Origin of the sequence: Pseudomonas sp. (assembly GCF_030150285.1) — a bacterium.
In the GTDB taxonomy this organism is placed as follows: domain Bacteria; phylum Pseudomonadota; class Gammaproteobacteria; order Pseudomonadales; family Pseudomonadaceae; genus Aquipseudomonas.
Window position 1 is genome coordinate 1 of sequence record NZ_JASLGE010000027.1, and the last position, 55879, is coordinate 55879.

A 55879-nucleotide genomic window follows, 5' to 3' on the forward strand; every position below is an offset into this window, starting at 1 on the left:
TTTTTTGTGTGGGCGGGCGTTATTGCCCAACACCACCCCCCCTTGCGCCCCGCGGGTGCCGTCCGTTTGGCGCTCTATTTTGTTATAATAAAATTAGGGGCCCAATGCCCGGGTCCACCGACTGCTCCTGCAAGGATTCCAGCGTTACGAGTGCGCCAGCTCACCATGATCGTCTTCAGCCAAGATGGCTTTGTCGGTCTCTTGCATGATCTGGCTGGTCACGGTGCCCGCCACCATCGCGCCGCTGACGTTTAGCGCTGTACGGCCCATGTCGATCAACGGTTCTACCGAAATCAGCAGTGCCACCAACGCCACCGGCAAGCCCATCGCGGGCAGGACGATCAAGGCCGCGAAGGTTGCGCCGCCGCCTACACCTGCCACACCGGCCGAACTCAGGGTCACAATGGCCACCAGCGTGGCGATCCATACCGGGTCCAGCGGGTTGATGCCCACGGTCGGGGCAACCATCACCGCCAACATGGCCGGGTACAGGCCGGCGCAACCGTTCTGGCCAATCGTTGCACCAAACGAGGCAGCAAAGCTGGCGATGGACGAGGGAATGCCCAAGCGACGGGTTTGCGCTTCAATGCTCAGCGGAATGCTCGCCGCGCTGGAGCGGCTGGTGAAGGCAAAGGTCAGCACCGGCCACACCTTGCGGAAAAAACGCAGCGGGTTAATGCCTGATGCCGACACGATCACGCCGTGAATCACAAACATCAGCGCCAGGCCGATGTAGGACACCACCACAAAACTGCCCAGTTTGATGATGTCTTGCAGGTTGGACATGGCCACGACTTTCGTCATCAACGCTAACACGCCGTAAGGGGTCAGTTTCATGACCAGGCGTACCAGACGCATCACCCAGGCTTGCAGGGTGTCGATGGCGCTTAGCACTTTGCTGCCTTTCTCTGGCTGGTCCTTGAGCAGTTGCAGCGCGGCAACCCCCAGGAAAGCGGCAAAAATCACCACGCTGATAATGGACGTCGGCTTGGCCCGGGCCAGGTCGGCAAACGGGTTTTGCGGAATAAACGACAGCAGCAGTTGCGGTACATTCAGGTCAGCGACCTTGCCCGCGTAGTCGCTCTGGATGATTTGCAGACGGCTCATTTCAGCCGCGCCCGCCACCAGGCCATCGGCGGTCAGGCCGAACAGGTTGGTCAGGCCGATACCGATCAGCGCCGCGATGGCGGTGGTGAACAGCAGCGTGCCAATGGTCAGGAAGCTGATTTTGCCCAGCGACGCGGCGTTATGTAGGCGGGCTACAGCGCTGAGGATCGACGCAAAGACCAGCGGGATCACGATCATTTGCAGCAACTGCACGTAGCCGCTGCCGACCAGGTCGAACCAGCCGATGGAGGCTTTGAGGGTTGCACTGTCGCTGCCGTAGATCAGGTGCAGCACAAGGCCGAAGACCACGCCGACAACCAGGGCCAGCAGGACTTTTTTCGCCAGGCTCCACGCGGTGTGGCGGGTCAGCGACAGGCCGAACAGCAACGCGAGGAACACCAGCAGATTGAGGATCAGCGGGTAATTCATGAAAGCTCCGAGGGGGCGACGGGTAACCGTAAAGAGGGGTGACTATTTTCCGAACCGGAAATCCTAACAGGTTGATATACCCACAAATATACCGTTGTGGAATGAATACCTGCGTTTTGGTAATAAGCCGATGGCGTGTTCGGCCAGCGTGGTTTAAGGGGGCCCTTAGGTCAAAAGCCAGATCAAAAGATCACGAGCAAGCTCGTTCCTACAAACTCTGCCATCCGTAGGAGCAGCCGGTCGACGCTCGATTGCTCGTTCCTACAGGGCGGTATAAAAAATCCCGGCGCGTGGCCGGGATTTTTTGTGTGGCGCGGTGGCTTATGGCACCAGTTTGTCCAGCAGCGCTTTGTCCCGTACCGCGCCTTTGTCGGCGCTGGTGGCCAGCAAGGCGTAGGCCTTGAGGGCGGTGGTGACTTTGCGCGGGCGCACTTCAACCGGCTTCCAGCCTTTCTTGTCTTGCTCGACCCGGCGCGCGGCCAGTTCTTCGTCGCTGACCAACAGGTTGATCGAGCGGTTCGGAATGTCGATCAGCACTTTGTCGCCGTCTTGCACCAGACCAATGGCACCGCCGGAAGCCGCTTCCGGTGACGCATGGCCGATGGACAGGCCCGAGGTGCCGCCCGAGAAGCGGCCGTCGGTCAGCAAGGCGCAGGCTTTGCCCAGGCCCTTGGACTTCAGGTACGACGTCGGGTACAGCATTTCTTGCATGCCCGGGCCGCCCTTCGGGCCTTCGTAACGAATGATCACGATGTCGCCGGCCTGCACTTCGTCGGCCAGGATGCCGCGCACGGCGCTGTCCTGGCTTTCAAAGATTTTGGCGTTGCCTTCAAACACATGGATCGATTCGTCGACACCGGCGGTTTTCACCACGCAGCCGTCCAGCGCAATGTTGCCGTACAACACGGCCAGGCCGCCTTCTTGCGAGTACGCGTGTTCAACACTGCGGATGCAGCCGTTTTCGCGGTCGTCATCCAGGGTGTCCCAGCGGGTTGACTGGCTGAACGCGGTTTGCGTCGGGATACCGGCCGGGCCTGCACGGAAGAAGGTGTGCACGGCTTCGTCGTCAGTTTGGGTGATATCCCACTTGGCGATGCCTTCGGCCAAGGTTTTGCTGTGCACGGTCGGCAAGTCGGTGTGCAGCAAGCCGCCACGGGCCAGCGAGCCCAGAATAGAGAAGATACCGCCGGCGCGGTGCACGTCTTCCATGTGGTACTTCTGGATGTTCGGTGCCACTTTGCACAATTGCGGCACATGGCGCGACAGGCGGTCGATATCTTTGAGGTCGAAGTCGATCTCGGCTTCTTGGGCGGCGGCCAGCAAGTGCAGGATGGTGTTGGTCGAGCCGCCCATGGCGATGTCCAGCGTCATGGCGTTTTCGAACGCCTTGAAGTTGGCGATGTTGCGCGGCAATACCGACTCGTCGTTCTCGACGAAGTACTGGCGGCACAGGTCGACGATAGTGCGGCCCGCCTGCAGGAACAGTTGCTCGCGGTCGCTGTGGGTGGCGAGGGTTGAACCGTTGCCCGGCAAGGCCAGGCCCAGGGCTTCGGTCAGGCAGTTCATCGAGTTGGCGGTGAACATGCCGGAGCACGAACCGCAGGTCGGGCAAGCGCTGCGCTCGTACTCGGCAACCTTCTCGTCAGAAGCGCTGGAGTCGGCGGCGATGACCATGGCATCGACCAGGTCCAGACCGTGGCTGGCCAGCTTGGTCTTGCCCGCCTCCATCGGCCCGCCCGACACGAAAATCACCGGAATGTTGAGGCGCAACGCTGCCATCAGCATGCCAGGGGTGATTTTGTCGCAGTTGGAAATGCACACGATGGCGTCAGCGCAATGCGCGTTGACCATGTATTCAACCGAGTCAGCGATGATTTCGCGGCTCGGCAGCGAATACAGCATGCCGTCATGGCCCATGGCGATACCGTCGTCTACGGCAATGGTGTTGAATTCTTTGGCAACGCCGCCCGCGCGTTCGATTTCGCGAGCAACCAGTTGGCCCATGTCCTTGAGGTGGACGTGGCCCGGAACGAACTGGGTAAAAGAGTTGGCAATGGCGATGATCGGCTTCTTGAAGTCGGCATCTTTCATCCCCGTGGCGCGCCACAACGCGCGGGCACCGGCCATGTTGCGGCCATGGGTGGAGGTTTTGGAACGATAGTCAGGCATGGAACAGCTCCGGGCGGCTAATCAGGTAAGAAACAGGGAAGTGAGCTTCTAATCGCTAGGGGATCACACAGAAAATGACTACGTACCCGCTAGGTGCCGTAAACGCTACGGGATCGCCGCGCGCCTGGGCCTGAGCTCATAAACCCGCCGGGGATGATTGGCGATGAATCAGCCGATTCTACACGGCTGGCGGTGGGAGGGAATGGTCCAAACCGTGAAGAGAGTAGCTACGGCAGGTGTACCCGCGCGCGGACTAACGCATTCAACCCGAGCCCGATGGCACTCAGGATCAAAAAGCACACGGCGAGAGCGCTGCTCAGGTGATCGTCGACCCGGTTGATCACCAGGCTGATCAGGCCGCCGCACATGAAAATCAGCAGGCTGCCAGCCGAGGTCGATGTGCCCGCGAGTTGCGGGTAGAGGCTCATGGCTCGGGAGTTGGCAATGGGTCGGCAAATGGTGGTGCCCGCTGTGCAGATGACCATCGGAATCAGTACCGTGGCAGCGGACACCCCCAATTGCCAGGACAGCCCCAGCATCACCAACCCGGACAGGGCAACCAGGCACAGGCCGGTATTGATTTGTGTATCGCTGGCAAGCTTACGATGCAGCACGCTGGCCATCACGCCGCCGAGGACATACGCCGCGCCGTACAGCAACATGACCCAAGCAAATGCGTATGCCGACAGATTCAGGTGTTCCATGAAAATCAGCGGCGACATCACGATAAACGAGAAGTGGCAGGCAAAGGCCAGGGCCGAAATCAGCCAGTAGCCGACGAAGCGAATATCAGAGAATAGCTGCCAATATCCGGCGAAAAACTGGCGGGCTGACGGTCGGTGGCGGCTGCGGGATTCGGGCAGCAAGTGCAAGGACCATGACCAGACCACAACCGACAGGGCAATGAATACATAAAAGCTGCCTTGCCAACCCCAATACAGTTGCAGCCAGGTGCCTATCAGCGGTGAGCAGGAGATGAAAATCCCGCTGCCGGTGTTCATCCAGATCCGGATGCGCTCTAGCTCGCGCCCCGCGAATACGTCTTGAATCAGCGCCTGTGACAAGGCAAATGCGCCGCACCCCACGGCCTGGGTCACACGGAAAACCAGAAACTCGGTGAAATCGCGGGCAAACAGACAGCCCATCGCGCCGGCGGTTGCAAGGGCAATGCCGGTCAGCAGCAGCCTTTTGCGGCCAAACATATCGGACAAAGGCCCGATCAGCAGCAGTGACACGGCAAGGCCGAGGGCGAAAATGCTGACAGACTGGGCGATGTCTGTAGGGGTGGTGCGAAAGTGGTTGGCCAAGGCCGAGAAGGAGGGTAGCACCACGTCCAGTGGGAAGACGGCGAGCAGCGTCATGCACATGAGCAAGGCAAGGGTCGCGCGAAGTTTTACAGTTTTTCCAGAAGGCGGGCACACGGATGTATCCGGTTTTTGTCAAGACGAGCAGTGTTCTTCGTCAGTGCTGGTTTTACAACGAAGTCTCAAGTAGGCCGATACTTGAATTTCTGTAAGAAAAAACTTTTATCCTCGCTGTCGCTCTCTAGACCGGTCATGCCCGGTTTTACCTTCATTTCTGGGGCTGGCTACACTGGTTGCCACTGTGGCGAATGCTTTTCAAGTAAGGATTCTGAATGCTAACCCTCAACCGTTCCGTGTATGGGTGTTTGGCCATTGGCCTGGCGCAAGGGCTTTTACTGTGGCTGGCGAGTGCCATGGCTGAGCCGGCGGTTAAACACGCGCTGGTGACCGCCGCACTGGTCGGTGGGATCAACCTGTTGCTGCTGGGTGACAACGTACGTCAGCGAGGGGCCGTGGTGTTAGTCCTTGGCCTTACCGCGGTGATGACGGCGATCAGTGCCTGGGTGTATCAGGCGGGGAGTGAAAGCGGGCTTTTCAACAACTGGCTGATTGGCAGTTGGACCTGTTTTGCCGTCGTCATTGCCTACATTTGCACGGCGTTTATTTTGAGTTGGCCGACCCGCCAAGGGCGAGCGCCCCGCTATGAAGATTTGTTCCGGCATGCCTGGGACACGGTGTTTATCGTATTGCTGGGCTTGCTGCTGAATGCGGTGTTTTGGGCGTTGCTGCTGTTGTGGGGCGGTTTGTTCAAGATGCTCGGGATTGAGGCGCTGAATAAGCTGTTTTTCACCGATGGGTTTGTCTGTGTCAGCTCGGCGATGGTGTTTGCCCTGGGGCTGCACATGGGGCGCGATAACGACCGGGTCATCGGGATGTTGCGTGGAATATTACTCACACTGTGCCGCGTGTTACTGCCCTTCAGCGCAATGATCGTCATTGTTTTTATTTGCGCGCTGCCGTTCACCGGGTTGGAGCCGATTTGGGGCACCGGCTATTCAACGCCGATTATGGTGTGCCTGGTGGCCGTCAATCTGTTCTTTCTCAACGGCGTATTTCAGGACGGTCATCAGCGCAGCGGCTACCCGGTGTGGCTCGTGCGCGTGGTTGATCTGTGCCTGCTGTGTTTGCCGGTGCTGGTGGTGCTGGCCGGGTATTCGACCTGGTTACGGATTGAACAGTACGGCCTGACCCCAAGCCGTGTGTTGGCGATGCTGTTGGTTGGGGTGGTGTTGGCCCACAGTGTGGCGGCGGTCTGGGCAGTGCTTGCCTCGACATCAGGCTGGCTGAGCCGTTTGCGGGTGAGTAACCCGTGTATTGCACTGGCGTGCGTCGTGCTGTTGCTGGCGATTCATACGCCGTGGTTCAGCCCGTTGAAGATCAGTGCGCAGAATCAGGTGCAGCGGGTGCTCAGCGGTAAAACCCCGGCGCAGGCGTTTGATGCCTACACCTTGCGCTTTCGCTTGGGTGCCCCGGGCAAACAGGCGTTTGAGGCGTTGTTGGCACAGCTCGAGCAGGGTCAGGGGTTGTCCGAGCCTGCACGGGGTGTTTTGTTGAAGCGGCTTAAGGAAGTCGGCACCGCTGGCGACGAGAAAGCGTCGACGAGTCGGATGCTGGAGTGGATCGGCCCCGCCGTGACTGGCAGTGAGCAGTTCGAGGCGCTGGGCATGTCTGGCCACCTTTGCCGGTACCCGGGGTGCGCGATGTGGGCCGTCGACCTGGATCAGGACGGGCAGGAAGAAGTGCTGCAACTGCCCAAGCAGCCATGGCCTGGCCCGTTGTATTTCTTTAAGCGCAATGCTCAGGGCAAGTGGCTGCGTGAAGGCCAGTATGAAATCGACGGCAGCCCGTTGGCGTTGATCGACAACATTCGCGAAGGCAAGGTACAGAAGGTGAAGCCGCGTTATCAGTCGTTGCAGATAGGCGATGATGTGCTCAACCCGAGGGTGCAGCCAGAATGACGCTGTAGTCGCTGCCGCAGGCTGCGATGGGCTGCGAAGCAGTCCTCAAAGGCCCTTCGGGCCTTATCGCAGCTTTCGGCCGCGACTACAGGTTTTATTGCGCCTTAGCTATTTGGCAGCAAGCGGCAGGTGATGCTCTTGATGTAGCGGGTTTCCGGGATCGCCGGGTGCACCGGATGGTCCGGGCCCTGGCTGCCACGTTCCAGCAACTGGATGTTGCGGTCCAGGTGACGGGCGCTGGTCAGCAGGATGTTTTGCAGGTCATCTTCCGGCAGGTGCATCGAGCACGATGCGCTGACCAGAATGCCGTCTTTGGTAAGCAGGCGCATCGCTTGCTCGTTCAGGCGGCGGTAGGCACCTTCACCGTTTTTCAGGTCTTTTTTGCGCTTAATGAACGCCGGCGGGTCGGCCACGATCACGTCGAAACGCTCTTCGTTGGCTTTAAGCTCTTTCAGGGCTTCAAACACGTCACCTTCCAGGCAGGTGACGCGGTCAGCAAAACCGTTCAGTGCGGCGTTGCGCTCAACGCCGTCCAGGGCGAACGACGAGGCATCGACACACATCACTTCGCTGGCACCGAACGCAGCCGCTTGAATGCCCCAGCCGCCAATGTAGCTGTACAGGTCAAGCACACGCTTGCCCTTGGCGTAAGGTGCCAGGCGCGCGCGGTTCATGCGGTGGTCATAGAACCAGCCGGTTTTTTGCCCGGCAATGACCGGGGCTTCGAATTTCACGCCATTTTCTTCCAGCGCGACCCACTCCGGTACCAGGCCGAAAACGGTTTCGACGTAACGCTCAAGGCCTTCGGCATCACGGGCCGCTGAGTCATTTTTGAACAGAATGCCGCTCGGTTTAACCACCTGCACCAGCGCCGCAATCACGTCAGCTTTGTGCTGTTCCATGGTCGCGGATGCCAGTTGAACCACCAGAATGTCGCCGAAACGGTCGACCACCAAACCGGGCAGCAAGTCAGAATCGCCGTACACCAGGCGGTAGAAGGGTTTGTCGAACAGGCGGTCGCGCAGCGACAGCGCCACGTTGAGGCGGTGAACCAAAAACGACTTGTCCAAGGGCACTTTAATGTCGCGTGACAGCAGGCGAGCGCAGATCAGGTTGTTCGGGCTCATGGCAACGATGCCCAGCGGTTTGCCGCCAGCCGTTTCCAGCACCGCTTGGTCGCCGGCCTTGAAGCCGTGCAATGGGGTGGTGGCTACATCGATTTCGTTGCTGTAGACCCACAAGTGGCCGGCGCGCAGGCGTCGATCGGCATTGGCTTTAAGGCGCAGGCTTGGCAGGGACATGACGTCGCTCCGGGTATTGAAAAGGGCGCGATTATAGCCTCAGACCGCCTCCGCAAGCGCAGTTGATTCGCGGTATTGCGTCGGATCGCGCATCCATTGCGTCAGATTTTTCCGCTAGAATCGCCGTCTATTCCAGAGTGTGTCGATATGCCCCCAGAGCTTTCATCCGAACAAATCAGCCTGGCCCTGCAAGGCATTAGCGTGCCGCCGCAGCCGCAAATCATGGTGGATTTGCAGATGGAGCAGTACATGCCGGATCCGGACCTGGAGGTGATCGCCGGCTTGATCGCCCAAGACCCCGGCTTGTCGGGCGCGCTGCTGAAGATCGTCAATTCGCCGTATTACGGCCTGAGTAACAAGATTGCCTCTATTCGACGGGCGGTGACGTTGCTGGGCAGCCGCACGGTGGTCAACCTGATCAATGCCCAATCGATCAAGGGCGAGATGAGTGACGACACCATCGTGACGCTCAACCGGTTCTGGGACACCGCTCAGGACGTGGCCATGACCAGTATGACGCTGGCCAAGCGCACCGGCGCTTTGCCCCCGGATGAAGCCTACGCCCTGGGGCTGTTTCACGATTGCGGCATTCCGTTGATGCTCAAGCGCTTTCCCAACTATATGCAGGTGCTGGAGCAGGGCTACGCCAATGCGGGGCCGGACCAACGTGTGGTTGACACGGAGAACCGCCGCTTCAACACCAACCATGCGGTGGTCGGTTATTACACGGCCAAGTCCTGGCGCTTGCCGGGGCACCTGACCGAGGCAATCGCCAACCACCACAATGCGCTGGCGATTTTCAATGACGACTCTTCACGCAACAGCCAGCTTAAAAACCTGCTGGCGGTGCTCAAGATGGCCGAGCATATTTGTGCGTCGTACAAGGTCTTGGGCAATGAGCGTGAAGACCACGAATGGAACAGCATTGGCCACCTGGTGCTGGATTACATTGACCTGTCCGAATACGACTTTGACAACCTCAAAGAAAGCGTTCGCGAGTTGGGGACTCACTAGATGCCGGAATTACCTGAAGTCGAAACCACCCGCCGGGGCATCGCGCCGCACCTTGAAGGGCAGCGCGTCAGCCGGGTGATTGTGCGTGAGCGTCGTTTGCGCTGGCCCATCCCGGAAGACCTGGATGTGCGCCTGTCAGGGCAGAAAATTGTGTTGGTGGAGCGGCGGGCCAAGTATTTATTGATCAATGCCGAAGTCGGCACGCTGATCAGCCATTTGGGCATGTCGGGCAATTTGCGGTTGGTGGAGGCCGGATTGCCCGCCGCCAAGCACGAACATGTGGACATTGAGCTGGAGTCGGGGCTGGCCTTGCGCTACACCGATCCGCGACGGTTTGGGGCCATGCTCTGGAGCCAGGACCCGCTCAACCATGAGTTGTTGGTGCGGCTGGGGCCGGAGCCATTGACCGATCTGTTTGATGGCGAACGGCTGTTTCAACTGTCGCGCAAACGCGTGATGGCGGTCAAACCGTTCATCATGGACAACGCGGTGGTGGTGGGCGTGGGCAATATCTATGCGACCGAAGCCCTGTTTGCCGCCGGTATCGACCCGCGCCGCGAAGCCGGCAGCATTTCCCGTGCGCGCTATTTAAAGCTGGCGATTGAGATCAAACGGATTTTGGCGGCGGCGATTGAGCGGGGCGGCACCACGTTGCGCGATTTTATCGGCGGTGATGGTCAACCGGGTTACTTCCAGCAGGAGCTGTTTGTGTACGGGCGCGGGTACGCGCCGTGCAAAGTCTGCGGCACTGAGCTGCGCGAGGTGAAACTCGGCCAGCGCGCCAGCGTGTTCTGCCCGCGCTGCCAGACGTAGCCGTTACTTGTGTAGGAGGGCCCGCCCGGTCTTCGGCGCCGTATTGATCCTAAAAATTCATGTTCAGGATCAATGGCTTCGCGTTTTTTTATAAGAGCCCCGCGTGGTTTAAGGGAGGCCCATAGATCTAAAGCCAGGTCTTTACGCGTAGGAGCGAGCTTGCTCGCGATCTTTTGATCTTGAAAAAACGAAAGGTCGCGAGCATCGCACTTTTACAACGGCCGCGGGTTTCAGGCTTTACCGGTAATCGCCCGGTATTTGGCCATCAACTGTTCTTCGGTTTCCGGGTGGGCTTCGTCCAGAGGAATGCAGTCGACCGGGCACACCTGCTGGCATTGCGGCTCATCGTAATGGCCAATGCACTGGGTACACAGGTTGGGATCGATCACATAGATCTCTTCGCCCTGGGAAATGGCGGCGTTCGGACACTCGGGTTCGCAGACGTCGCAGTTGATGCAATCGTCGGTGATGATCAGGGACATGGGTACTCCTGCCGGGGCGGTCGGCCCGGGCAACTGAAATCGAATGCGGGCAATTGTGCCGCATTGGCGTCCGCAGTGCACGCGGACGCCGCTTCAGCGGTTATTTCTTGCGAAAGCGCTCGTTCAGGGCGTCGGCCACAACCGGGTGAACAAATTTGCTGATATCGCCGCCCAAAGCTGCGATTTCACGCACCAATGTCGACGAAATAAACGAATATCGCTCGGAGGGGGTCAGAAAAAGACTTTCGACATCCGGTGCCAATTGACGATTCATGTTCGCCAGCTGGAACTCGTATTCAAAGTCTGACACGGCCCGCAGGCCACGCAGAAATACATTGGCATTCTGTTCCTTGGCGAAGTGTGCAAGCAGCGTCGAGAAACCGACCACCTCAACATTGGGCAGGTGTTTGGTCACTTCGCGTGCCAGCTCGACCCGTTGCTCCAGTGGGAACAGCGGGTTTTTCTTGGGGCTGGCGGCAACTGCAATAATCACATGGTCGAACAGGCGCGAAGCGCGTTCAACCAGATCGCCATGGCCCTTGGTAATAGGGTCGAATGTACCTGGGTACAACACTCGGTTCATCGCGTCGTCCTGGCGGGAATCCGTTGGGGAGTCGGATGGTATCGCAGCCTTCTCGGTCGGCCAAGTCGCCAGATCAAGAAGAAAGCACTATAGACGCCGCTCAATAACACCGTGTTCATGGATTTTTCAGCCGTTCGGCCAAGTGTGTCGCCAGTTTTGCGGTGAGCCCGTACACCGACAATTGCGGGTTGGCTCCAATGCTGGTGGGGAATAAAGAGCCATCATGGATCGACACATTGCGCAATTGATGGTGACGCCCGAGGCTGTCGGTGACCGCCGTTCGCGGATTTTCACCCATGGCGCAGCCTCCCATAACATGAGCGCTGGCCAAGCGGGTGCGGTACGTTTGCAGGCTCAAACGCTCAATCTGCTCACGGGTTTGCTTCAGGTTGCTCAAATAGCGCGCGTCACTGTGCAAGGGCATGACGGCGCTGGCGCCGGCGGCAAACTGGATCTCGGCCATGCTGTGGAAGGCACGCTTGAGCGCCTCCCAGGCATACGGCGTGAGGCGATAGTCGAGTACCGGGCTGCCATCGCTGCGTAATTCCACGTTTCCGCCGGGGCTGTCGGGGTGAAAACCGTCGCGCATCAAGGCCAGCATCATATGAGTGTGGGACAATTGCGCCATGTGCCTGACACCGTTTTCGCCGGCACTGGCAAACAACGTTGCGGCCAGAGCCGGGTGCAGCGGTGGGACTTCGAGTTTGTAACCCATCGGCCCGGTGACGCCGTTCTGCCACTGAAAGTGGTCGGAGTAGATCGACTGCGGCGCACCGTAGAACGGGTTGATTGCTTCTGGAAATCGCGCAGCCGAGAAGTTCACCACGTGCAGAAACGTGCGCCGCCCTGCTCGCTGATGGGGGTCTGGAGCGTCGGAACGCATCAGCAAACCGGGGGTATTGATGCCGCCGCCGGCCAGCACGTAATGCCGTGCCTTCACCGTGATGGTGCGGCCCGTGGGTGCCACGCAGCGTCTGTCCATGGCCATGCATTCCAAGCCAGTGACGTGATCCCCTTGAATCAACAGCTTCTGGGCGCGAGCCAGGTACAGCAACTCGCCGCCATTTTCGAGGGTCGCGGGGATGGTGGTGACGAGCATCGACTGTTTGGCATTGGTTGGGCAGCCCATGCCGCAATAGCCCAGGTTCCAGCACCCGCGCACGTTACGTGGGATCACCTGCCAGCTGTAGCCGAGTTTTTCACAGCCGCTGCGGATCACTTCGTTGTTGGCGTTGGGCGGGACAATCCAGGGGCTCACGCCCAAGCGCTGCTCCATGCGTTCAAACCACGGGGCCATGTCTGCGGGGCTGTGGCCGGTCACCTCATGTTCGCGGGCCCAATGCTCAAGGGTCGGGTCGGGTGTGCGAAAACTGGAGGTCCAGTTGACCAGCGTGGTTCCGCCCACGGCGCGGCCCTGCAGGATGCTGATCGCGCCGTCCTTGCTCATGCGGCCCACACCTTCTTGATAAAGCTGGGTGTAGGCCTCGCCTTCAAGCATTTTAAAATCGATGCTGGTCTTGAGCGGGCCTTCTTCAATCAACAGCACCTTGTACCCCGCCGCGCTGAGGATTTCAGCGGTGGTCCCCCCGCCAGCGCCGCTGCCGATAATGGCCACATCGGCCGCGAGCGTCAGATCGCCGGTGAGTGCCGAGCCATCATAGGTTTTCCAGCCTCGGGCCAGGCCTTCGCGAAAGGGATCGGATACGGGCATAAGGGGTGTCCATAGGGTGCAGTGCTTATTGGAATGGGGTCAAACCGTCGGTGGGCCGGGATACCCGCACGAGGCCCATGAGTCGGGCTCTGCATGCCAACTCATCATGACCAGTTGCACCAGCGAGCCGTGGCCCATGCGCAGCAGGCTCAGGCTGCTGTTTTGCCAACGGTGCAGAAAACGCTGGATCTGTTTCGGGCTGGCGCTTTGCCAACTCCCCCACACACCGGTCAGCGGCCCGCGCGTTACGGGTATGGCCAGTACATCGAACAGCTGTTGGGTCAATTTCAGCAGGGCCGGTGAGAGGTGACTGAGGTAAGTGTCCAGTTGGCACAACGTGGCGTCGGCGGCACCGGGCATGGCTTTTGGGGGCACGCTGGCGTTGAGCATCACCGGAATCAGTGCGCTCAGAAAAACCAGGTCGCTGCTGCGCAGTGTGGCAAACCCGCGCGCGCTGCGGCTGCTGGAACAGCCACTGAGGCTGGCTCCCAGCCCTGCCATGGTTAACAGTGCGCTGGCCGTCAGACCAATTTTCAAGGCCCTGCGCCGTGACAGCAGGACGTTCTCGACGCGCAGATCAGTCATGGCAGCACTCGGTCAGCGGATAAACAGTTGTTGGAGCAAGCGCACCAACCGCCGGCCATAAGGCGGGTAGATGGCCCGCGAACTGTTGAACCGCTGCTTGACCAGCACACCCTTGGCTTTACTGAAGGTCATGAACCCTTCGTGGCCGTGGTATTGGCCCATGCCTGAATGCCCGATGCCACCGAAGGGTAAATCGTCTATGGCGACATGCAGCAGGGCCTCGTTGAGGCTGATCCCGCCCGAGTGAGTGTTGTAAATGATGTTCTGTTGTTCCGCCCGGTTATAGCCGAAGTAATAAAGCGCCAAGGGGCGGGGGCGGGCGTTGATATAGGCCAATGCTTGATCCAGATGGCGGTAGGGCACGATGGGTAGCAGCGGGCCGAAAATTTCGTCCTGCATGATGTGCATGTCGTCGCTGACATCCAGCACCAATGTGTGTGGCAGGCGTTGGCCCTGGCTCTGTTCATAGAGCGGGATCAGGCGTGCGCCTTTGAGGGCCGCGTCTGCTTGTAGCCGCTCTAACCTGGCGACCTGGCGATTATTGATGATTGCGGTGTAGTCCGGGTTGTCCGTCAGCGTCGGGTAAAAACTGTGGACGGCGTTGCGATAAGCCTCCACAAAACCTTCCACACGGTCCTGCGGCACCAGCACGTAATCGGGGGCAATGCAGGTTTGCCCGGCGTTTAGCGTCTTGCCCCAGGCGATGCGCTGAGCGGCGTCCTTGAGCGGTACATCGGCCGACACAATGGCCGGGGATTTACCGCCCAGTTCCAGTGTCACTGGCGTCAGGTTCTCAGCGGCGGCCCGCATCACCTGTTTGCCCACATGGGTGGAACCGGTGAACAGCAAATGATCGAACGCCAGGCTGGAGAACGCCACGGCCACATCGGCATCGCCCAGCACCACGCACACCCTGTCTTCGGGGAAAATACGCCCCAGCAAATCCTTGAGCCAGCGCCCGGTGACGGGGGTGTATTCGCTGAGTTTAAGCATCACCCGATTGCCTGCCGCCAGAGCCCCGATCAGTGGGCCCATGGCCAGGTACAGCGGGTAGTTCCACGGCACAATCACGCCGACGACGCCCAACGGCTGATACACCACCTTGGCACTGGCGGGCTGGAACATCAGGCCCACGTGGCGAGAAGAGGGCTTCATCCAGCGCTTAAGGTGCTTGAGGGTGTAGTCGATGCTGTGCAGGCTGGGCATCAGTTCGGCAAACAGGGTTTCGTCGGGGCTTCGGTGGCTGAAATCCTGGCTGATGGCGTCGATCAGTACGTCACGTTCATCACTCAACAGGCGGCGCAGTGTTTTGAGCCATTGCAGGCGTTGCGCGTGGGGTGGGAAAGGGTGGGCCGCATAGGCCTGGCGCTGTTTGTCGAGCAGTGCTTGAAGGTCTCTCAGCACAATGAGGGGAGCGTGAGGATGATTGCTTTCAGCAGACATGGTTCGCTCCAGAGTGTTTTTGATGAAGCCCGATGAGCGTTATGATTTTCTAGAGCCTAGGCTCTAAGTTGTCAATGACAAGCACTCGCCCGCTGGAGGTTTATCGATTCACGCTTCGGTCGTAAGATACTTTTCGTTATTTATTCAGGCGCTCGCTTATGGCCCAGCGAATCAAAACCAGCCAACGCATCATCAACAGCAGCCTGGAACTGTTTAATCAGTGGGGTGAACGCACCATCAGCACCAACCATATTGCGGCTCATATGGAGATTTCCCCGGGTAATTTGTACTACCACTTCCCCAATAAGCAGGCCATTATCGCGGCGCTGTTCAGTGAGCACAAAACGCTGGTGTTGAGCTTCTTGCACGTGCCTGTCGGGCGTGCGCTGACCATTGCAGACAAGCGCGATATGTTGCTTAACCTGCTGGATGCCATATGGCGGTACCGTTTTCTCTATCGCGACATTGAGCATTTATTGCACAGCGACGCGGAACTGGCTGCCAGCTACCGGCACTTTTCGCAGCAATGCCGGGCCCAGGCACGGGCGATTTACGGTGGCTCTGTCGACGCGGGTCTATTGAGCATGACGCCGCTGCAAATTGAGGCGCTGAGCCTTAACGCGTGGGTGATCATCACGTCCTGGATCGGTTTTTTGTGCGCCACCCGAGAGACCAATGAGCAGTTTAGTGAGCGGGCCCTCAAGCGCGGGGTGTATCAATTGCTGATGCTGGAGTCGGGGTACGTTACTGAGCCGGCACGCGAGGCGATCAACGCGTTAATTGCTGAATTTTATGTGCCGCTGGAACAGGCGCTGGTCGATGACTAACTGCATTTCACTCATTTACAGGAGTTCACTATGGCTGTTGCGCAACTAATTAGCCCTGAGGTGTTGAGCCAACGTCTCGAACAGCCAGGTCTGGTTATTCTGGATTGTCGGTTTGCCCTTGAAGATGGCGACTACGGTCGTGCCAGCTATGCCGAGGGGCATATTGCCGGCGCGCAGTATGCAGACCTGGAGCGTGATTTGAGTGGCCCTGTGATCAAGGGCAAGACTGGCCGCCACCCGTTGCCGGATCCCCATGTGCTGGTGAAGCGCTTGCAGGCCTGGGGCATCAGCCCGGACAGCGATGTGGTGCTTTATGACGACGGCCCAGGTGCTTTTGCGGCGCGGGCCTGGTGGTTGCTGGTGTGGCTGGGCAAGCGCGACGGCGTGTTTATCCTGGATGGCGGGCTCAAGGCCTGGCACAAAGCGGGCCTGCCGCTCAGCCTGGATGCGGTCACGGTCGAGCCGGGCACCTTTGAGGGCGTACCTGACCGCCACTTGGTGGTGGACGCCGAGCATCTGCAAAAACGCCTTGGGCAGCCGGCCATGACCTTGATCGATGCTCGTGCCTTGCCGCGTTTTCGGGGTGAGGTCGAACCCATCGACCCCGTTGCCGGGCATATTCCGGGTGCACAATGCGCCGCGTTCAATGAGAACCTTGGCACTGACGGGCGCTTTTTGCCGGTTGAGCAGCTCAAGCAGCGGTTTGCCCAGCTACTGGCCGGTCGTTCACCTGAAGACCTGGTGGCATACTGTGGCTCCGGCGTGACGGCGTGCCACAACCTGTTTGCGCTGAGCCTGGCAGGCTACCCGTTGGGCACGTTGTACCCGGGCTCATGGAGCGAATGGATCAACCACCCCGAGCATGGCATCGCTACGGGCGACTAATGCCGCGGGCCGCGCACGGTGTTGGCGCTGGCGATCCGGTAGGCACCCGGGCCAACACCGTAGACTTTCTTGAACTGTCGGCTCAGATGGCTTTGGTCGGCAAAGCCCAGTTGCGTCGCAACGTGTAGCGGCAAACACCCCTGTTGCAGCAGTGTCCTGGCATGCGCAATGCGTTGCTGCATCAGCCAGGTATGCGGTGCCATGCCTGTGGCGCGCTGAAACACGCGGGCAAAATGAAACGGTGACAGGTTGACCGCTGCGGCCAGTTCTTCGAGTGACGGCGGGTCAGCCAGGCGCGCGTGCAGCAGTTCCTTGGCTTGATGCACGGCCCGGTGCTCGCTGCCAGGCGTGGTCGGCTGCGGCAAGCGTGCATGACGATGAAGCAGCACCCGCATCATGTGGCGCCAGACCGTTTGTTGCTGCAGCGCCGACTCCGGGCCTTCCAGCAATTGATGCAGTTGGTATAGGCCGCGGAACAATTCAGGGTCTTGCAGCAGCGTGTCTTTGAACGTAGGCATGTGCGTGACGGTCAGGCCCAGCTCTTCCATCAAACCGAGTATCTGTTGGTTATCGGGGTAAAACGCCCGGTAGCGCCATCCAGCGTCATGGCCTTTTTGGCCGTTGTGCACTTCGTCCGGGTTGATCAGTACGAGTGTTCCCATCGGGGCCAGGTGCTCGGCCCCCCGGTAGCGATATCGCTGGGCACCTTCCATGATCATGCCGATCACAAAACCATCATGCACATGGGGCACAAAGCGGTGTTCGATATAGCGCGCCGTGAGCAGTTCGACGCCGCTGAGCGGCGGTGTTTGCCAGAAGTGAATCGACTCGCCGGGCGTGTTGTCCATTACGCCCGCTCACGCCTTTGTGCGGCCAGCCACTGGGGGATGCGTCGCTCAAGGTAATAGCCCGGGTTTTTCAGAGAGCCTTCGACAAAGCCGACATGGCCGCCTCGGGGGTGCAGCTCAAGTTGGGTACAGGGCGACAGCTCGCTGGGCTCCGGGATGCTGTGTTTGAACACAAAGGGGTCGTCTACGGACTGAATGATCAGCGTCGGTGTGTCGATGGTGCCCAGGAAAAAACGGCTAGAGGCGCGCTGGTAGTAATCATCGACACTCACGTAACCATTGAGCGGCGCGGTGACCCGGTTATCGAATTCCCAGAAGGTGCGTAATTTGCTCAGGGACTTCAGCGAGCCCAGTTTATTCAGCGTGGCCAACGCGTCATGGCGGGCATCGTGCTGAAATTGGCGCTGTTTGTTTTTGAGATAGGCCAGCATTTCACGCATGAAGTGCGCCTGATACACCCTGGAAAAGCCCAGGCCAATGCGGTCGGCGCACTGGTCAAGCCGGAACGGTACCGACACCGCCACCGCCCCGTGCAAGCCGCTGTCGCCTCCCGATTCGCCAAGGTACTTGAGCAGCACATTGCCACCGAGCGAATAACCCACGGCATAGAGCGGCGCTAATGGGTGGCGGGCGCGCAAGTGTGCCACGGCGGCGGCCAAGTCTTCACTGGCCCCTGAATGGTAACTGCGTGCCAGCCAGTTGGGCTCCCCGGAGCAGCCGCGCCAGTTCAACGCCACACTGGTCCAGCCCTGGGCGGCAAGGGCACGTTGCTGACCGGCCACATAGTGCGAGGCTGACGAGCCGGTCAGGCCGTGCAATACCAGCACTAACGGTGCATGGGCGGCTGGCGTGCCGTGCCAGTCCAGGTCCAAAAAGTCGCCATCTTCCAGCCACAGACGTTCGCGCTGGTGCTCGACGACCGGTTTGGTGCGCCACAGCGGGCCCCACATCGTTTGCAAATGCGGGTTGGCGAGGCCTGTGGCGGGGGTAAACGGTTCAGAGGGGGGTACAGGGGCAGCTAAGGTGGACACTTAAATTCTCATCAGGTGACTGATACAGCGGTGTGCCTAAATTGCCACAACACGGGTGCCTGCCCCAACTGTTAAGTGGCGCAGGCATGAACGCAGCATTGCTGGAGATGCAGCTCTGGGCCGTATTCTCATCACGGGCTAGGGCCAGTGGCAACGGTTTTTGCGCCACGGTGGGGCCCAAGGTCAACTGGACCCACGTATCGGCGCTGAAGTGGCGGACCATCGCAGTTTTGATCTGTTCCCGCGTCAAGGTTTGTACGCGCTGTATTTTGTGGCTGAAGTCCAACGGCTGATTAAAACGGTTGAGCAGCACCAGTTCGGCGAGGGTGTACGTGTTGTTGGCGGTGAATTGCGGCATCGAACGCAGCAACGTTTTTTTGATCGCAGTGAGCTGGTCTTCGGTGGGGCCGTCCTCAAGGAATCTGGCATACAGGCGGGTCACTTGTTCGGCCGCGCTGGCGCTGTAATGCGGCGGTGTATACAAGCTGATAACCCAGGGGGCCGCGTGGTTGGAGCGGAACGTATGGGAGATAACACCATACGTAGCGCTGTGTTTTTCTCGCAGTTGCGCATTCAACATGTCGTCGAAAATACCGTGGCCAATGCGTGTTGCCAGTGAATCAGGATGATCAATGGGTAAGGCGTTTTGCCCCAGTATCAGCAGGCTTTGAGGGATATCGTGTTCGAGATGGACGCTATGGCTCGTGGCCATGCGGTCTTGAATGGGCGGTAACATCGCCAGCGCGGGCCCTGTTGGCAGTGCCTCGGCGATTTGCTGACTGAGGGCTTTGGCTTGCTCTGTGGTTAAGTCCCCGACAATGGCTATCTGAGCGTTGGCGGCGGTAAAGGCGCGGCGGTGAAAGTCCTGCAATTGCTGTGTATCAATGCGCCTCAGCGTTTTGGGTGACCCATAGATCGACTGGGCTATGGGTTGGCGCGGATACAAGGCGTTGTACAGGTGGTGCAAGGCGCGTGATTCCGGGTTTTTAAGCTCGGCAATCGATAGGGCCGTCACCTCGGCCTGCGCGCGCGCGATGCCCGTTTCGCTGAAGTCCGGGGTGGCGAGCATGTTGGCCAACCGTTGCAGTGCAGGGGCGAGAACGGCTGGATCGCTCAGGCTGCGCAACCCGAAAGTGACGCGCTCCTTGCCCAGACCCAGGTTCAACTCGGCCCCAAGTTGATCCATCGAGTGTATGCCCTTTGGGGCCGGAGCTTCTTTGATGAGGTGCATCATCATGGCGGCAAGGCCAGGTGAAGGGCCGTCATGAAGGCTGCCTGCAGCGAAGCTGACGGCCACGTCGACCATGGGTAACGCGCGATTTTCGACAAACAGCACCTGCGTGTCGTGCGCGACAGTCCATTGGTTGATCGAAGGCAATGTGGGGGTGGCTGGTTCGCCCAGCGCTTTCAGGGACTCGAGGTGAAGCGCCGGCGATGAAGGCTGCGCGCGGACCAATGCCTGCGGTGTGGCAAACGTGAAGGTCAACAACAGGGCGCACAGCAAGGCTGCACCCCGCACAGGGTTCAACTTACTCATTGGGCAACTCCGGATTAGGGGTATAGCGGGTGGTCAAGCGATCACGGGTCAGGAACTGTTGGGCGGTGCGTTGGATGTCTTCGGGCGTGAGCGCTTTGAGTCGGTGCAGACGTTCTGGGTCTTGCTTCCACGACAGGCCGGCGACCTCCAGCTCGGCAAGGTAAAGGGCCTGGAACGGCATGGAGTCACGCCTGAAAACCTGCTGAGCGATCAGCCGATTGCGCGCTCGGTCAAGGTCGTGGGCACTGGGTGGTGTGGTTTTCACGGTTTCGAGCAACGCCCAGATACGCGCTTTCACCTCTTCCAAAGGGGTATTTTTTTGCGTGTTAAGGGTGACGTTCAGGATGAGCAACGTATCGCCCCGGCTAACAGGGTTGTAGGCGCTACTGGCCTGGCTCAGCAGCGGCTCGTCACGTTTGAGCCGAGTTTGCAGCAGCGCACTTTCGCTTCCGGCGAGCCATTCGCTCAGTAGTTGCAAGGCTAGCGCTGTGCCGGGTTCGGTCTGTGTATTCAGTGCCGGTACATTGAAGGCCATGCTGAGCCCGGGTGGCAGCGCAGAGGGCGGGAGGGTGATGCTGCGTTCACCGGGTGTTTCCAGCTCCAGGGGCGTGTTTGCCACGGGCAGTTCCCGCTGTGAAATTGCCCCGAAGAAGTGTTCGACGCGAGCTTTTACCTGGGCCACGGTGACGTCACCGACGATCACCAGCACGGCATTGTTGGGCGCATACCAGGCGCGGTACCACGCCTGAAGCTGGCGACTGTGCAGGCGGTCCAGGTCGTGTTGCCAGCCGATGACCGGGTTGGCGTAGCTGCTGGAGGGGAAGGCTTGGGCGAGTAAACGCTCTTTTTGCCGCGACTCGGGATCATTATCGATCACCTCGCTGCGTTCATTTTTGATGATGCCGTGTTCAGTTGCCCATTGCGCCTCTGACCAGTGCGCTGTCGCCATTTGGTCGGCCATGATCTCAAGGGCGACGTCCAGGTAATGTGTGGCTATGTCTTGAAAATAGAGGGTCGCATCGGCGGTTGTGGAGGCGTTTTCAATCGCCCCCAGGCTGGCCAGCAAGGTGCTCGATTCCCCGGCGCACAATTTGCTGCTGCCTTTGAACAGCATGTGTTCGAGTGCATGCGACACGCCGGTCTGGCCGGGGTATTCATAACTGGCCCCGACTTTGTACCAGAGTTGAGAGCTGACGATGGGGGCCCGGTGATTTTCCTGAACGATGACTTTGAGGCCATTGTCTAGGGTGAATTCATGCGGGCTGGCCCACACCATGGCGGGCAGCCACAGGGCGATAAACCAGAGCGTTAACGTTGAAGGTTTCATGTGTGGGTGCGTCCCGAGAGTCCATACGAAGAGGTGTATGGAGAGCTTGGAGCAACCCTTTATAGGCGGGGGGGTACATACATATGGCGGTGCGCCGAAGGCGCGGGGAAGGGCGTGGGACCGGAGAAACCACGGGGTTTGCGAAAACCCCGTGGGCCGGGTGTTACTCCGCGGCGGGTACCGCGGCAGGTGTGCGCTGCCAGAGCGCGTAGTTCACGCTGCCGGCTTTTAACTCACGGTGCAGACGCCAGTTGGCTGGCAAGCCCAGCTCCGAAGGGCGGCGCTCGCTTTCGGTGTAGACCCAGGCGTCTTCCGTCAACCAGCCATTGCTTTCGAGCAACTCGCAGGCTGGCTTGAGCAGGTCAAGGTTGAAGGGCGGGTCGAGGAACACCACATCAAACAGGTCGGTGGCCGGGGTCGCGAGGAAGTTCAGCGCATTGGTCTGTTGAACCTCGCCCGTCGTGCAGCGCAGGATGCCCATGTTCTCGCGGATGTTGGAAATCGCCAGGCGGTTGCTGTCCAGCGCGAGCCCCTTGGCCGCACCGCGTGACAGGGCTTCAAGAAACAGTGCACCGCTGCCGGCAAATACGTCCAGCACCCGGGCCCCGGCAATGTAAGGGGCGAGCCAGTTGAACAGAGTTTCACGTACGCGGTCCGGCGTTGGGCGCAGGCCCTCGACATGGGGGAAGTCCAGCTTGCGGCTGCGCCATTCCCCACCAATGATGCGCAACTGGCCTGCGCCCGAATGCGATGTGTTTTTTTGCTTTGCCATTAATGCTCCGGAACCCCAAGAGGTTGCTCTGAAGGTTTTTCGGTAGGTGGTGGCAGTGGTTTCTGCGGCACGGTAGGGCCGGCGGTCACTACGACCATTTTGTCGGCGCTCAGGTGCTTGTTCATGGCTGTCTTGACCTGCTCGGTGGTCAGGTTCTGGGACTGCTGCATGAAGGTTTCGAGATAGTCCAAGGGCAAATCGTAGAAGCCCATTGCGCCCAGTTGGCCGACGATAGCGGCGTTACTGGCGGTGGACAGCGGAAAGCTGCCTGCCAATTCACGTTTGGCATCGTCGAGTTCTTTTTGTGTCGGGCCATTTTTCAGGTAATCGGCCAGAATGTCTTGCACCAGTTTGAGCGTGCCTTCGCTCAGCTCGGCGCGGGTTTGCAGGTTGATCAGGAAAGGGCCGCGTGCTTGCATGGGGCTGAAGCCAGAGTACACGCCATACGTCAGCCCGCGTTTTTCACGCACTTCAGTCATCAGGCGCGTACCAAAACCACCACCACCGAGAATGCTGTTGCCCAGGGCCAAGGCTGCATAGTCGGGGTCATGACGGTCAATACCCAGTTGAGCCAGCAATAAATGCGTTTGCTTGGACGGGAACTCGATGTGGGTCAGGCCTGCTTTCGGTTCCTCAGGCTGAGCCGTTTTTGGCAACGCCGGGCCTTTGGGCAGGGCCGCTGAGACTTGAGCTGCCATGGCTTGGGCTTCTTCGCGGGACAGATCACCGACAATCGCAATTACGGCATTGCCAGCCGTGTAAGCCTTGTTATGGAAGGCTTTGAGCTGGTCAATGGTGATCGAGGTGATGCTTTGCGCCGTACCGTCGCTGGCATGGGCGTAGGGGTGGTTGCCGTACAGGTGGGTGAACAGTTCGTTGCTGGCCAGTTTGCCAGGGTTCTGTTTTTGGAATTCAAAGCTGGCCAGTAGCTGGTTTTTGATTCGTGACAGCGCGTCGGCCGGGAATGTCGGTTTGCCGATCACTTCAGCGAACAGGTTGAGCGCCGGAGTGCGTTTGGACGGGTCGCTCAAACTGCGCAATGAGGCCACGGCCATGTCGCGATAGGCACCGTTGCCAAAATCGGCACCCAAGCTTTCAAAGCCCTGGGCGATGGCACCGACGTCCTTGCCCGCGACGCCTTCGTTGAGCATGGCATTGGTCAACAACGCCAGGCCTGGCGTGTCGCCATCCTGGCCGCTGCCGGCGGCAAACGTCAGGCGCAAGTCGAACATCGGCAGTTGCCGAGCTTCAACGAACAGCACTTTGGAGCCTTCGGCAGTCTTCCAGGTTTGTACGTTCAAGGCACGGTTGCTGGGCGCTTTGCCATCGAGTTCGGCCAGCGATTCGAGCTTGCGCTCGGACTTGGCACTTTCCAGCGCTGGGCTGGCGACAGGCTTGGCGCGGTCAACGAGGTAGTAGCCCATTGCACCGACCAGCACTGCGACGGCCAGGCCGAGCAGGGCGTATCGGGAACCTTTACGCTTACTCATGGGGTTTCTCCTCGGGCAGTACGTGCGCAACGCTGAGACGGTCGCGGGTGAAATACGTGCGGGCCGCTTGCTGGATATCGGCCGGGGTGACTTTTTGCAGGTCTGCCAGCTCGCTGTCCATCAGCTTCCAGGACAGACCGACGGTTTCCAGTTGGCCAATTGAAGTGGCTTGGGAGGTGATCGAGTCGCGCTCGTACACCAGGCCGGCGATGACCTGGGCACGTACGCGTTCCAGTTCTTCAGCGGTTGGTGGGGTTTTCTTCAGGTCATCCAGCAACCGCCACACACCCGCCTCGGCTTGCGCCAGGGAGACTTTTTTCTGGCTGTTGGGCATTGCGCTCAGCAGGAACAGGCTGTCGCCACGGGTAAAGGCGTTGTAACTGGAAGACGCGCCCGACACGAGCTCTTCGCCGCGCTCCAGTTGTGTTGGCATACGCGCGCTGTAGCCGCCGTCCAGCAGTGCCGAAATCAGGCGCAGGGCATTGGCGGTGACCGGGTCTTGGGCGGTGGCAACGCTTGGCACGTTGAAGCCCAGCATCAGGCTTGGCAACTGGGTTTGTACGTGAATCTTGAGCAGGCGCTCGCCAGGCGTGGCCAGTTCAAGCGGTGCTTTGGCAAGGGGGGTATCGCGTTTGGCGATCGGGCCGAAATAGCGTTGGGCCAGGGTTTTGACTTCATCCGGAGTGACATCGCCGACCACGACCAGCGTGGCGTTGTTCGGTGTGTACCATTCTTCGTACCAGGTACGCAGCTCGCCAACGGTCATGCGCTCCAGGTCGACCATCCAACCGATCGTCGGCGTGTGGTAACCGCTGGACGGATAGGCCATGGCACTGAACAATTCGTAGGCTTTGCTCATGGGTTGGTCATCGGTGCGCAGGCGGCGTTCTTCTTTGATGACCTCGATTTCCCGCTTGAACTCCTCCGGTGGCAAGCGAAGGCTGGCCATGCGGTCGGCTTCAAGCTCGAAGGCCACTGCCAGGCGGTCGCGGGCCAGTACCTGGTAATAGGCGGTGTAATCGTCGCTGGTGAAGGCGTTCTCCTGGGCACCCAGGTCGCGCAGGATCAATGAGGCTTCGCCCGGACCAACCTTATTACTGCCCTTGAACATCATGTGTTCGAGGGCATGAGACAGGCCGGTTTTGCCGGGAGTCTCGTAGCTGGAGCCGACCTTGTACCAGACCTGAGACACCACCACCGGGGCGCGGTGGTCTTCGCGAACAATGACTTTCAGGCCATTGTCCAGGCGAAACTCATGGGTGGGCTGCGGATCGGCCGCAAAGGCGGCAAGCGGGAGTAAAACTGTGCTGAGCAACAGGCCAGCGGCGGCTAGTGCATTCATTCGTTTTTAAACCTGTCGGGCTGCCCGCTTGGCCTTAGCGTCAGCGGGTGAGGAGGTGCTAGGATACTGATCCGTTTTACTGACGGCCACGCCTATCAGGCCTTTGACGATCAGATGACGTTTGATCGGGCAGTATAGGAGCCCGTTTTGGAATCGCGGACGTATCCCGGTAAATTTCGCTTTTTTGCCGATTTTCCCGTTTCAGATTCGAGTTAAGACGACGTTTCGAAGGTGTTTTTACCCTTCTACTTAAGTTGTGTGCGAACAAGCTGGCAATACAACAGTCTTTTTCGTACCGAATATTATTTGCCGGGGCGCCACGGTGGCGCGTCGCTACGATGAGATAGCCGTCCTCCATGTTTGGTTCCAACGACGACAAGAAGACCCCAGCTGCGGCTGGCGAGAAAAAAGGCCTGTTCGGATGGCTGCGCAGAAAACCGCAGGAAACCGTCGTTGAACAGCCTGTGCCTGAAACCACCCCCGAGCCGTTGATCGAGGCCGCGGCCGTGGTTGCTGAGCCGGTGCCGGAAGAGGTGACGGCTCCTGTGGTTGAGGCGGCTCAATCTACGCCATGGCCGCCGCTGCCTGTTCCCGAAGAGTCGGTTGCCCTGGTCGAAGACGTGGAAGCGCCGCACATCATGCCGCCGATCCCAGCGGCCGCGCCGGTGCTTGAAGTGGTTGAACCGGTGCTAGCGGTGGTTGAAACCATCGCCGAGCCTGTTGCTCCAGCTCCAGCTCCAGCTCCAGCTCCAGCTCCAGCTTCGGTTGCTGTAGTGGCTGCCCCTGCGCCGGTGATCGAGCCGCCTGCGCCGGCACCTGCCCCTGTGGCTGAAACCAAAGTCGGCTTTTTTGCCCGCCTCAAGCAAGGCCTGTCCAAGACCAGCGCGAGCATTGGCGAAGGCATGGCCAGCCTGTTTCTGGGCAAGAAGGTTATCGACGATGACCTGCTGGACGAAATCGAAACCCGCTTGCTGACCGCAGACGTGGGCGTTGAAGCCACATCGGTGATCATCAAGAACCTGACACAAAAGGTCGCGCGCAAACAGCTGACTGACGCAGACGCACTGTACAAGTCCCTGCAGGACGAATTGGCGGCCATGCTCAAACCGGTGGAGCAACCGCTGGTGATTGAGTCGAAGAACAAGCCGTTTGTGATTCTGGTGGTGGGCGTCAATGGCGCGGGTAAAACCACCACCATCGGCAAACTGGCGAAAAAACTGCAGCTGGAAGGCAAGAAAGTCATGCTGGCAGCCGGCGATACGTTCCGTGCGGCGGCTGTGGAGCAATTGCAGGTGTGGGGCGAACGTAACCACATCCCGGTCATCGCCCAGCACACGGGCGCGGATTCGGCCTCGGTGATCTTTGACGCCGTGCAAGCCGCCAAGGCGCGTGGCATCGATGTCTTGATCGCCGACACCGCCGGTCGTCTGCACACCAAAGACAACCTGATGGAAGAACTGAAAAAGGTTCGCCGCGTGATCGGCAAACTGGACGAAGACGCGCCGCATGAAGTGTTGCTGGTGCTGGACGCGGGTACGGGTCAGAACGCCATCAGCCAGACCAAGCAATTCAATCAGACCGTGGCCCTGACCGGGCTGGCGCTGACCAAACTGGACGGCACGGCCAAGGGGGGCGTGATCTTCGCTCTGGCCAAACAGTTTGGCATTCCGATTCGTTTGATCGGGGTGGGTGAAGGCATCGATGATTTACGCACTTTTGAGTCCGAGCCTTTTGTTCAGGCTCTGTTTGCGGAGCGGGAGCGTCCATGATTCGTTTCGAGCAGGTCGGTAAGCGCTATCCAAATGGACACGTGGGCCTGCATGAGCTGAGCTTTCGGGTTCGTCGCGGCGAGTTTCTCTTTGTAACCGGTCACTCCGGGGCGGGCAAAAGCACCTTGCTGCGCCTGCTGCTGGCGATGGAGCGCCCCACCAGCGGCAAACTGCTGCTGGCCGGGCAGGACCTGAGCCAGATCAGTAATGCCCAGATTCCCTTTTTGCGTCGTCAGATCGGCGTGGTGTTCCAGAATCACCAGTTGCTGTTTGATCGCACAGTGTTCAATAACGTCGCCCTGCCGCTGCAAATCCTGGGCTTATCCAAGGTTGAAGTGGCCAAGCGCGTTGATTCGGCGTTGGAGCGTGTGTCGCTGTCAGACAAGTCCGACTTGTACCCTGGCGACCTGTCCACCGGCCAGCAACAGCGCGTGGGCATTGCCCGAGCCATCGTGCATCGGCCCGCCTTGCTTCTGGCTGATGAACCCACGGGTAACCTTGATCCACGTTTGGCGGCGGAAATTATGGGTGTATTTGAAGACATCAACCGGTTGGGCACCAGCGTGCTGATTGCCAGTCACGACCTGGCGCTGATCGCACGCATGCGCCACCGCATGCTGACCTTGCAGCGCGGCCGCTTGATCGGTGATGGGGAGGCCGCGCAATGAGTGCAACCCGCAGCCCCAAAGTATCTGAACGCGTGGCACCCAAGGCTGCCGACCCGCAGCCACCGAAGAAAAAACGTGACGAAGACGATGGCCCGACGTTTGGCATGTTGTTCCATGCTTGGGTGGAAGCGCACCGCGCCAGCCTGCTCGACAGCCTGAAGCGCTTGGGCAAGCAGCCGATCGGTAGCTTCTTTACATGCCTGGTGATGGCCGTGGCCTTGAGCTTGCCCATGGGTTTGTCATTGTTGCTGAACAATGTCGAGCGGTTGGGTGGGTCTTGGCAGCGCGCGGCGCAGATTTCGCTGTATTTGCAAATGGATGCCAGCAATGCTCAGGGTGAGCAGTTGAGTCATCAGATAAAAGGTATGCCGGGCGTCGCGGATGCTGAATTTATCAGCCGCGAAAAAGCCCTCGAAGAGTTCCAGCAGCAGTCTGGGCTGGGCGAAGCGCTCAAGGAGCTACCGGATAACCCGTTGCCGGGCGTGGTGCTGGTGACCCCTGAAGAGGTCGATAAAACCGCCCTTGAGAGCCTTCGCGAGCGCCTTGCCGAGTTGCCAAAGGTGCAACAGGCGCAACTTGATCTAGTCTGGGTCGAGCGTCTGGCTGCGATTCTGAAATTGGGCGACCGTTTTGTGTTTGGTTTGACGGTGTTGCTGGTGTCGGCTTTGCTGTTGGTGATTGGCAACACCATTCGCCTGCATATTGAGAATCGGCGCATTGAGATCGAGGTCATCAAGCTGGTCGGGGGTACCGACAGCTATGTGCGTAGGCCGTTTCTGTACATGGGCGCGCTCTATGGATTGGGTGCCGGTATGCTTTCCTGGGGGGTTTTGGCCTTCGGTTTGAACTGGCTCAACGACGCGGTCGTCGGCTTGGCGGGGCTGTATGGCAGTAATTTTGCCTTGGCTGGCGTGCCGGTCGCCGATGGTCTGTCTCTATTGCTTGGCGCGGTGCTGTTAGGGTATATCGGTGCATGGATTGCAGTAGCGCGTCACTTACGTGAGCTTTCGCCCAAGTAGTTCCTTTTTGCCTGTTGACCTTTTCAGCTTTTACGGGAACTTTCCTTATCATTCCCGGTCAACTTTCGCAGTGCTGAATAGCACGAGTATGTAAGACGGAGGTTTTTTCGTATGACCACTTCTTTGCAACCTGCGTATGCGTTGGTTCCTGGTGCGAACCTTGAGGCCTACGTCAATACGGTGAACAGCATTCCACTGCTGACGCCAGAGCAGGAGCGTGAACTGGCCGAGAGTCTCTACTATGAGCAGGATCTTGGAGCGGCTCGGCAGATGGTGCTCGCTCACCTGCGTTTTGTTGTGCACATTGCCCGCAGTTATTCGGGCTATGGCCTGGCTCAGGCTGATCTGATCCAGGAAGGCAATGTTGGCCTGATGAAGGCGGTCAAACGTTTCAACCCTGAAATGGGTGTGCGTCTGGTGTCGTTCGCCGTGCATTGGATCAAGGCAGAAATTCACGAATTCATCCTGCGTAACTGGCGCATCGTGAAAGTCGCCACCACCAAGGCCCAGCGCAAACTATTTTTTAACCTGCGCAGCCAGAAAAAACGTTTGGCCTGGCTGAACAACGATGAAGTGCATCGCGTGGCTGAGAGCCTTGGCGTAGAGCCGCGTGAAGTGCGCGAGATGGAAAGCCGCCTGACGGGCCATGACATGGCCTTCGACCCGGCGGCAGAAGCGGACGATGACAGTGCATTCCAGTCGCCGGCCAATTATCTGGAAGACCACCGTTACGACCCGGCGCGTCAACTGGAAGATGCTGACTGGACCGATAACTCCACCAGCAACCTGCATGAAGCGCTCGAAGTGCTGGACGACCGCAGTCGCGACATTCTGTATCAGCGCTGGCTGGCTGAAGAGAAAGCCACGCTGCACGACCTGGCACAGAAGTACAACGTGTCTGCAGAGCGGATTCGCCAGCTTGAAAAAAGCGCGATGAACAAGCTCAAACTGTCGATTGCCGCTTAACCCGGTCCGATAAAAAAACGCCCCGTTCGGGGCGTTTTTGTTTGTGGCCTACGGGGTTGCAGGGTTACTGCGCCCACGGCTTGTCGCTGCGTGAGGTGTTCAGGGTGGTGAGGTAGCTGTCGCCGCCCAACTGGCGCATTTGCTGGCGAATCCAGCTGGCGCGGCGGCTGATGTAGGGGCTGGGGTGGCTGGCACTCCAACTGCGCGGGTTAGGCAACACCGCAGCCAATTGGCTGGCTTGCTGGGCTGAAAGCCTGGCGGCACTGACGCCAAAGTGATGTTGCGCAGCGGCTTCGGCCCCAAATACCCCTTTGTCCCATTCGGCACTGTTGAGGTAAACCTCAAGAATCCGCTGCTTGGGCCAAAGCAGTTCAATCAGCCCGGTGAACCAGGCTTCCAAGCCTTTGCGCAGCCAACTGCGGCCAGACCATAAAAACAGGTTCTTCGACACTTGCTGGCTAAGGGTGCTGGCTCCGCGAACCGTACCACCCTGCTCGTTATGGGCAAAGGCGGCGCGGATGGCACCAAAATCGAAGCCCCAATGTTCGGCGAACTTCTGGTCCTCGCCGGCAATGACGGCAATTTTCAGGTCATTGGATATTTCATCCCACGGCCGCCAACTGCGTTGCAGGTCAATCGGCTCGCCGTCGAGCCACGACTCGACCTTACGCTCGACCATCAGCGCGGTGCCCGGTGGTGGCACCCAGCGAAAGATCAGCACTAACACAATGCTGGCCGCCACGAACCACAGCAGGGCTTTAAGGACGCGATGTAGGAGATTACGCAGCATAGATGGCTTGGCCGAACCCGTTGAGCGGGCCATTATACAGACCCTGCGCTATTCGATGACCCTGAAGGGAGTGAACCATGTTGCGCGTTTTTCTGATGCTGACCGCCTTTTTCGGTTTTACCGGTGTTGCTCTCGGTGCCTTTGCGGCACACGGCTTGAAAGGCCGTTTGAGCGAACAGTATCTGGCTATTTTTCATACAGGTGTGACCTACCAGTTGGTGCACACCCTGGCCCTGCTGGGCGTAGCGCTGCTCGCCACCCACCTCCCAGGGCGGTTGATGACATGGGCCGGTGTGTGTTTCGCGCTGGGGATCGTGCTGTTTTCCGGCAGCCTGTACCTGCTGACGCTGACGGGCATCAGTAAGTTGGGGATCATCACGCCCTTTGGCGGCCTGGCCTTTTTGGCCGGTTGGTTCTGCCTGGGACTGGCCGCTTGGCGCGTGAGCTGAGCGCACAGGATGAATGGCTTGGGTCGGCTTGAGGGATCGGGCTAGAATGCTGGCCCCTAAAAACGAAGGCAGCGTCGCGCATGCGCATTCAGTTGAACGGTGAACCCTTTGAACTGCCCGACGGCGAAACCGTCGCGGCATTGTTGGCACGCCTGGATTTGACCGGCCGTCGCGTTGCTGTGGAGTGCAATCAGGACATCGTCCCGCGCAGCCAGCACGCCGAAACCGTCCTTGTTGAAGGCGATCAGGTCGAAGTGGTGCATGCCATCGGTGGTGGCTAGGGCCTGACTTCGCCGTTCACACCCGCCCCATTGTGCACACCATTTTTAAGAGGATTCCCGATGAGCAACGTTCGCAGCGACAAGCCTTTTGTGTTGGCCGGCCGTACTTACCAGTCGCGTCTGCTGGTTGGCACCGGCAAGTACCGTGATATGGAAGAAACCCGCCTGGCCATTGAAGCCTCGGGCGCTGAAATCGTGACCGTTGCTGTGCGTCGTACCAACATCGGCCAGAACCCTGGCGAGCCGAACCTGCTCGACATCCTGCCGCCGGATCGTTACACCATCCTGCCCAACACCGCAGGTTGCTACGACGCGGTTGAGGCGGTACGCACCTGCCGCCTGGCCCGTGAGCTGCTCGACGGGCACAACCTGGTCAAACTCGAAGTGCTGGCAGACCAGAAAACCTTGTTCCCCAACGTCATCGAAACCCTCAAGGCCGCCGAAGTGCTGGTCAAGGAAGGTTTTGACGTGATGGTATACACCAGCGATGACCCGATCATCGCCCGCGAGCTTGAAGCCATGGGCTGTATCGCGGTGATGCCGCTGGCGGGCCTGATCGGCACGGGCCTGGGTATCTGCAACCCGTACAACCTGCGGATCATTCTGGAAGAAGCGAAAATCCCAGTGCTGGTGGATGCGGGTGTGGGCACAGCCTCCGACGCGACCATCGCCATGGAGATGGGCTGCGAAGCCGTGCTGATGAACTCAGCCATTGCCAACGCCCAGCACCCGATCATCATGGCCGAAGCCATGAAGCACGCCATTGTGGCGGGCCGTCTGGCGTACCTGGCCGGGCGTATGCCAAAAAAACTCTATGCCAGCGCCTCCTCGCCGCTGGATGGTCTGATCAAGTAAGAGCCCCTGATGACTGAACCACTCGACACCTCAACCCCGGAAGACGGCGACGACCGCCAGCACCGCCGCATCAAGAGCTTTGTGATGCGCGCCGGGCGCATGACCGAAGGCCAGCAACGCGGCCTCGATCAAGGCACGCAGCTGTACGTCCTGCCGCTGGCTGATGCGCCGGTCGATTACGACCAGGTATTCGGCCGCTCGGCACCGCGCACCCTGGAAATCGGCTTCGGCATGGGTCACTCCCTGCTGGAAATGGCGGCGGCTTCGCCTGAGCAAGACTTTATCGGGGTCGAGGTTCACCGTCCGGGTGTGGGCGCGCTGCTCAACGGCGTGCTGACCCAGGGCCTGACCAACCTGCGGGTATACGACTGCGATGCGATCGAAGTCCTGACTCGCTGCGTGGCTGACAACAGCCTCGATCGCCTGCTGTTGTTCTTCCCGGACCCGTGGCACAAGAGCCGTCACCACAAGCGCCGCATCGTCCAGGCATCGTTTGCCGAACTGGTGCGTTCCAAGCTGAAAGTGGGTGGCGTGCTGCACATGGCGACCGACTGGGAACCGTATGCCGAATCCATGCTGGAAGTCATGAACGTCGCGCCGGGTTACCGCAACCTGGCCGAAGACGGCCAGTGCGTCCCACGCCCGGCCGAGCGCCCGGTGACCAAATTCGAACGCCGTGGCGAACGTCTTGGGCATGGCGTGTGGGATTTGAAGTTCGAGAAGTTGGCGTAAGTACTTATTAAAGTGCCGGTCTCCCCCTGCTTGGAGGCCGGTTTCTAAGCCAGACGTAACGTGATTGCCCCGATTGCAATCACGCATACGGACACGCAACGTACGACCGTGATGTGTTCTTTCAGAATCAGCCATGAGATGACGGCTGAGAACAAAATTGATGTTTCACGCAGCGCGGCCACGACGGCTACGGGGGCCTGAGTCATTGCATATAAGGCCAGCCCATAAGAAACCAGAGTGCCAAGACCTCCGACAGCACCCAAGTGCCAATTGAGCCGCAGATAGTGACGCGTCTGCGACCATTGAGTAAGTGTTGCCCAGCAGGTAATGGCTACGCCAGTGATCAGAAATATCCAGAGCGTGTAAGACGCTGGTGCTGCGGATAACCGTACGCCAATGCCATCGACTAATGTGTAGCCGCTAATAACCAAGGCGTTTAATAGCGCGAGTATTAAACCTTCCCGACTCTTTTGCCCCCCGCTCCAGAGCATTATTAAAATACCCGAACAGATAATACAGACACCCAGCCAAGCAGGGCTGGACAAGGTTTCGTCGAGGAAAAGGGTACCGGCGAGAGCAACAATAAGCGGTGCCGCACCGCGCATTATTGGATAAGTTTGGCTCATGTCTGCAATACGATAGATCCTTGCGACCAGTGCAAAATAGACGATTTGCAGTGCTGCAGACAGCGCAATATAGGGCCAGCTTTCTGGACTTGGGGAAGGAAGAGCGGGCAGTAAAACAACAGCCCATAGCGCCGCTGAAGCGGTCACCAGCACCATGGTTAATACCGTGTTCTTGCCAGCTTTAACAATAGCGTTCCATGACGCGTGTAGAACGGCGGCGAAAAGGACTATTTCAAATACTGTTAGCGACATAACTAAAGCCCGTGACTTCGTAAATTACGGAAGTTTGTCTATTTCAGTAGAGTTCTTTAAGTTTGGCCATGGTATATGGGATTTGAAGTTCGAGAAGTTGGCGTAAAAATCGCTATTCCTTGTAGGAGCGAGCTTGCTCGCGATCTTTTGATCTTCCAAAACAAAGATTGCGAGTAAGTACGTTCCTGCAGGGGGCGGGTTTATCCGCGGCGATCCGCGACTACGCCAATCAAGACCAGTACCACCAACAACACCGGTGCCAGGCTGTAGTTGTTGAATTGGCTCAGGCCGCGTTCAACCCACGGGGTGGCGTAGATCAAGGCTGCACCGCTGCCGATCAGGCACAGCAGGGCCATCAAAGGCACGCGCAGGGCACCGGCAATGCTGCCCAGGCGTTGTTCGACCCAGCCCTTGAAGTCGGCACCGAACAGCACCAGTACGCAACCGATCAAGGCCAGCGAGATTTCCGAGAGGTGGCCTCGGCTCCAGCGCGAGACGGTGGCAAGCAGGTCCAGTACCAAGTCCATTCGAGTTCCTTAGGTCAAAAATTGCTGCAGCAGGTCATTGAGAAACAGTTGGCCTCGGGCTGTTGCTGCCAGGCGTGTCGGTTCGACCTGCAATAAGCCGCTTTGTTCGGCGGCCTTGCGGCCTTCGCTCAAGCTGTCGAGGGAAAGCCCCGTGCGTTGTGGGTACAACGCCGAATCCACGCCGTCGGTAAGACGCAAGGCGTTCATTAGAAACTCAAATGGCAGTTCTTCGGCAGTCAGAATTTTCTCGCCGGCTTGAAAGCTTTTGGCTGAATTTAAGTAGTCCTTTGGCAGCCGGGTTTTCCAAGTGCGGACGATTCGGCCATCAGGATGGCTCAATTTCCCATGAGCGCCAGCGCCAATGCCGATAAAGTCGCCAAAGCTCCAGTAGTTCAGGTTGTGCCGCGCCGGGCGACCCGGCTGGGCGTAGGCCGACACTTCGTACTGGGCGTAGCCATACTCGGCAAGCAACGCTTGGCCTGCTTCCTGGATGTCCCACAAGGTGTCGTCCTCGGGCAAATCAGGCGGCTTGTTCCAGAACACCGTGTTGGGTTCCAGCGTCAGTTGATACCACGACAGGTGTGTCGGTTTGAGGGCAATGGCCTGGCGCAGGTCGCTCAGGGCGTCTTCCAGGCTCTGATCGGGTAAACCGTGCATCAAGTCGAGGTTGAAGTTATCAAAGCCCGCCTGGCGCGCCATGCCAGCGGCGCGCACGGCTTCGTCACCGTTGTGGATGCGCCCCAGCGCCTTGAGTTTTTCTTGCTGAAAACTCTGGATGCCAATCGACAGGCGATTGATCCCCAGTTTTCGGTAGGCCACGAATTTCTCTTGCTCGAAGGTGCCGGGGTTGGCTTCGAGGGTGATTTCGATATCACTGGCAAACGGGATGCGTGCTTCAACGCCTTTGAGCAACCGGCCCAGCGCCTGGGCGCTGAACAGGCTCGGCGTGCCACCGCCAAAAAAGATCGAGCTCAGCTCACGGCCATAGACAGCGTGCAGGTCTTGATCGAGGTCGGCCAGCAACGCGTCGACGTATTCTTCTTCGGGCAGCACCGGGCTTGCAGTGTGCGAGTTGAAGTCGCAGTACGGGCATTTGCGCACGCACCACGGAATATGGATGTACAGCGACAGGGGGGGCAGTTGCGTCAGCGGCGCGCGCGGTGCCTGCTGGGTAAAGCCAGCCGCACCCAGATAGAGCGGCTGTGAAGGGGTGTCGTGGGTCATTTCAGGCCCAGACGCTGGCGCAGCAAGACCATCGCGCGTGCGCGGTGACTCAGTTGGTTTTTCTCGGCTGGGCTGAGTTCAGCGCTGGAGCAGTTGCGCTCCGGCACCCAAAACAACGGGTCGTAGCCAAAACCGTGATCGCCGCTGGCCGCGTGCAGGATGCGGCCGTGCCACAAGCCTTCGCAGATGATTGGCAGCGGGTCGTCGGCGTGGCGCACCAGCGCCAGCACGCACACAAATTGCGCGCCGCGTTCAGCCTCAGGCACGTCTTTCAAGGCCTCGAGCAGTTTGGCGTTGTTTGCCGCATCGCCTTGGCCGTCGGCGTAACGGGCCGAATAAATGCCCGGTGCGCCGCCGAGAAAGTCCACCGCCAGCCCAGAATCGTCTGCCAGGGCGGGCAGGCCGGAGATGCGTGCTGCGTTGCGTGCTTTAAGAATCGCGTTTTCAACAAACGACAAGCCGGTTTCATCCGGTTCGACGCTGCTGAACTCTCCAATCGAGCGCAACTGCACCGACTCGCCGAGCATGGCCTGAAGTTCTTTGAGTTTGCCGGCGTTGTGGCTAGCCAGGACCAGTTGCGTAAGGTTAATCATTGGAGCGGAGCGACCTCTTGGGAGAATTCGATGTCTTTGGTTTCGCCGTTGACCTTGAGCTCAATGGCGAACACATAGACTTTAGCGGGCTGGACCGGGAACTGGGCGAAGTAATCAATCGCCCCCTGGTCATTGATCACCTGCTTGAAGGTGAGCGGTTTAGCTTTTTTATCGCCGGTTTCGCGGTAAGTGCCCTTGATCGTGCTGGCTATTTTTTGATCATCTTTGGACAGGTTGAAGTTCAGCGCACCCAGTTGGTCACTGCGTTGCAGGCCGTACCTGGCGGTGATCTCAGGGCTCAGGAAGTTGGTCATGAAGGCGTTGTAGTTGACCACGGTGCCGCCAACGTGTGTGGCCCCCGCAGCCATCGCCTGAACGGCGAAGCACATCGAAAGCAGCAGTAGTCCAATACGTCCCATGGTGTTTCTCCTTGAATAAAGCGGTTAAACCGCGATGTGGTGATCCTGCAGGCCAGGGCTGCTGACACGGTAAATGCCAATCTCGCCTAACAGGTTAGGCCATAACTTACTCGCCCACCCGTGTCGGTGTTGTTGATCCACAGCAAGGCGGTTGATCACCTGCGCTTCGCGCTCACGGCATAGTGCTTCGAAGTCTTCGAAGGTGCAGAAGTGGATGTTCGGCGTGTTGTACCAGGTATACGGCAGGAACTCGGAAACCGGCATGCGGCCTTTACTGGCCAAATACCAGCGGCAGCGCCAGTGCCCGAAATTCGGGAAGGTGATAATGCACTGACGGCCCACGCGCAGCATTTCGTCGAGGATCCGGTCGGGGTAGTGCACCGCCTGCAGCGCTTGGGTCATGACCACGATGTCAAAGCTGTTGCTGGCAAAGTTGCCCAGCCCTTTGTCGAGGTCTTGCTCGATGACGTTAATGCCCTTGGCCACGCACTCGGCAATGTTGTCCGGGTCGTTTTCCAGGCCGTAGCCGGTGACTTGCTTGTTGTCACGCAGCCAGCTCAGCAGTTCGCCATCACCACAACCGAGGTCGAGCACGCGGCTGCCGGCGGGGATCCAGTCTTGGATGATTTCCAGGTCGGCTCTCATGGCGTTCTCACAGTTCAATACGGTTCATGTAGTTGCCGAACGCTTGCAGGTAGCGCGGGATCGGAATCAGGAAGGCGTCATGGCCTTGCGGAGCATCAATCTCGAGGTAGCAAACGTCTTTTTTCGCCGCCATCAAGGCATCCACCAGTTCCCGTGAGCGAGCCGGCGAGAAGCGCCAGTCGGTGGTGAATGACATCACGCAGAAGCGCGCTTTGGCCCCGGCAAAGGTTTTGGCCAGGTCATCGTCGAAGTTGGCGGCCGGGTCAAAGTAGTCCAGCGCTTTGGTCATCAGCAGGTAGGTGTTGGCATCGAACCGGCCAGAGAACTCTTCGCCCTGATAGCGCAGGTAGCTTTCCACCTGGAACTCGACGCTGTGGAAGTCGTAGTTGAGGTTTTCGTTCTTCAGGCCACGGCCGAACTTTTCCCCCATCGAGTCATCCGACAGGTAGGTGATATGCCCCACCATGCGCGCCAGCATCAGGCCGCGTTTGGGGATCACGCCTTTTTCCTGGAACGAGCCGCCGTGAAATTCGGGGTCGGTGAGGATGGCCTGGCGGGCAACTTCGTTGAAGGCGATGTTTTGCGCCGACAATTTGGGTGCCGACGCGATTGCCAGGCAATGGCGCAGGCGATCCGGGTAGCTGATGCTCCATTGCAGTGCCTGCATGCCGCCCAGGCTGCCGCCGATAATGGCGGCCCACTGTTCGATACCCAATCGGTCGGCAAGGCGGGCCTGGCTGTGCACCCAGTCTTCAACGGTCAGTACCGGAAATTGCGCGCCAAACGGGTGGCCGGTTTCAGGGTTCAGGCTGCTTGGGCCCGTCGAACCGTTGCAGCCGCCCAGGTTGTTGAGGCTGACGACAAAGAACCGGTTGGTATCAATGGGCTTGCCGGGGCCAATGCAACTGTCCCACCAACCCGGCTTGCGATCATCGACACTGTGATAACCCGCAGCGTGATGGTGCCCGGAGAGTGCATGGCAGATCAGCACAGCATTGCTGGCCGTGGCATTGAGCTGGCCGTAGGTTTCGTAAATCAGGTCATAGGCCGGCAGTGAGCGCCCGCAGGCCAAGGCCAACGGCTCGCTGAAATGTGCTATTTGCGGCACAACCAGACCAACGGAATCGGGGGGAAAGGCAGCTGGCATCGACCCTGCTCTCATTTAAATGAGGCGTAAGTCTAATGAGCGGGGGGCAGAGCGGCAAGCAAAGGTCTGTGAAATGCAATCGCTGTAGGAGCAGCCGGTCGACGCTCGATTGCTCCTACAGTTTTTTCCGTTAGATCAGGCCGAACAGCACGACCGGCATGCCGACAGACATGGCCAACGGTGGGATCACGAAGCTCTGGATCAGTTGGATCACCATAAAGGCCAGGATCGGTGAGATGTCCAGGCCGCCCATGCTTGGCAGGAAGCGGCGGAACGGGGCCAGGGCAGGTTCGGTGATCTGGTTGACCAGCTCGGCACCCGGGCTGGCGCTGCCTGGGGCAACCCATGACAGGATGACGCTGATGATCATGGCGAAGAAGAAGATCTTCAAGAACAGCGCGGTGACGCCAATGATCGCCCAGGCCAGCAGGCCCAGAATGTTGAACGACATGTAGCTCAGCGTGAGCACGACGGCGAAGATCACCATTTGCACGACAATGGCCAGCACCAGCGAGGACATGTCCAGGCCAAACAGGCTGGGAATGACCCGGCGCAGCGGCTTGAGCAAGGGCTGGGTGGCCTTGACCGTGAACTGGCACAGCGGGTTGTAGAAGTTGGCGCGTACCAGTTGCAGGATGAAGCGCAGCAGAACGATCAGCAGGTAAAGGCTGCCCAGGGTTTGAATCACGAAAATGGCAGCGCCATTAAGTCCAGACATCATGTGCTCCTTATTGACCCAGTTGTTCGGCCATTTCGGCCGAGCGGTGCGCGGCGGCACGCAATGCGGTTTCGACCGAGGCTTCAAAGCCGTTGGCCTGGAATGATTTGATCGCCGCTTCGGTCGTACCGGCCGGCGAGGTGACGCGGCGGCGCAGTTCGGCGGCATCAACGTCGCTGCTCACCGCCATGTGCGCCGCGCCCAGGGCGGTGTGTTGGGCCATTTGAGCGGCCACGTCGCGGGGCAGGCCGAGTTTGACGCCTGCGTCGGTCATCGCTTCGATCAGCAGGAAGAAATACGCCGGGCCGCTGCCTGAGACGGCGGTCACCGCATCGATTTGCTTTTCAATGTCCACCCAGAACACCAGGCCTACGGCCGACAGCAGGTCTTGCGCCTGTTGGCGTTGCTCGGGCGTGACGTCGGCGGTGGCGTACAAACCGCTCACGCCTTTGCCCAGCAAAGCGGGCGTGTTGGGCATGCAACGCACCAGCGGCTGCTCGCCCAGCCACTTCAGCAGGCTCTCGCAGGTAATGCCGGCCGCAATCGACACCAGCAGTTGGTGCGGCTTGAGGTGTGGGCGCAGGCTCTCGCACACGGCTTTCATGACCTGCGGCTTGACCGCGATCACAATCACGTCGGCGTCTTCGATGGCTTGCGCGTTGTCAGCGAAGGTCTTAATACCGTGCTCGGCCGTGACCTTGGCACGGGTATCTGCGCCGGGGTCGCTGGCACGAATATGGTCAGCGTTCAGGCCTTTGGCCAGCAGGCCGCCAATCAGACTGGAAGCCATGTTGCCGGCCCCGATAAAAGCAATACGCGTCGAGCTCATAACCGATCCTTATAAACAGTTAGACGGGGCTTTTCAGGCCTGGCCGTAATCGCGGGCACCGAACAGAGCGGTGCCAATTCTCACCCATGTGGCACCTTGAGCTATGGCCGACTCCAGGTCGTGGCTCATGCCCATTGAAAGTGTGTCGAGCCCCAGGTTCAGGCTTTCCTGCAACTGGCGCACGGCGGCAAATGCTGCGTCCTGCTCTGTACGGTCTTGCGTGGGCTCTGGAATAGCCATCAGGCCGCGCAGCTTCAAACGCGGCAACGCCATGATGGCTTGAGCCAGTGCGGGCAGGTCTGCAGGTGTGCAGCCGGACTTGCTGGCCTCGCCACTGACATTGACCTGAATGCAGATATTGAGTGGTGCCATGTCTGCTGGGCGTTGGTCTGACAAGCGCTGGGCAATTTTCAGGCGATCCACGGAGTGCACCCAGTCGAAGTGCTCGGCGATATCACGGGTCTTGTTCGACTGAATGGGGCCGATGAAGTGCCAACACAAGGGCAAGTCGGTTAATTCGTTCTGCTTGGCGCGCGCTTCTTGCAAGTAGTTCTCGCCAAAGTCGCGAATGCCGGCTGCGTAGGCTTCACGCAGTGCAGCAGCGGGTTTGGTCTTGCTGACCGCGAGTAAATGAATGCTCGTTACATCACGTTGCACAGCTAGGGCCGCGTCCCGGATACGCGCCTCAACCTGCGCAATGTTGCCTGCTATCGTGGACATTCGGTTAAGCCCGCCGTGGTGAAAGACTGCGGCATTCTACTGGAATTGGGAGCGTCTGGAATTGGAAGGGGACATGGATATCGCCGACCTGCTGGCATTGTGCCTGAAACAGGGGGCTTCAGATTTGCACGTATCGGCGGGCAGGCAGCCCATGTTACGGATCGACGGTGAGTTGCAGCCCTGTGCGCAGGCGATGCTGACGCCGGAGCAGGCGCGCCGCTTGATTCACAGCGTGATGACGCCTGCTCAGCGCCAGGCGTTTGAATCTGCGCATGAGGCTGACTTTGCCTACGTGGCCGCACAGTCGGGGCGGTTTCGGGTCAATGCGTTTGAGCAGCAGCGCGGCGTGGGGGCGGTGTTTCGGCGTATTGGCGCAACCTTGCCCAGCCTGGTGTCACTGGGGCTGGACGAGGTGTTCCGCCGGCTTTGGCAAATGCCGCGCGGGCTGGTGCTGGTCACGGGGGCAACGGGCTCCGGCAAAACCACCACCCTGGCGGCGATGATTGATCATTTGAACCGTACAGACCCGCAGCACGTCCTCACAATCGAAGACCCGGTTGAATATATCCACACGCCGGGCTTATGCCTGATCAACCAGCGTGAGGTGCAGCGTGACACCCACAGTTTTGCCGCGGCGCTGCGCTCGGCACTGCGTGAAGACCCGGACGTCATTATGTTGGGCGAAATGCGCGACCTGGAGAGTATTCGGCTGGCGCTGACCGCTGCCGAAACAGGGCATTGGGTGTTTGCGACCCTGCATACCTCGTCAGCAGCCAAGGCCATTGACCGCATGGTGGATGTGTTCGAGGCGCAGGAAAAAGCCATGGTGCGCACGATGTTGTCCGAATCACTGCAGGCGGTCATTGCTCAGGTGCTGGTCAAAAAGAAGGGGGGCGGGCGTGTGGCAGCTCACGAAATCATGCTCAGTACCCCCGCCATTCGCAACTTGATCCGTGAAAACAAAGGCGTGCAACTGACGTCAGCTATCCAGACAGGCGGGGCCTTGGGCATGCAAACGCTGGAGATGAGCCTCAACAGGCTGAAACAGGCGGGGGTGATCTGACGGCTTTAGCGGCGAGCCTGCTGGCCATCTTTTAAACGTTCAAAAGATCGCCAGCACGCTTGCGCCCGCAGGAGGCGGAATTAGCGCTGGACTACTTGCAGAGTGGATTTTTCTTTGGGTAGTACGCGTTTGGCAACCACGTAGTGGTTCTGCCAGTACGGCTTTTTCAGCGTGTCGATGCTGACCGCTTTGCCGCGACGGGGCGCATGGATAAAACGGTCGTTACCCAAGTAGATAGCCACATGGTTAACGTTGCGGCTCTTGATGTTGAAGAACAGCAAGTCACCGGGTTTCAAGTCTTTACGCTCAACCTTTTGTCCATGGCCGCTGGCCATTGCGCTGGATGAGCGGGGCAGGTCAACAGTGGCGACATCATTAAAGGCGTACTTCACCAGCCCGCTGCAGTCGAACCCTTTGCTTGGGCTGCTGCCGCCCCAACGATACGGGGTACCCAGCACATTCACTGCACGGCTGAGTACGGCACTGCTCTGTTTGTTGCTGGACGCCAGCGAAGCCACCGCAATTTTGCCGGGGGCTTTATGATGGCTTCTGGTAGTGGCGGTAGGCCGAACAACGGTTTTGCGGGTGTGCTTGGCAGCGGTGGCGACAACAGGCGTTGTACTCGCAGATGACTTTGCGGTGTAGCCAGTGAAGCCAGCAGGAAGATGTTGCTCACGGTTGGTGGCGTGGGCGGCCAGGGGTATTAATAGGCAAATGGTTAGCCATGTCTTGAATAAAGGACGCATTCGGCAAGGCTCGTTGGTGGTTAGCGCGAAACTTTATAACAGCTTTTTTTGTCTTTCTCAGGCCGTTTGTCGAGAGGACTTGAGGGGTAAAAGAACAATTACTGTAATAAATTGTCATAAGAAAACGGCGCAAGCCATGTAATACAAGGCTTTGCACCATTTTATGCAAGACTCCTTTACCGGTTATGCGACAGTAAAAAAGTCACAAAATAAATCAGAATATTTTTCTATCAGCAGCAGAGAGGGCATTTATGAGCGGCTATCGAGAGGGTGTACAGCAGGATACCCACAGCAAGGTGCTGGGCTATTTGCTCTGGATCTTTGGTTTTCTGGGGGCGCATCGCTTTTATTACGGCAAGCCTGTGACCGGGACGATCTGGTTTTTTACCTTGGGCCTGTTGGGTATTGGCTGGTTGATCGACCTGTTCCTGATCCCCAGCATGGACCGTGAAGCCGACCTGCGTTTTAGTTCAGGTGACACGGACTACAGCGTGGCCTGGATTCTACTGACGTTTTTGGGGGTTTTTGGTGTGCACCGCATGTACATGGGCAAATGGATCACCGGTATCATTTACCTGTGCACCGGCGGTTTTTTCCTGATTGGCGTGCTGTATGACTTCTGGACCCTGAACGAGCAGATCTCGATCAAGAACGCGTCACGTCGCTAAACCAACGTCTGGCAGACTGTGTAGGAACGAGCTTGCTCGTGATCGTTTGATCTGGCTTTTGATCTGAGGGCCCTCTTAAACCACGCTGGCCTCACACCGGGTTAGCCGCGACACGGCCAAGGAGGGCCGATCGCGGCGGCCCTCCTACCGGGAGTCACATTAAGCCTGTGACTCGTAGCTGATCCGGCCATCCACCAAGGTGTAACGCACGGCGCTTGGCAGGCAATGGCCGAGGAACGCGCAGTTATCACCCTTGGACAGCCACTTCTCGCCCGCTACGGTTGACGCTGCCGGGTCGAACACCACCAAGTCTGCCGCCGAACCCACGCTCAGCCGGCCAGCCGGTAAGCGCAAGGCGTCTGCCGGGCCTGCACTTAGGCGGGTCAGCAACGTCGGCAGGTCCAGCAAACCGTCTTCTACCAGTGTCATGGCCAGCGGGAGTAACAGCTCAACGCTGCTCATGCCCGGCTCGGTAGCCCCGAACGGAGCCAGTTTGGCGTCACGCTCGTGGGGCTGGTGATGGCTGGAGATGGCCTGCACCACGCCAGATTTCACCGCTTCACGCAGCCCGTCGCGGTCAGCGCGGGTGCGTAGCGGCGGTTGGACGTGGTACACGCTGGAGAAGTCGACCAGCGCTTCATCGGTCAAAATAAGCTGGTATAACGCCACGTCCGCCGTGACTTTCAGGCCGCGCGCCTGGGCCTGGGCGATCAGGGCGGCACCTCGGGCGCTGGTCAACTGGCTGAAGTGAGCGCGAACACCGCTTTGCTCAACCAACAACAGGTCGCGGGCCAAGGCCACGGTTTCGGCGGTTTCCGGAATGCCCGGCAAACCACGGAAAGCCGCCATCGGGCCGTCATGGGCGATGCCACCTTCTGCAAGGTCATGGTCTTGCGAGTGAAAGATCACGGTCAGGTCGAAGGTCGCGGCGTATTCCAGCGCCCGGCACAAGGTGCGGGTGTTGGTGAAGCTGCTCAGGCCGTTGCCAAACGCTACGCAACCGGCATCGCGCAATGCAATCAGTTCGGCCAGTTGTTCACCTTCCAGTCCCTTGCTCAGGGCTCCGATAGGGAAGACCTTGCAGTTGCCGGCTTCACGGGCGCGGTCAAGGATCAGCTCGGCGACGGCAGAGGTGTCCAGCACCGGCTTGGTCTGCGGTGGGCAGCACAGGCTAGTCACGCCACCGGCAGCGGCGGCGCGGGTTTCGCTGGCGATAGTGCCTTTGCGGCTGTAGCCCGGCTCGCGCAGGGCGACGCTCAGGTCAACCAGCCCGGGTGCGGCGACAAGGCCGTGGGCATCCAGGGTGCGGGTCGGGCTGAAGCCGGCCGGCGCGTGACCGATGGCGATGATTTTGCCGGCTTCCAGATGCAGGTCGGTGACTTGATCGAGCTGGCTGGAGGGGTCAATGACGCGGGCGCCGAGAATGCTGAGCTTCACTGGGCGTTCTCCTGTTCAAATTGGCGCTGGGCCGTTTGGCCGCTCATGGTCATGGACAGTACTGCCATGCGCACGGCAATGCCGTAAGTGACCTGGTTGAGAATGACCGAATGCGGGCCATCGGCCACAGCCGACTCAATCTCCACGCCGCGGTTGATCGGCCCCGGGTGCATCACGATGCAGTCGGGTTTGGCACCTGCCAGGCGGGCGGTGGTCAGGCCGAACAGGCGGTAGAACTCGCCTTCGCTCGGCAGCAGGCCGCCGGCCATGCGCTCGCGTTGCAGGCGCAACATGATCACCACATCAACGTCTTTCAGGCCTTCGGTCATATCGGTGTACACCTTCACACCGTATTGCTCGATGCCGATCGGCAGCAAGGTTTTCGGCGCGATCACACGGATGTCCTTACAGCCGAGAGTCTTGAGGGCGATCATGTTCGAGCGGGCCACGCGCGAATGCAGAATGTCGCCGACGATGGCCACCGACAGGTTCTCTACGCCGCCCTTGTGCCGACGGATGGTCAGCATGTCGAGCATGCCCTGAGTCGGGTGAGCGTGGCGCCCGTCGCCGCCGTTGATGATCGCTACCTGCGGGCACACGTGCTCGGCAATAAAGTGCGCGGCCCCCGAGTCGCCGTGACGCACGACAAACATGTCGGCGGCCATGGCCTCAAGGTTGCGCAGCGTGTCGAGCAGGGTTTCGCCCTTGCTCGCAGACGACGTGGACACGTTCAGCGTGATGACGTCGGCCGACAGGCGCTGGGCGGCCATTTCAAAGGTGGTGCGGGTGCGGGTGGAGTTCTCGAAGAACACGTTGCACACGGTTTTGCCGCGCAGTAACGGGACCTTTTTCACCGCACGGGCACCGACTTCAAGAAATGAGTCAGCGGTGTCGAGGATTTCAGTCAGCAACTCGCGGGACAAGCCGTCGAGCGACAGAAAGTGGCGTAGCTGGCCCTGATCATTGAGCTGCAGCGGGCGCTTGGCGTCTGTGGGCGTCATCGCAAGGGTCTCTTAAAGGGCAGGGTTAACGGAAGAATCTTGCAGTTCGAGGGTCAAGGGCGTGGGGCCGGACAATTTTATCCGCTCGCTCGGCTTGAGTGACAGTGTCGCGCCGACAACATTAGGCCGGATCGGCAGTTCGGCGGCATCCAGGTCCAGCAGGCTCACCAGCGTGACGCTGGCCGGGCGGCCATAGTCGAACAGTTCGTTGAGCGCGGCGCGGATGGTGCGGCCGCTCATCAGCACATCATCAATCAGCACCAGGTGCTGGCCTTCGATTTCGAACGGCAATTCGGAAGGGCGCACTTGCGGGTGCAGGCCGTTCTGGCTGAAGTCGTCACGGTAAAAAGACACATCCAGCGTGCCCAGCGGCGAATCGCTGTTCAGCGCTCGCAGCAATGCCTGGGCAACCCAAATGCCGCCGGTACGAATGCCGATGAAGCGTGGTTCAGTGATGTGACGGCGGGCCAAATGGGCCTTGAGATCAAGCGCCATCTGAGAGATCAGTTCAGCGGGAACAGGCAGGATCATGGTGGCTCCTTAAAAGACCCGTGCAGCGACGTGCGCGGCGGCGGGCGCAAACAATGGGGCGCGTCATTACTTCAAACGCAGGGTCAGGCTTTGGGTTGAGCGTTGGCCAAGTACTCGTCGATCCAGCTCTGCAGCACCAGTTTGGCTGCAATGGCATCGACGGGGTTGTCACGAAAGCTGCCGCGCTGGCCGCCTTGGGCTTTGCGCTCGCCTTTGGCTTCGAAGGTGGTCAGGCGTTCGTCGTGCTCATAGGCCGGCAAATTGAACCGGCCATTGAGGCGGTTGGCAAACTTTTTAGTGCGGGCACACAGAGGGCTTTCGCTGCCATCCATGTTCAGCGGTTTGCCGACGATCAATACGTCAGGCTGCCATTCCTTGATCAGTTTTTCGATGTCTTCCCACTTCGGAATGCCGTTTTCGGCTTTCAAATTGCACAGCTCACGGGCTTGGCCGGTGATCATCTGGCCCACGGCGACGCCGATGGAGCGAGTGCCGAAGTCGAAACCGAGCACGAGACGGATGTCGGGTTCGGCCATCAGCAATGGCCTGCTTGGGTGCTTAACAAGTTGAGGTTCACTCCAAGGTGTTTGGCGGCCGCGTCAAGGCGCAACTCGCTGGGGGTCTGAAACAGAATATGAGCCGAATAAGGGCAGGTCAGCCAGGCGTTTTCGGCCATCTCGGCTTCCAGTTGCCCGGCCTCCCAGCCGGCATACCCCAGGCAGATCAAGCTGCGCGTTGGGCCACGGCCCTGCGCAATGCTGAAAAGCACATCGGCGGAGGTACTCAGTGCCAGGCCGTCTTCAAGGGCAACCGTTGCATCGAAGTTCATGCCGTCGGGGTGTAACACAAACCCGCGATCCGTCATCACCGGGCCACCGCCATAAACCGGTACGTGTTGACACAGCTCAGCGATGGGGATATCTGCGCGCAATTGTTCAAGAATGTCGGCCAGGTTGAGGTCCGGCAGCGGCCTGTTGAGCGTCAGCCCCATGGCACCATTCGCCGTGTGCTCGACGATATACGTCAAGGTGCGGGCAAAGTTCGGATCTTCCATGTGGGGCATGGCAATCAGAAATTGATGCTTGAGGTAAGTCGGTGCGTGGTTTTTCATGAGTCTTAGTGTGGCGCTGGCAAGTGGAACTGACAAGGTTGATCTCTGTAGGGGCCAGGCAGCCGGATCGGATGACTTTTAAAAGATCAAAAGATCGCGAGCGAGCTCGCGCCTACGCAGAGGGGGTTAATTGCTCGACAGGCGATCGCCCTGGGCGAATCTCCAGGTGCGGATGATTTCAAGCCGGTCGATGTCGGCCAGGTCACCGGTGAACGGTGCAAAGGGCGCGGCCAGACGCACGATACGCTGTGCGGCCTGATCCAGCAGCGGCTGGCCAGAAGACTCAAGCACCAGCACTTCATGCAAGGAGCCGTCACGATTGATCGAGACCAGTAAGCGCAACTTGCCGTAGATTTTTTCGCGACGGGCCTGTTCCGGGTAATTCAAGTTGCCGACGCGTTCGATTTTCTTGCGCCAGTCTTCTTTATACCAAGCGCCTTTGTCACGCATGGTCGAGGCCGCGCTCATGCGGTAAATCTTTGGCCGCTTCGCATACAACTGTTGCTCGTTGGCCAGTTCGGCTTCAAGGCTGGAGATCTCACTGGACAACTGGGAGCTGTCAAACGCCGGAATGCTGGCCTTGGGGGCGGCTTCGGTTTTGACGGTTTGCGGTTCGCGAGGGGCTTGTTTGGGCTTTGGCGCAACGGTGGTCACCGCAGCCTTGGGCGCGGTCTTGGGTTGCTCGGGTTTTGCGGCGGGCGGCGGAGTGACTTTTTTAACCGTGGTGTCCTGGAACGGCGCGACTTCGGTGGTCTTGGGCACCGCTTTTTTGTCCAGCGTGCCACTGCCTTCTTGATTGTCCTGCGCTAGGAAGTCGGCCTTTTTGGGAGCCATCTCGCTTTTAAAGGTAGAGAGCGTGATTTCCAGGGTGCGGCTGATGGGCTTGGGCTCGTTCAGGCTGAACCCCACGCCCACAATCACGGCGATATGAATTAATGCGGCGATAAACAAGGTAAAACCCAGGCGATCAACTGCGCGCACGCCGTGAGGGCGCAATTCGGGGGGCAGGTCGCTGGGGAGGGGCATAAAAAACCAACATCGCGGGTTTCACGGTTCGGCATGATAACGCAATGTTGGTTTTTAGCGGCAAGCGGCACGTTAAAGCAGTCGGCTTCAAACTTGCCGCTTGTGGCTTAACGCTTGGCGCTGCGGTCCTTCAACTTACGATCTATCGCATCCATCAACAGGGCACCGATGTCGGTGCCATAGGCGTTGTCGATTTCTCGGATGCAGGTGGGGCTGGTGACGTTGATTTCGGTCAGGTGCTCACCGATTACGTCCAGACCGACAAATAGAAGGCCTTTTTCACGCAGTGTTGGGCCTACTTGGGCTGCGATCCAACGGTCTTTTTCGCTCAATGGGCGGGCTTCGCCACGGCCACCCGCCGCCAGGTTGCCACGGGTTTCACCTTGCGCCGGGATACGTGCCAAGCAATACGGAACCGGCTCGCCGTCGATCATCAGGATGCGCTTGTCGCCGTCCTTGATGGCCGGCAAGTAGCCTTGCGCCATGATTTGCTGGGTGCCATTGAGGGTCAGGGTTTCGAGAATCACCGACAGATTGGGGTCGCCCACCCGGTGGCGGAAGATCGAGGTGCCGCCCATGCCGTCCAGTGGCTTGAGGATCACATCGCCGTGCAGCGCTGCAAATTCGCGTAGCACGTCGGCGCGACGGCTAACCACCGTCGGCGGTGTGCATTGGGTGAACTGGGTGGCGAACAGTTTTTCGTTGCAGTCACGCAGGCTCTGTGGCTTGTTAACAATCAATACGCCATCGCGCTCGGCCTGCTCCAGCAGGTACGTGGTGTACACGAACTCCATGTCGAAGGGCGGGTCCTTACGCATCAGGATCACGTCCAGGTCGCTCAGGGCGGTGTCGGCCTCTGCGCCCAGTTCGAACCATTTTTCAGGGTTGGCGAATACGCTCAGCGGTTTCATCCGTGCGCGTGCCTTGCCTTCATTCAGGTACAGGTCCTGCTGCTCCATATAGAACAGTGTCCAGCCGCGCGCCTGTGCAGCCAACAACATGGCCAGCGAGCTGTCCTTCTTATAGGAGATGCCCGCAATGGGGTCCATGACAATCCCGACTCGAACGCTCATGGCAAATTCCTCACATCAAGTTAGCGGAGAGTGCGCCTGCAGGCGCTCAGTGTTGCCCTGGAAGGCGCTGAAAAGTGGCGCCAGAGTGGCGCTGAGTGTGGCCTCGGTCAAGGAAAAACAACCCGTGCGTGTATGGCTCGGGTCGTTCGATAGATTGACGGTGCCGACTGTGCTAAAAAGGCTCGCACAGCACTTGCAGCCCTTGTCCTTCAAGGATTTGGGCCAACAGACCGCACAGTTGTTACAAAACGGGTCGCCGTGGCGATGGTAGAACACACATGGAAAAGCATTCCAGCGCCTTGAAGGTGATGGTGATTGACGATTCGAAAACCATTCGCCGCACCGCCGAAACACTGTTGAAAAACGTGGGCTGTGAGGTCATGACCGCCGTTGACGGTTTTGATGCGCTGGCCATGATCGTTGACCATCACCCGCATATCATCTTTGTAGACATCATGATGCCGCGTCTGGATGGCTATCAAACCTGCGCCTTGATCAAAAGTAACCGGGCGTTCAAGTCAACGCCAGTGGTGATGCTGTCTTCCAAGGATGGCCTGTTTGACAAGGCCAAGGGGCGGATCGTGGGCTCTGATCAATTTTTGACCAAGCCGTTCAGCCGGGACGAGTTGTTGAGTGCGATCAAGGCCCATGTGCCGGGTTTCACCGTGGTTGCAAACGCTCAATGATGCCCGGCCCACTGGCCGACTACCTTAATAATGAGGAACACCATGGCTCGCATTCTGATCGTCGACGACTCGCCGACCGAAATGCACAAATTGACCGATATGCTGGAAAAGCACGGTCATGAAGTGCTCAAGGCAGTAAACGGTGCAGACGGTGTTGCGCTGGCGCGTCTGGAAAAGCCCGATGCGGTGTTGATGGATATTGTGATGCCGGGCCTGAATGGTTTTCAGGCCACGCGCCAACTCACCAAAGACCCGGAAACCCGCCATATTCCCGTGATTATCGTCACCACCAAAGACCAGGAAACCGACAAGGTCTGGGGTACCCGCCAGGGTGCGCGCGACTACCTGACCAAGCCGGTCGATGAGTCGGTCCTGATCAAAACCCTGATGGCCGTGTTAGACACCAAGCCCTCTCAATGATGCTGGCCTTATGCCTGACTCACTGACAGCCTTCGAACTCTTGCTGGAGATCGACCAGCGGTGCCGCTCCCTGGCAGCGTTGGTCACCCAGCCTGCGCCCGTCGACATCTGGAGCGGTATCGGCTTTCGGATCGGCGAGCACTGCTTTGTGGCCCCCATGGGCGAAATCGCGGAAATCCTCCATGAACCCCGGTTTACCCTGCTGCCGGGCGTCAAGCCTTGGGTCAAGGGGGTGGCGAACCTGCGCGGTCAGCTATTGCCGATCATGGACCTGTGCGGTTTTTTTGGTGTTGAACTCACCCCCTTACGCAAGCAGCGGCGGGTGCTGGTGCTGGAATACAAAGATGTGTTTGTCGGGCTGCAGGTCGATGAAGTGTTGGGCATGCAACACTTTGCCCTGGATGATCTTGACCCCAGTGTGCAAGCGTTGCCCCTCGCGCAGTGTGCGCCCTTTGTGCAGGGCCATTTTGCCGCTGGGCACCCGTGGTGGATCTTCAGCCCGATCGCCCTGGCCCAGGCCCCCCGGTTTTGGGCGGTGGCCGTGTGAGAGGGCTGTTCGCGTTGCTTCACGTGTTACTACAGGAACTCAGGGCCTGAACAATGACCACAGTCACAACTGCTAAATCACTGGAAGGATCGCGCAGTCGTTCGCAGATCATCGTGCTTTTTGTCGCCCTGATTGTGTTCATTATGTTGCTTTTTGCCAACTTTGCTTACCTCAATACCCAGTCCAACTACGACAAGCAATACATCAGCCATGCCGGCGAATTGCGCGTGCTGTCCCAGCGTATTGCTAAAAATGCCACCGAAGCCGCCGCCGGAAAGGCTGCCGCGTTTGAGCTGTTAAGCGATGCGCGCAACGATTTCAGTCAGCGCTGGGGCTACCTGAAAAAAGGCGACCCGGCAACCGGCCTGCCAGCGGCACCGGCGGCGGTCAGCAAGGAAATGCAGGCCGTTCAGCGAGATTGGGACCTGTTGCTGAGCAACACCAACGCGATTCTGGCCAGTGAACAAACGGTCCTGTCGCTGCATCAGGTGGCGGCTACATTGGCCGAGACGGTGCCGCAGTTGCAGGTCGAATACGAAAAAGTCGTCGGCATTCTGTTGCAGCGCGGTGCGCCCGCCAACCAGGTGGTCATGGCCCAGCGTCAGTCGTTGTTGGCCGAGCGTATTTTAGGCGCGGTGAACACGGTGCTGGCCGGTGATGAGACGGCTGCCCAGGCTGCCGGTGCCTTTGGTCGCGATGCCAACCGGTTTGGCCAGGTGCTTAACGGCATGCTGGAAGGCAACGCCGGGTTGCGAATCAGTCAGGTTGAAGACAGCGATGCGCGCGCCCGCCTGCTGGAAATTTCGGAGCTGTTCCAGTTTGTGTCAGGTTCGGTGGACGAAATTCTTGAGACCTCACCGCAACTGTTTCAGGTGCGCGAAGCGGCCAATAACATCTTCAGCTTGTCACAAACCTTGCTGGACGAAGCCTCGACACTGGCCAACGGTTTGGAAAACCTCGCCAGCGGCCGTTCGCTCGACATCATTGGCGGCTACGTGCTGGGTTTGTTGGCGCTCATGTCGATCATCCTGATTGGCTTGGTGATGGTGCGCGAAACCAACCGACAGTTGCGTGAAACAGCCGAAAAAAACGAGCGTAATCAGAACGCGATCATGCGCTTGCTGGACGAAATCGAAGACCTGGCCGACGGTGACCTGACGGTGACGGCCTCGGTGACGGAAGATTTTACCGGTGCCATTGCCGATTCTATCAACTACTCCATTGATCAACTGCGCGGCCTGGTGGCCACCATCAACCTGACGGCAGGCGAGGTGGCGGGCGCGGTGCAGGATACTCAGGACACCGCCATGCAATTGGCCGAGGCGTCAGAGCATCAGGCGCAGCAGATCACCGAAGCGTCGCTAGCTGTTCAGCAAATGGCTCATTCCATTGATCAAGTGTCGGCCAACGCGTCGGAGTCTTCGGCGGTGGCAGAGCGTTCGGTGGCCATTGCCAACAAAGGCAACGAAGTGGTGCACAACACCATTCACGGCATGGACAATATTCGCGACCAGATTCAGGACACCGCTAAACGTATTAAACGTTTGGGTGAGTCATCCCAGGAAATTGGCGATATTGTCAGCTTGATTGACGACATTGCCGACCAGACCAATATTCTGGCACTCAACGCGGCGATCCAGGCGTCGATGGCGGGTGATGCCGGGCGCGGGTTCGCGGTGGTGGCCGATGAAGTACAGCGCTTGGCAGAGCGCTCGTCAACGGCCACGCAACAAATAGAAACCCTGGTGCGGGCGATTCAGGCTGACACCAACGAAGCGGTGATCTCCATGGAGCAAACCACCAGTGAGGTGGTGCGCGGTGCCCGCCTGGCCCATGATGCCGGCGTGGCGCTGGAAGAAATCGAAGGCGTGTCACAAAACCTCGCCAACCTGATTCAGCGCATCTCCAATGCCGCACAACAGCAAACGTCGTCGGCGGCGCAGATCTCCCTGACCATGAACGTGATTCAGCAAATCACGCATCAAACTTCGTCCGGCTCCACCGCGACGGCCGACAGCATTGGCAACCTGGCCAAAATGGCCAGCCAATTGCGGCGTTCGGTGTCCGGTTTCACCTTGCCGGCCACGCAAACACCCCGTGAGCCACAGTAGGAATCGTTATGGTTGACCGTCACGACTACGTGGCCCTGAAGTGGGTCAAAGGCGAGATTGCTGACACCTTGAAGCAGGCGCGCGAGGTGCTGGAGACCTACGCACAGCAACCGACAGCACAGGGCCTGGCGCAATGCCTGGAACGCATTCACAAGGTGCATGGCAGCTTGCTGATGGTCGAATTTTACGGTGCGGCGCTGTTGGCTGAAGAAATGGAGAAGCTGCTGATCGCCCTTCAGCAGGGCCGTGTCAGCCTGCGCGACGAAGCCCTGCGGCTCTTGCAGCAGGCCTTCAATCAATTGCCGCTGTACCTTGACCGTGTGCACAGCGCTCGGCGCGACTGGCCGCTGGTGGTGCTGCCCTTGCTCAACGATTTACGCACGGCCCGTGGCCAGGCGTTGCTGTCGGAAACCAGCTTGTTCAGCCCGCCGTTGCAAATGTTGCCCGCACTGGATCGGGCCGCCCTGGCCGCGTTGATCCCGGCCGCCGAATGGCCCGAGTTGTTGCATGCCTCACGGCACACGCTGCACAGCGCGCTGCTGGGCTTGCTTCGGGAAGAAGACATTCAGGACAACCTGCAACGGTTGGCGGACATGCTCGCGCGCTTGCAGGTTGTGTGTCAGGACGCACCGCTCAATGCGCTCTGGGTCATTGCTGCAGCGCTGGTCGACGGCATGCTGCGGGGGCGCGTTGCCAACAGCCCGGCCTTACGCAGCCTGCTCAACACGGCAGACAAGGAACTCAAACGTCTCCTGGAGCAAGGGGTCGAGGGTGTCAATCAGCCGGCCCCGGACGAGTTGCTCACCAGCCTGTTGTTCTACATCGCCAAGGCCGAGAAGCCGACGGCCAAGATGCTCGCGGTAAAGAACGACTACGAGCTTGACGAAGCCATGCCGGATGCGGCCATGGTGGATGAAGAGCGGGCGCGGCTGGCGGGGCCCGACCGCGATGCGATGCGTTCGGTTGTGGCCGCTTTGTGCGAAGAGTTGGTGCGGGTCAAGGAACGGCTCGATTTGTTTGTGCGCAGCGACCGTCAGCATGTGTCAGAACTGAGCAGCTTGATGGCCCCCTTGCGTCAGATCGCTGACACCCTTGCGGTGCTGGGCTTTGGCCAGCCGCGCAAGGTCATCATCGATCAGTTGGCGGTTGTGCAGAGCCTGGCCCAAGGCCAGCGTGACCCTACCGATGCGGTGTTGATGGATGTGGCGGCTGCGCTGTTGTATGTCGAGGCCACGCTCGCCGGTATGGTTGGCAGCGTGGAGCCTTCGGCGCGCGAAGAAAGCCGTCTACCCACCACTGACCTGCTACAGATTCATCAACTGGTGATCAAAGAGGCGCTTATCAGCCTTGAAGACATCAAAGACCTGATCTCGGATTACCTCGCGGCGGGTCACGACCGCACACACCTGCAGCCCGTGCCTGCGCTGCTGACGCGCATTCGCGGGGCGTTGGCGATGATCCCGTTGGGCCGGGCTGCCAGCTTGCTGCAGGCCTGCCACGACTGCCTGTGTGAACGCCTGATGCAAACCTCGCAGGTACCGACCTCGACCCAACTGGATCACCTGGCGGATGTGTTGATCAGCGTGGAGTACTACCTGGTGCGCCTGGCCCAGGACCCGGGGGCTTCGAGTGAGGATGTGCTGGACCGGGCCGAAAACAGCCTGATTGAGTTGGGGTACGCGCCCGCTGAGCGTCAGGTGCCGGTGCTGAACGACGTGCTGGGCCCGGTCGAGGCCTTGATCATGCAAGACCTGCAAAACCCTGATGACCCTCAGGTGGCACAGAGCCTGGCTGAGCTGTTAGCCGCCCCGCTGTCAACGCTCAATCCGGCGGCACAGCACGTTCCCGGCAGTTTGTTGGCCCCGCCGATCGATGAAGCCCCGGTGGATGAAGAACTGCTGGATGTGTTCCTGGAAGAGACCGATGAAGTGTTGGTCGCGTTGCATGATTACTGGCCGCAATGGGTCGCCAACCCTTGCGACAACACGGCGCTGGGGGAACTGCGCCGCGGTTTTCATACCCTCAAGGGCAGTGGGCGCATGGTGCGGGCGCTGGTGGTTGGCGAGTTAGCCTGGGCCGTTGAAAACCTGCTCAATCGGGTGCTTGAAGGCGACGTGGTACCGAAGCCGGCGATGCATCAACTGCTGGACGACGTGCTGCGGGTGTTGCCCGAACTGATTCAGGAGTTTGCCGATCTGAATCAACACCAGCGTGAAGACGTCGACCGGCTGGCTGCGCAGGCTCATCACCTGTCACAAGGCGAGCCGTTGCCCCGCCTGAGTGAGCCGCACAACGCAGGCTTTGACCCGCAGTTGCTGGATATTTTTCGTCAAGAAGCGCAAACCCATCTGGCCAGCCTCGACCGCTTTCTCGATCAGGCCCGCGAGCAGTTGCCGCTGTACGCCAGTGACGAGCTGCAACTGGCCATGCACACCCTCAAAGGCAGCGCGCACATGGCCAGTGTGTTGCGCATGGCCGAATTGGTCACGCCGCTGGACCGCATGGTGCGCGAGTACAAGGCGCATCATTTGGCATTGGGGCTGGATGAGGTCGAACTGCTGCTTGAGGCTGACAACCTGTTGCAACAGGGCCTCAAGCAGGTCGACTTTGACCCGCTGGCCGAGATCCACGGTGCCCGCGGTTTGATCGCGCGTGCCGAGCACTGCACGACGGCGCGCCTGGACGCAGTGTTCAATGCCCCCGCAGGTACTGCGCTGCCCAAGCGCGACCCGCAGCGTATCGCCGAATTTCTGGGCGAAAGCATGGACATCCTGTTTGATACGGAAGACCTGCTGCAGCACTGGCGTGAGCACCCGCATGAGCGCCAGGGCCTCGACACCTTATTGAATTTGTTGACCGATATGGCTGAGTCCGCGCACCTGCTGGGTTTGCAACCTGTGGATGCGCTGTGCGAAGCCTTGCTTGACCTGTATGGCGCTGTGGAAGAAAGCAGTGTAGTGGTCAGTGAGCGATTCTTTCATGAGGTCGAAGGCGCTCATGAGGCCTTGATCAACATGCTCGACCAACTGGCAGCGGGGCAGGACATCACTGCGCAACCGGCGCGGATCCAGGCCCTGCATGCGTTGCTGCACGAAGGGTTGGCACCCGATGCAACGGGGCTGATTCGACGCGAGGGTGGCCATCTGCTGGACATCACCGAGTTGGGCGCTGCCACAACGCAGCTCAAATCGCCCGGCCGCGAAGCCGATCAA

Annotated in this window: 55 protein-coding genes (1 of these 55 cut by a window edge); 20 read left to right on the forward strand and 35 right to left on the reverse strand. The window is 59.2% G+C overall.

Going from position 1 to position 55879, the window contains the following annotated elements; genetic code table 11:
- Positions 1–144: 144 nt before the first annotated feature.
- The 3 genes from Q1W15_RS04915 to Q1W15_RS04925 form a co-directional block, all read right to left on the reverse strand.
- Positions 145–1536: an L-cystine transporter gene (locus tag Q1W15_RS04915; RefSeq protein ID WP_300724618.1), complete on the reverse strand. Its 1392-nt coding sequence runs from the start codon at positions 1534–1536 to the stop codon at positions 145–147.
- 321 nt (positions 1537–1857) lie between these two features.
- Positions 1858–3705 carry a dihydroxy-acid dehydratase gene (gene ilvD, locus Q1W15_RS04920; protein ID WP_300724620.1) on the reverse strand — a complete coding sequence of 616 codons (1848 nt, stop codon included), beginning with the start codon at positions 3703–3705 and terminating at the stop codon, positions 1858–1860.
- 227 nt (positions 3706–3932) lie between these two features.
- Positions 3933–5066, reverse strand: a complete 1134-nt coding sequence (locus Q1W15_RS04925) for an MFS transporter (protein ID WP_300724622.1) — start codon at positions 5064–5066, stop codon at positions 3933–3935.
- Positions 5067–5341: 275 nt separating this feature from the next.
- Between Q1W15_RS04925 and Q1W15_RS04930 the strand changes: the two genes are divergently transcribed.
- Entirely contained in the window at positions 5342–7027 is a 1686-nt protein-coding gene (locus tag Q1W15_RS04930) for a DUF4153 domain-containing protein (protein ID WP_300724624.1), read from the forward strand.
- 104 nt (positions 7028–7131) lie between these two features.
- Here Q1W15_RS04930 and Q1W15_RS04935 read toward each other — a convergent pair whose 3' ends face one another.
- The gene (locus Q1W15_RS04935; RefSeq protein ID WP_300724626.1) at positions 7132–8328 is read right to left on the reverse strand and encodes a class I SAM-dependent rRNA methyltransferase; all 1197 of its coding nucleotides are present in this window, start codon (positions 8326–8328) and stop codon (positions 7132–7134) included.
- 201 nt (positions 8329–8529) lie between these two features.
- Between Q1W15_RS04935 and Q1W15_RS04940 the strand changes: the two genes are divergently transcribed.
- Together Q1W15_RS04940 and mutM are read left to right on the forward strand one after the other, a co-directional pair.
- The gene (locus tag Q1W15_RS04940; RefSeq protein ID WP_300725004.1) at positions 8530–9342 is read left to right on the forward strand and encodes an HDOD domain-containing protein; all 813 of its coding nucleotides are present in this window, start codon (positions 8530–8532) and stop codon (positions 9340–9342) included.
- The gene (gene mutM, locus Q1W15_RS04945; protein ID WP_300724628.1) at positions 9343–10155 is read left to right on the forward strand and encodes a bifunctional DNA-formamidopyrimidine glycosylase/DNA-(apurinic or apyrimidinic site) lyase; all 813 of its coding nucleotides are present in this window, start codon (positions 9343–9345) and stop codon (positions 10153–10155) included.
- Positions 10156–10385: 230 nt separating this feature from the next.
- Here mutM and Q1W15_RS04950 read toward each other — a convergent pair whose 3' ends face one another.
- The 5 genes from Q1W15_RS04950 to Q1W15_RS04970 form a co-directional block, all read right to left on the reverse strand.
- On the reverse strand, positions 10386–10637 hold the full coding sequence (locus Q1W15_RS04950) for a YfhL family 4Fe-4S dicluster ferredoxin (protein WP_300724630.1): 252 nt from the start codon (positions 10635–10637) through the stop codon (positions 10386–10388).
- 100 nt (positions 10638–10737) lie between these two features.
- Positions 10738–11220, reverse strand: a complete 483-nt coding sequence (gene coaD / locus Q1W15_RS04955) for a pantetheine-phosphate adenylyltransferase (RefSeq protein WP_300724632.1) — start codon at positions 11218–11220, stop codon at positions 10738–10740.
- 115 nt (positions 11221–11335) lie between these two features.
- On the reverse strand, positions 11336–12931 hold the full coding sequence (locus Q1W15_RS04960) for a GMC family oxidoreductase (protein WP_300724634.1): 1596 nt from the start codon (positions 12929–12931) through the stop codon (positions 11336–11338).
- A 39-nt stretch (positions 12932–12970) separates the two neighbouring features.
- The gene (locus tag Q1W15_RS04965; protein ID WP_300724636.1) at positions 12971–13516 is read right to left on the reverse strand and encodes a twin-arginine translocation pathway signal protein; all 546 of its coding nucleotides are present in this window, start codon (positions 13514–13516) and stop codon (positions 12971–12973) included.
- 12 nt (positions 13517–13528) lie between these two features.
- Positions 13529–14959, reverse strand: a complete 1431-nt coding sequence (locus Q1W15_RS04970; protein WP_300724638.1) for a coniferyl aldehyde dehydrogenase — start codon at positions 14957–14959, stop codon at positions 13529–13531.
- A gap of 158 nt (positions 14960–15117) precedes the next feature.
- Here Q1W15_RS04970 and Q1W15_RS04975 point away from each other — a divergent pair, with 158 nt between their 5' ends.
- Positions 15118–15786: a TetR/AcrR family transcriptional regulator gene (locus Q1W15_RS04975; protein WP_300724640.1), complete on the forward strand. Its 669-nt coding sequence runs from the start codon at positions 15118–15120 to the stop codon at positions 15784–15786.
- A gap of 30 nt (positions 15787–15816) precedes the next feature.
- Complete coding sequence (locus Q1W15_RS04980) at positions 15817–16671, forward strand: sulfurtransferase (RefSeq protein WP_300724641.1); 855 nt, start codon at positions 15817–15819, stop codon at positions 16669–16671.
- On the opposite strand, the gene Q1W15_RS04985 is transcribed toward Q1W15_RS04980, so the two are convergent.
- The 7 genes from Q1W15_RS04985 to Q1W15_RS05015 form a co-directional block, all read right to left on the reverse strand.
- Entirely contained in the window at positions 16668–17519 is an 852-nt protein-coding gene (locus tag Q1W15_RS04985) for an AraC family transcriptional regulator (RefSeq protein ID WP_300724643.1), read from the reverse strand. The two genes, Q1W15_RS04980 and Q1W15_RS04985, sit on opposite strands and share 4 nt — an antisense overlap.
- Positions 17519–18550 (reverse strand): hydrolase, encoded by a 1032-nt coding sequence (locus Q1W15_RS04990; RefSeq protein ID WP_300724646.1) that lies wholly within the window; start codon positions 18548–18550, stop codon positions 17519–17521. Before Q1W15_RS04990 ends, Q1W15_RS04985 begins: the two co-directional genes overlap by 1 nt.
- Positions 18516–20087, reverse strand: a complete 1572-nt coding sequence (locus Q1W15_RS04995) for a pitrilysin family protein (protein ID WP_300724648.1) — start codon at positions 20085–20087, stop codon at positions 18516–18518. Before Q1W15_RS04995 ends, Q1W15_RS04990 begins: the two co-directional genes overlap by 35 nt.
- Positions 20080–21414, reverse strand: a complete 1335-nt coding sequence (locus Q1W15_RS05000; RefSeq protein ID WP_300724650.1) for a pitrilysin family protein — start codon at positions 21412–21414, stop codon at positions 20080–20082. Before Q1W15_RS05000 ends, Q1W15_RS04995 begins: the two co-directional genes overlap by 8 nt.
- 163 nt (positions 21415–21577) lie before the next feature.
- Positions 21578–22186 carry a 16S rRNA (guanine(966)-N(2))-methyltransferase RsmD gene (rsmD, locus tag Q1W15_RS05005; RefSeq protein ID WP_300724652.1) on the reverse strand — a complete coding sequence of 203 codons (609 nt, stop codon included), beginning with the start codon at positions 22184–22186 and terminating at the stop codon, positions 21578–21580.
- Complete coding sequence (locus Q1W15_RS05010) at positions 22186–23676, reverse strand: pitrilysin family protein (protein ID WP_300724654.1); 1491 nt, start codon at positions 23674–23676, stop codon at positions 22186–22188. The genes rsmD and Q1W15_RS05010 overlap by 1 nt, the downstream gene beginning before the upstream one ends.
- Positions 23669–25018 (reverse strand): pitrilysin family protein, encoded by a 1350-nt coding sequence (locus Q1W15_RS05015; protein WP_300724656.1) that lies wholly within the window; start codon positions 25016–25018, stop codon positions 23669–23671. The genes Q1W15_RS05010 and Q1W15_RS05015 overlap by 8 nt, the downstream gene beginning before the upstream one ends.
- Before the next feature lie 356 nt (positions 25019–25374).
- Here Q1W15_RS05015 and ftsY point away from each other — a divergent pair, with 356 nt between their 5' ends.
- From ftsY to rpoH, 4 genes are all read left to right on the forward strand, one after another.
- The gene (ftsY, locus tag Q1W15_RS05020; RefSeq protein WP_300724658.1) at positions 25375–26787 is read left to right on the forward strand and encodes a signal recognition particle-docking protein FtsY; all 1413 of its coding nucleotides are present in this window, start codon (positions 25375–25377) and stop codon (positions 26785–26787) included.
- On the forward strand, positions 26784–27455 hold the full coding sequence (ftsE, locus tag Q1W15_RS05025) for a cell division ATP-binding protein FtsE (protein WP_300724660.1): 672 nt from the start codon (positions 26784–26786) through the stop codon (positions 27453–27455). The genes ftsY and ftsE overlap by 4 nt, the downstream gene beginning before the upstream one ends.
- Positions 27452–28474 (forward strand): permease-like cell division protein FtsX, encoded by a 1023-nt coding sequence (gene ftsX, locus Q1W15_RS05030; protein ID WP_300724662.1) that lies wholly within the window; start codon positions 27452–27454, stop codon positions 28472–28474. The genes ftsE and ftsX overlap by 4 nt, the downstream gene beginning before the upstream one ends.
- Before the next feature lie 111 nt (positions 28475–28585).
- Positions 28586–29440, forward strand: coding sequence for an RNA polymerase sigma factor RpoH (gene rpoH / locus Q1W15_RS05035; RefSeq protein ID WP_004419731.1), 855 nt, complete (start codon positions 28586–28588; stop codon positions 29438–29440).
- A gap of 64 nt (positions 29441–29504) precedes the next feature.
- On the opposite strand, the gene mtgA is transcribed toward rpoH, so the two are convergent.
- Entirely contained in the window at positions 29505–30230 is a 726-nt protein-coding gene (gene mtgA / locus Q1W15_RS05040; protein WP_300725006.1) for a monofunctional biosynthetic peptidoglycan transglycosylase, read from the reverse strand.
- Between the two features lie 77 nt (positions 30231–30307).
- Between mtgA and Q1W15_RS05045 the strand changes: the two genes are divergently transcribed.
- The 4 genes from Q1W15_RS05045 to trmB all read left to right on the forward strand — a co-directional run bounded on the left by Q1W15_RS05045 (position 30308) and on the right by trmB (position 32547).
- The gene (locus tag Q1W15_RS05045) at positions 30308–30679 is read left to right on the forward strand and encodes a DUF423 domain-containing protein (protein WP_300724667.1); all 372 of its coding nucleotides are present in this window, start codon (positions 30308–30310) and stop codon (positions 30677–30679) included.
- Between the two features lie 80 nt (positions 30680–30759).
- Positions 30760–30960 carry a sulfur carrier protein ThiS gene (gene thiS, locus Q1W15_RS05050; RefSeq protein WP_300724669.1) on the forward strand — a complete coding sequence of 67 codons (201 nt, stop codon included), beginning with the start codon at positions 30760–30762 and terminating at the stop codon, positions 30958–30960.
- A 60-nt stretch (positions 30961–31020) separates the two neighbouring features.
- Positions 31021–31815, forward strand: coding sequence for a thiazole synthase (locus Q1W15_RS05055; protein ID WP_300724671.1), 795 nt, complete (start codon positions 31021–31023; stop codon positions 31813–31815).
- Between the two features lie 9 nt (positions 31816–31824).
- Positions 31825–32547, forward strand: a complete 723-nt coding sequence (gene trmB / locus Q1W15_RS05060; protein ID WP_300724673.1) for a tRNA (guanosine(46)-N7)-methyltransferase TrmB — start codon at positions 31825–31827, stop codon at positions 32545–32547.
- A 44-nt stretch (positions 32548–32591) separates the two neighbouring features.
- Here the strand turns inward: trmB and Q1W15_RS05065 are convergent, their stop codons facing one another.
- The 10 genes from Q1W15_RS05065 to Q1W15_RS05110 form a co-directional block, all read right to left on the reverse strand.
- Positions 32592–33425, reverse strand: a complete 834-nt coding sequence (locus tag Q1W15_RS05065; protein ID WP_300724675.1) for a DMT family transporter — start codon at positions 33423–33425, stop codon at positions 32592–32594.
- A gap of 200 nt (positions 33426–33625) precedes the next feature.
- On the reverse strand, positions 33626–33952 hold the full coding sequence (locus Q1W15_RS05070; RefSeq protein WP_300724677.1) for a DUF3392 domain-containing protein: 327 nt from the start codon (positions 33950–33952) through the stop codon (positions 33626–33628).
- 9 nt (positions 33953–33961) lie between these two features.
- A complete protein-coding gene (hemW, locus tag Q1W15_RS05075; RefSeq protein WP_300724679.1) occupies positions 33962–35176 on the reverse strand; it encodes a radical SAM family heme chaperone HemW in 1215 nt (404 codons plus the stop codon).
- Positions 35173–35769, reverse strand: a complete 597-nt coding sequence (gene rdgB / locus Q1W15_RS05080) for an RdgB/HAM1 family non-canonical purine NTP pyrophosphatase (RefSeq protein ID WP_300724681.1) — start codon at positions 35767–35769, stop codon at positions 35173–35175. Before rdgB ends, hemW begins: the two co-directional genes overlap by 4 nt.
- A complete protein-coding gene (locus Q1W15_RS05085; RefSeq protein WP_300724683.1) occupies positions 35766–36188 on the reverse strand; it encodes a DUF4426 domain-containing protein in 423 nt (140 codons plus the stop codon). Before Q1W15_RS05085 ends, rdgB begins: the two co-directional genes overlap by 4 nt.
- A 24-nt stretch (positions 36189–36212) precedes the next feature.
- Positions 36213–36833: a methionine biosynthesis protein MetW gene (gene metW / locus Q1W15_RS05090; RefSeq protein ID WP_300724685.1), complete on the reverse strand. Its 621-nt coding sequence runs from the start codon at positions 36831–36833 to the stop codon at positions 36213–36215.
- Between the two features lie 7 nt (positions 36834–36840).
- A complete protein-coding gene (locus Q1W15_RS05095) occupies positions 36841–37980 on the reverse strand; it encodes a homoserine O-acetyltransferase (RefSeq protein ID WP_300724687.1) in 1140 nt (379 codons plus the stop codon).
- Between the two features lie 130 nt (positions 37981–38110).
- On the reverse strand, positions 38111–38698 hold the full coding sequence (locus Q1W15_RS05100) for a YggT family protein (RefSeq protein WP_300724689.1): 588 nt from the start codon (positions 38696–38698) through the stop codon (positions 38111–38113).
- Between the two features lie 10 nt (positions 38699–38708).
- Positions 38709–39527: a pyrroline-5-carboxylate reductase gene (gene proC, locus Q1W15_RS05105; RefSeq protein ID WP_300724691.1), complete on the reverse strand. Its 819-nt coding sequence runs from the start codon at positions 39525–39527 to the stop codon at positions 38709–38711.
- Positions 39528–39560: 33 nt separating this feature from the next.
- Entirely contained in the window at positions 39561–40247 is a 687-nt protein-coding gene (locus tag Q1W15_RS05110) for a YggS family pyridoxal phosphate-dependent enzyme (RefSeq protein ID WP_300724693.1), read from the reverse strand.
- Positions 40248–40320: 73 nt separating this feature from the next.
- Here Q1W15_RS05110 and Q1W15_RS05115 point away from each other — a divergent pair, with 73 nt between their 5' ends.
- Positions 40321–41310, forward strand: a complete 990-nt coding sequence (locus tag Q1W15_RS05115) for a type IV pilus twitching motility protein PilT (RefSeq protein WP_300724695.1) — start codon at positions 40321–40323, stop codon at positions 41308–41310.
- A gap of 80 nt (positions 41311–41390) precedes the next feature.
- Here Q1W15_RS05115 and Q1W15_RS05120 read toward each other — a convergent pair whose 3' ends face one another.
- A complete protein-coding gene (locus Q1W15_RS05120; RefSeq protein ID WP_300724697.1) occupies positions 41391–42056 on the reverse strand; it encodes a C40 family peptidase in 666 nt (221 codons plus the stop codon).
- Positions 42057–42307: 251 nt separating this feature from the next.
- On the opposite strand from Q1W15_RS05120, the gene Q1W15_RS05125 reads away from it, so the two are divergent.
- Positions 42308–42724, forward strand: a complete 417-nt coding sequence (locus Q1W15_RS05125; RefSeq protein ID WP_300724699.1) for a TM2 domain-containing protein — start codon at positions 42308–42310, stop codon at positions 42722–42724.
- Positions 42725–42883: 159 nt separating this feature from the next.
- Here the strand turns inward: Q1W15_RS05125 and Q1W15_RS05130 are convergent, their stop codons facing one another.
- From Q1W15_RS05130 to gshB, 7 genes are all read right to left on the reverse strand, one after another.
- Positions 42884–44161 carry a dihydroorotase gene (locus Q1W15_RS05130; protein WP_300724701.1) on the reverse strand — a complete coding sequence of 426 codons (1278 nt, stop codon included), beginning with the start codon at positions 44159–44161 and terminating at the stop codon, positions 42884–42886.
- Complete coding sequence (locus tag Q1W15_RS05135) at positions 44158–45162, reverse strand: aspartate carbamoyltransferase catalytic subunit (RefSeq protein ID WP_300724703.1); 1005 nt, start codon at positions 45160–45162, stop codon at positions 44158–44160. The genes Q1W15_RS05130 and Q1W15_RS05135 overlap by 4 nt, the downstream gene beginning before the upstream one ends.
- A 12-nt stretch (positions 45163–45174) precedes the next feature.
- Entirely contained in the window at positions 45175–45693 is a 519-nt protein-coding gene (pyrR, locus tag Q1W15_RS05140; RefSeq protein ID WP_300724705.1) for a bifunctional pyr operon transcriptional regulator/uracil phosphoribosyltransferase PyrR, read from the reverse strand.
- Between the two features lie 83 nt (positions 45694–45776).
- Entirely contained in the window at positions 45777–46229 is a 453-nt protein-coding gene (gene ruvX, locus Q1W15_RS05145; RefSeq protein ID WP_300724707.1) for a Holliday junction resolvase RuvX, read from the reverse strand.
- Positions 46229–46804 carry a YqgE/AlgH family protein gene (locus Q1W15_RS05150; protein ID WP_300724709.1) on the reverse strand — a complete coding sequence of 192 codons (576 nt, stop codon included), beginning with the start codon at positions 46802–46804 and terminating at the stop codon, positions 46229–46231. The genes ruvX and Q1W15_RS05150 overlap by 1 nt, the downstream gene beginning before the upstream one ends.
- A gap of 126 nt (positions 46805–46930) precedes the next feature.
- Entirely contained in the window at positions 46931–47830 is a 900-nt protein-coding gene (locus tag Q1W15_RS05155) for an energy transducer TonB (protein ID WP_300724711.1), read from the reverse strand.
- Between the two features lie 107 nt (positions 47831–47937).
- Entirely contained in the window at positions 47938–48903 is a 966-nt protein-coding gene (gene gshB / locus Q1W15_RS05160) for a glutathione synthase (RefSeq protein ID WP_300724713.1), read from the reverse strand.
- A gap of 278 nt (positions 48904–49181) precedes the next feature.
- Here gshB and pilG point away from each other — a divergent pair, with 278 nt between their 5' ends.
- The 5 genes in view from pilG to Q1W15_RS05185 are tightly spaced (at most 53 nt apart) and all read left to right on the forward strand, a layout consistent with a single transcriptional unit that may run on beyond the window.
- On the forward strand, positions 49182–49589 hold the full coding sequence (gene pilG, locus Q1W15_RS05165) for a twitching motility response regulator PilG (RefSeq protein WP_300724714.1): 408 nt from the start codon (positions 49182–49184) through the stop codon (positions 49587–49589).
- A 42-nt stretch (positions 49590–49631) separates the two neighbouring features.
- A complete protein-coding gene (pilH, locus tag Q1W15_RS05170) occupies positions 49632–50009 on the forward strand; it encodes a twitching motility response regulator PilH (RefSeq protein ID WP_300724715.1) in 378 nt (125 codons plus the stop codon).
- A 10-nt stretch (positions 50010–50019) separates the two neighbouring features.
- Positions 50020–50556: a chemotaxis protein CheW gene (locus Q1W15_RS05175; protein ID WP_300724718.1), complete on the forward strand. Its 537-nt coding sequence runs from the start codon at positions 50020–50022 to the stop codon at positions 50554–50556.
- Between the two features lie 53 nt (positions 50557–50609).
- Positions 50610–52667: a methyl-accepting chemotaxis protein gene (locus Q1W15_RS05180; protein ID WP_300724720.1), complete on the forward strand. Its 2058-nt coding sequence runs from the start codon at positions 50610–50612 to the stop codon at positions 52665–52667.
- A gap of 8 nt (positions 52668–52675) precedes the next feature.
- Positions 52676–55879, forward strand: the 5' portion of a protein-coding gene (locus Q1W15_RS05185) for an Hpt domain-containing protein (RefSeq protein WP_300724722.1). 2712 nt of this gene lie beyond the right edge of the window; only the first 3204 of its 5916 coding nucleotides appear in the window; the start codon lies at positions 52676–52678; the stop codon falls past the right edge of the window.

Coding starts and splice junctions, on each gene's coding strand:
- Q1W15_RS04915 (WP_300724618.1), bottom strand. CDS start 1,536: ATGAATTACCCGCTGATCCTCAATCTGCTGGTGTTCCTCGCGTTGCTG.
- ilvD (WP_300724620.1), bottom strand. CDS start 3,705: ATGCCTGACTATCGTTCCAAAACCTCCACCCATGGCCGCAACATGGCC.
- Q1W15_RS04925 (WP_300724622.1), bottom strand. CDS start 5,066: ATGACGCTGCTCGCCGTCTTCCCACTGGACGTGGTGCTACCCTCCTTC.
- Q1W15_RS04930 (WP_300724624.1), top strand. CDS start 5,342: ATGCTAACCCTCAACCGTTCCGTGTATGGGTGTTTGGCCATTGGCCTG.
- Q1W15_RS04935 (WP_300724626.1), bottom strand. CDS start 8,328: ATGTCCCTGCCAAGCCTGCGCCTTAAAGCCAATGCCGATCGACGCCTG.
- mutM (WP_300724628.1), top strand. CDS start 9,343: ATGCCGGAATTACCTGAAGTCGAAACCACCCGCCGGGGCATCGCGCCG.
- Q1W15_RS04950 (WP_300724630.1), bottom strand. CDS start 10,637: ATGTCCCTGATCATCACCGACGATTGCATCAACTGCGACGTCTGCGAA.
- coaD (WP_300724632.1), bottom strand. CDS start 11,220: ATGAACCGAGTGTTGTACCCAGGTACATTCGACCCTATTACCAAGGGC.
- Q1W15_RS04960 (WP_300724634.1), bottom strand. CDS start 12,931: ATGCCCGTATCCGATCCCTTTCGCGAAGGCCTGGCCCGAGGCTGGAAA.
- Q1W15_RS04965 (WP_300724636.1), bottom strand. CDS start 13,516: ATGACTGATCTGCGCGTCGAGAACGTCCTGCTGTCACGGCGCAGGGCC.
- Q1W15_RS04970 (WP_300724638.1), bottom strand. CDS start 14,959: ATGTCTGCTGAAAGCAATCATCCTCACGCTCCCCTCATTGTGCTGAGA.
- Q1W15_RS04975 (WP_300724640.1), top strand. CDS start 15,118: ATGGCCCAGCGAATCAAAACCAGCCAACGCATCATCAACAGCAGCCTG.
- Q1W15_RS04980 (WP_300724641.1), top strand. CDS start 15,817: ATGGCTGTTGCGCAACTAATTAGCCCTGAGGTGTTGAGCCAACGTCTC.
- Q1W15_RS04985 (WP_300724643.1), bottom strand. CDS start 17,519: ATGGACAACACGCCCGGCGAGTCGATTCACTTCTGGCAAACACCGCCG.
- Q1W15_RS04995 (WP_300724648.1), bottom strand. CDS start 20,087: ATGAGTAAGTTGAACCCTGTGCGGGGTGCAGCCTTGCTGTGCGCCCTG.
- Q1W15_RS05000 (WP_300724650.1), bottom strand. CDS start 21,414: ATGAAACCTTCAACGTTAACGCTCTGGTTTATCGCCCTGTGGCTGCCC.
- rsmD (WP_300724652.1), bottom strand. CDS start 22,186: ATGGCAAAGCAAAAAAACACATCGCATTCGGGCGCAGGCCAGTTGCGC.
- Q1W15_RS05010 (WP_300724654.1), bottom strand. CDS start 23,676: ATGAGTAAGCGTAAAGGTTCCCGATACGCCCTGCTCGGCCTGGCCGTC.
- Q1W15_RS05015 (WP_300724656.1), bottom strand. CDS start 25,018: ATGAATGCACTAGCCGCCGCTGGCCTGTTGCTCAGCACAGTTTTACTC.
- ftsY (WP_300724658.1), top strand. CDS start 25,375: ATGTTTGGTTCCAACGACGACAAGAAGACCCCAGCTGCGGCTGGCGAG.
- ftsE (WP_300724660.1), top strand. CDS start 26,784: ATGATTCGTTTCGAGCAGGTCGGTAAGCGCTATCCAAATGGACACGTG.
- ftsX (WP_300724662.1), top strand. CDS start 27,452: ATGAGTGCAACCCGCAGCCCCAAAGTATCTGAACGCGTGGCACCCAAG.
- rpoH (WP_004419731.1), top strand. CDS start 28,586: ATGACCACTTCTTTGCAACCTGCGTATGCGTTGGTTCCTGGTGCGAAC.
- mtgA (WP_300725006.1), bottom strand. CDS start 30,230: ATGCTGCGTAATCTCCTACATCGCGTCCTTAAAGCCCTGCTGTGGTTC.
- Q1W15_RS05045 (WP_300724667.1), top strand. CDS start 30,308: ATGTTGCGCGTTTTTCTGATGCTGACCGCCTTTTTCGGTTTTACCGGT.
- thiS (WP_300724669.1), top strand. CDS start 30,760: ATGCGCATTCAGTTGAACGGTGAACCCTTTGAACTGCCCGACGGCGAA.
- Q1W15_RS05055 (WP_300724671.1), top strand. CDS start 31,021: ATGAGCAACGTTCGCAGCGACAAGCCTTTTGTGTTGGCCGGCCGTACT.
- trmB (WP_300724673.1), top strand. CDS start 31,825: ATGACTGAACCACTCGACACCTCAACCCCGGAAGACGGCGACGACCGC.
- Q1W15_RS05065 (WP_300724675.1), bottom strand. CDS start 33,425: ATGTCGCTAACAGTATTTGAAATAGTCCTTTTCGCCGCCGTTCTACAC.
- Q1W15_RS05070 (WP_300724677.1), bottom strand. CDS start 33,952: ATGGACTTGGTACTGGACCTGCTTGCCACCGTCTCGCGCTGGAGCCGA.
- hemW (WP_300724679.1), bottom strand. CDS start 35,176: ATGACCCACGACACCCCTTCACAGCCGCTCTATCTGGGTGCGGCTGGC.
- rdgB (WP_300724681.1), bottom strand. CDS start 35,769: ATGATTAACCTTACGCAACTGGTCCTGGCTAGCCACAACGCCGGCAAA.
- Q1W15_RS05085 (WP_300724683.1), bottom strand. CDS start 36,188: ATGGGACGTATTGGACTACTGCTGCTTTCGATGTGCTTCGCCGTTCAG.
- metW (WP_300724685.1), bottom strand. CDS start 36,833: ATGAGAGCCGACCTGGAAATCATCCAAGACTGGATCCCCGCCGGCAGC.
- Q1W15_RS05095 (WP_300724687.1), bottom strand. CDS start 37,980: ATGCCAGCTGCCTTTCCCCCCGATTCCGTTGGTCTGGTTGTGCCGCAA.
- Q1W15_RS05100 (WP_300724689.1), bottom strand. CDS start 38,698: ATGTCTGGACTTAATGGCGCTGCCATTTTCGTGATTCAAACCCTGGGC.
- proC (WP_300724691.1), bottom strand. CDS start 39,527: ATGAGCTCGACGCGTATTGCTTTTATCGGGGCCGGCAACATGGCTTCC.
- Q1W15_RS05110 (WP_300724693.1), bottom strand. CDS start 40,247: ATGTCCACGATAGCAGGCAACATTGCGCAGGTTGAGGCGCGTATCCGG.
- Q1W15_RS05115 (WP_300724695.1), top strand. CDS start 40,321: ATGGATATCGCCGACCTGCTGGCATTGTGCCTGAAACAGGGGGCTTCA.
- Q1W15_RS05120 (WP_300724697.1), bottom strand. CDS start 42,056: ATGCGTCCTTTATTCAAGACATGGCTAACCATTTGCCTATTAATACCC.
- Q1W15_RS05125 (WP_300724699.1), top strand. CDS start 42,308: ATGAGCGGCTATCGAGAGGGTGTACAGCAGGATACCCACAGCAAGGTG.
- Q1W15_RS05135 (WP_300724703.1), bottom strand. CDS start 45,162: ATGACGCCCACAGACGCCAAGCGCCCGCTGCAGCTCAATGATCAGGGC.
- pyrR (WP_300724705.1), bottom strand. CDS start 45,693: ATGATCCTGCCTGTTCCCGCTGAACTGATCTCTCAGATGGCGCTTGAT.
- ruvX (WP_300724707.1), bottom strand. CDS start 46,229: ATGGCCGAACCCGACATCCGTCTCGTGCTCGGTTTCGACTTCGGCACT.
- Q1W15_RS05150 (WP_300724709.1), bottom strand. CDS start 46,804: ATGAAAAACCACGCACCGACTTACCTCAAGCATCAATTTCTGATTGCC.
- Q1W15_RS05155 (WP_300724711.1), bottom strand. CDS start 47,830: ATGCCCCTCCCCAGCGACCTGCCCCCCGAATTGCGCCCTCACGGCGTG.
- gshB (WP_300724713.1), bottom strand. CDS start 48,903: ATGAGCGTTCGAGTCGGGATTGTCATGGACCCCATTGCGGGCATCTCC.
- pilG (WP_300724714.1), top strand. CDS start 49,182: ATGGAAAAGCATTCCAGCGCCTTGAAGGTGATGGTGATTGACGATTCG.
- pilH (WP_300724715.1), top strand. CDS start 49,632: ATGGCTCGCATTCTGATCGTCGACGACTCGCCGACCGAAATGCACAAA.
- Q1W15_RS05175 (WP_300724718.1), top strand. CDS start 50,020: ATGCCTGACTCACTGACAGCCTTCGAACTCTTGCTGGAGATCGACCAG.
- Q1W15_RS05180 (WP_300724720.1), top strand. CDS start 50,610: ATGACCACAGTCACAACTGCTAAATCACTGGAAGGATCGCGCAGTCGT.